Annotated in this window: 61 protein-coding genes (2 of these 61 cut by a window edge); 15 read left to right on the top strand and 46 right to left on the bottom strand. The window is 67.5% G+C overall.

Annotated elements, in window-relative coordinates; translation table 11 throughout:
* Nucleotides 1-659 carry the 3' portion of an aldo/keto reductase gene (locus AC13F7_RS09590; protein WP_482999974.1) on the top strand. The gene continues 325 nt to the left of window position 1, outside the view, so 659 of the gene's 984 nt are visible here — the last part of the coding sequence; its start codon lies beyond the left edge, outside the window; the stop codon is at nt 657-659.
* Between the two features lie 48 nt (nt 660-707).
* On the opposite strand, the gene AC13F7_RS09585 is transcribed toward AC13F7_RS09590, so the two are convergent.
* Entirely contained in the window at nt 708-1,529 is an 822-nt protein-coding gene (locus AC13F7_RS09585; protein ID WP_482999973.1) for an alpha/beta fold hydrolase, read from the bottom strand.
* 198 nt (nt 1,530-1,727) lie between these two features.
* Between AC13F7_RS09585 and AC13F7_RS09580 the strand changes: the two genes are divergently transcribed.
* Nucleotides 1,728-2,435 (top strand): YitT family protein, encoded by a 708-nt coding sequence (locus tag AC13F7_RS09580; protein WP_123728550.1) that lies wholly within the window; start codon nt 1,728-1,730, stop codon nt 2,433-2,435.
* Between the two features lie 6 nt (nt 2,436-2,441).
* On the opposite strand, the gene AC13F7_RS09575 is transcribed toward AC13F7_RS09580, so the two are convergent.
* A complete protein-coding gene (locus tag AC13F7_RS09575; RefSeq protein ID WP_482999972.1) occupies nt 2,442-3,581 on the bottom strand; it encodes a hypothetical protein in 1,140 nt (379 codons plus the stop codon).
* Nucleotides 3,578-4,114: a DNA-3-methyladenine glycosylase I gene (locus AC13F7_RS09570; protein ID WP_482999971.1), complete on the bottom strand. Its 537-nt coding sequence runs from the start codon at nt 4,112-4,114 to the stop codon at nt 3,578-3,580. Before AC13F7_RS09570 ends, AC13F7_RS09575 begins: the two co-directional genes overlap by 4 nt.
* Nucleotides 4,115-4,223: 109 nt before the next feature.
* Here AC13F7_RS09570 and AC13F7_RS09565 point away from each other — a divergent pair, with 109 nt between their 5' ends.
* Genes AC13F7_RS09565 through AC13F7_RS09555 form a run of 3 tightly spaced genes read left to right on the top strand, consistent with a single transcriptional unit; the run spans nt 4,224 to nt 6,247 of the window.
* Nucleotides 4,224-4,790: a YqgE/AlgH family protein gene (locus AC13F7_RS09565; protein WP_346472585.1), complete on the top strand. Its 567-nt coding sequence runs from the start codon at nt 4,224-4,226 to the stop codon at nt 4,788-4,790.
* Nucleotides 4,783-5,280 carry a Holliday junction resolvase RuvX gene (ruvX, locus tag AC13F7_RS09560; protein ID WP_482999970.1) on the top strand — a complete coding sequence of 166 codons (498 nt, stop codon included), beginning with the start codon at nt 4,783-4,785 and terminating at the stop codon, nt 5,278-5,280. The genes AC13F7_RS09565 and ruvX overlap by 8 nt, the downstream gene beginning before the upstream one ends.
* Before the next feature lie 16 nt (nt 5,281-5,296).
* Nucleotides 5,297-6,247 (top strand): aspartate carbamoyltransferase catalytic subunit, encoded by a 951-nt coding sequence (locus tag AC13F7_RS09555; protein ID WP_019185395.1) that lies wholly within the window; start codon nt 5,297-5,299, stop codon nt 6,245-6,247.
* Between the two features lie 96 nt (nt 6,248-6,343).
* On the opposite strand, the gene AC13F7_RS09550 is transcribed toward AC13F7_RS09555, so the two are convergent.
* The 16 genes from AC13F7_RS09550 to AC13F7_RS09475 all read right to left on the bottom strand — a co-directional run bounded on the left by AC13F7_RS09550 (nt 6,344) and on the right by AC13F7_RS09475 (nt 19,285).
* Nucleotides 6,344-7,144 (bottom strand): carboxylesterase family protein, encoded by an 801-nt coding sequence (locus AC13F7_RS09550; protein ID WP_482999969.1) that lies wholly within the window; start codon nt 7,142-7,144, stop codon nt 6,344-6,346.
* Nucleotides 7,145-7,211: 67 nt separating this feature from the next.
* Nucleotides 7,212-7,478 (bottom strand): hypothetical protein, encoded by a 267-nt coding sequence (locus AC13F7_RS09545; RefSeq protein WP_346472588.1) that lies wholly within the window; start codon nt 7,476-7,478, stop codon nt 7,212-7,214.
* Between the two features lie 13 nt (nt 7,479-7,491).
* On the bottom strand, nt 7,492-8,853 hold the full coding sequence (mgtE, locus tag AC13F7_RS09540; RefSeq protein ID WP_088432828.1) for a magnesium transporter: 1,362 nt from the start codon (nt 8,851-8,853) through the stop codon (nt 7,492-7,494).
* Nucleotides 8,854-9,027: 174 nt separating this feature from the next.
* Nucleotides 9,028-10,746 carry a phosphoenolpyruvate--protein phosphotransferase gene (gene ptsP / locus AC13F7_RS09535; RefSeq protein ID WP_482999968.1) on the bottom strand — a complete coding sequence of 573 codons (1,719 nt, stop codon included), beginning with the start codon at nt 10,744-10,746 and terminating at the stop codon, nt 9,028-9,030.
* A gap of 59 nt (nt 10,747-10,805) precedes the next feature.
* Nucleotides 10,806-11,075 carry an HPr family phosphocarrier protein gene (locus tag AC13F7_RS09530; protein WP_482999967.1) on the bottom strand — a complete coding sequence of 90 codons (270 nt, stop codon included), beginning with the start codon at nt 11,073-11,075 and terminating at the stop codon, nt 10,806-10,808.
* Nucleotides 11,068-11,460 carry a PTS sugar transporter subunit IIA gene (locus AC13F7_RS09525; RefSeq protein WP_482999966.1) on the bottom strand — a complete coding sequence of 131 codons (393 nt, stop codon included), beginning with the start codon at nt 11,458-11,460 and terminating at the stop codon, nt 11,068-11,070. The genes AC13F7_RS09530 and AC13F7_RS09525 overlap by 8 nt, the downstream gene beginning before the upstream one ends.
* A 106-nt stretch (nt 11,461-11,566) precedes the next feature.
* Nucleotides 11,567-12,463: an RNase adapter RapZ gene (gene rapZ / locus AC13F7_RS09520; protein ID WP_482999965.1), complete on the bottom strand. Its 897-nt coding sequence runs from the start codon at nt 12,461-12,463 to the stop codon at nt 11,567-11,569.
* The gene (gene hprK / locus AC13F7_RS09515) at nt 12,460-13,410 is read right to left on the bottom strand and encodes an HPr(Ser) kinase/phosphatase (protein ID WP_481470302.1); all 951 of its coding nucleotides are present in this window, start codon (nt 13,408-13,410) and stop codon (nt 12,460-12,462) included. The genes rapZ and hprK overlap by 4 nt, the downstream gene beginning before the upstream one ends.
* Complete coding sequence (locus tag AC13F7_RS09510; protein WP_121043141.1) at nt 13,407-13,859, bottom strand: PTS sugar transporter subunit IIA; 453 nt, start codon at nt 13,857-13,859, stop codon at nt 13,407-13,409. The genes hprK and AC13F7_RS09510 overlap by 4 nt, the downstream gene beginning before the upstream one ends.
* Before the next feature lie 21 nt (nt 13,860-13,880).
* Nucleotides 13,881-14,207, bottom strand: coding sequence for a ribosome hibernation-promoting factor, HPF/YfiA family (hpf, locus tag AC13F7_RS09505; RefSeq protein WP_259261257.1), 327 nt, complete (start codon nt 14,205-14,207; stop codon nt 13,881-13,883).
* A gap of 58 nt (nt 14,208-14,265) precedes the next feature.
* Nucleotides 14,266-15,705, bottom strand: a complete 1,440-nt coding sequence (locus AC13F7_RS09500; RefSeq protein WP_482999964.1) for an RNA polymerase factor sigma-54 — start codon at nt 15,703-15,705, stop codon at nt 14,266-14,268.
* Nucleotides 15,706-15,747: 42 nt separating this feature from the next.
* Nucleotides 15,748-16,467, bottom strand: a complete 720-nt coding sequence (lptB, locus tag AC13F7_RS09495; RefSeq protein WP_346472593.1) for an LPS export ABC transporter ATP-binding protein — start codon at nt 16,465-16,467, stop codon at nt 15,748-15,750.
* Nucleotides 16,467-17,015 (bottom strand): lipopolysaccharide transport periplasmic protein LptA, encoded by a 549-nt coding sequence (lptA, locus tag AC13F7_RS09490; RefSeq protein WP_123728561.1) that lies wholly within the window; start codon nt 17,013-17,015, stop codon nt 16,467-16,469. Before lptA ends, lptB begins: the two co-directional genes overlap by 1 nt.
* Before the next feature lie 119 nt (nt 17,016-17,134).
* The gene (lptC, locus tag AC13F7_RS09485; RefSeq protein WP_481470305.1) at nt 17,135-17,695 is read right to left on the bottom strand and encodes an LPS export ABC transporter periplasmic protein LptC; all 561 of its coding nucleotides are present in this window, start codon (nt 17,693-17,695) and stop codon (nt 17,135-17,137) included.
* On the bottom strand, nt 17,692-18,240 hold the full coding sequence (locus AC13F7_RS09480) for a KdsC family phosphatase (RefSeq protein WP_482999963.1): 549 nt from the start codon (nt 18,238-18,240) through the stop codon (nt 17,692-17,694). Before AC13F7_RS09480 ends, lptC begins: the two co-directional genes overlap by 4 nt.
* A 43-nt stretch (nt 18,241-18,283) precedes the next feature.
* A complete protein-coding gene (locus AC13F7_RS09475) occupies nt 18,284-19,285 on the bottom strand; it encodes a KpsF/GutQ family sugar-phosphate isomerase (protein ID WP_482999962.1) in 1,002 nt (333 codons plus the stop codon).
* A 53-nt stretch (nt 19,286-19,338) separates the two neighbouring features.
* Here AC13F7_RS09475 and AC13F7_RS09470 point away from each other — a divergent pair, with 53 nt between their 5' ends.
* The 3 genes from AC13F7_RS09470 (at nt 19,339) to AC13F7_RS09460 (ending at nt 21,231) form a co-directional block, all read left to right on the top strand.
* Nucleotides 19,339-19,569 (top strand): BolA family protein, encoded by a 231-nt coding sequence (locus AC13F7_RS09470; RefSeq protein WP_197593053.1) that lies wholly within the window; start codon nt 19,339-19,341, stop codon nt 19,567-19,569.
* A gap of 82 nt (nt 19,570-19,651) precedes the next feature.
* A complete protein-coding gene (murA, locus tag AC13F7_RS09465) occupies nt 19,652-20,926 on the top strand; it encodes a UDP-N-acetylglucosamine 1-carboxyvinyltransferase (protein ID WP_346472597.1) in 1,275 nt (424 codons plus the stop codon).
* Complete coding sequence (locus tag AC13F7_RS09460; protein WP_261997787.1) at nt 20,923-21,231, top strand: EF-hand domain-containing protein; 309 nt, start codon at nt 20,923-20,925, stop codon at nt 21,229-21,231. Before murA ends, AC13F7_RS09460 begins: the two co-directional genes overlap by 4 nt.
* Before the next feature lie 33 nt (nt 21,232-21,264).
* Here AC13F7_RS09460 and AC13F7_RS09455 read toward each other — a convergent pair whose 3' ends face one another.
* From AC13F7_RS09455 to purM, 5 genes are all read right to left on the bottom strand, one after another.
* Nucleotides 21,265-21,948, bottom strand: coding sequence for a DUF3108 domain-containing protein (locus AC13F7_RS09455; RefSeq protein ID WP_123728567.1), 684 nt, complete (start codon nt 21,946-21,948; stop codon nt 21,265-21,267).
* A 2-nt stretch (nt 21,949-21,950) separates the two neighbouring features.
* Nucleotides 21,951-22,727 (bottom strand): DUF3108 domain-containing protein, encoded by a 777-nt coding sequence (locus tag AC13F7_RS09450; RefSeq protein ID WP_482999961.1) that lies wholly within the window; start codon nt 22,725-22,727, stop codon nt 21,951-21,953.
* A gap of 68 nt (nt 22,728-22,795) precedes the next feature.
* Nucleotides 22,796-23,449, bottom strand: coding sequence for a phosphoribosylglycinamide formyltransferase (gene purN / locus AC13F7_RS09445; RefSeq protein WP_482999960.1), 654 nt, complete (start codon nt 23,447-23,449; stop codon nt 22,796-22,798).
* On the bottom strand, nt 23,446-23,931 hold the full coding sequence (locus tag AC13F7_RS09440; protein WP_483000149.1) for a hypothetical protein: 486 nt from the start codon (nt 23,929-23,931) through the stop codon (nt 23,446-23,448). The genes purN and AC13F7_RS09440 overlap by 4 nt, the downstream gene beginning before the upstream one ends.
* Before the next feature lie 5 nt (nt 23,932-23,936).
* Nucleotides 23,937-24,962: a phosphoribosylformylglycinamidine cyclo-ligase gene (purM, locus tag AC13F7_RS09435; RefSeq protein WP_483000147.1), complete on the bottom strand. Its 1,026-nt coding sequence runs from the start codon at nt 24,960-24,962 to the stop codon at nt 23,937-23,939.
* Between the two features lie 138 nt (nt 24,963-25,100).
* Between purM and AC13F7_RS09430 the strand changes: the two genes are divergently transcribed.
* From AC13F7_RS09430 to hda, 3 genes are read left to right on the top strand one after another with little or no spacing between them, the layout of a single operon-like run.
* Nucleotides 25,101-26,219: a DUF2066 domain-containing protein gene (locus AC13F7_RS09430; protein ID WP_482999959.1), complete on the top strand. Its 1,119-nt coding sequence runs from the start codon at nt 25,101-25,103 to the stop codon at nt 26,217-26,219.
* The gene (locus tag AC13F7_RS09425; RefSeq protein ID WP_482999958.1) at nt 26,216-27,388 is read left to right on the top strand and encodes an AI-2E family transporter; all 1,173 of its coding nucleotides are present in this window, start codon (nt 26,216-26,218) and stop codon (nt 27,386-27,388) included. The genes AC13F7_RS09430 and AC13F7_RS09425 overlap by 4 nt, the downstream gene beginning before the upstream one ends.
* The gene (hda, locus tag AC13F7_RS09420) at nt 27,385-28,095 is read left to right on the top strand and encodes a DnaA regulatory inactivator Hda (RefSeq protein ID WP_482999957.1); all 711 of its coding nucleotides are present in this window, start codon (nt 27,385-27,387) and stop codon (nt 28,093-28,095) included. Before AC13F7_RS09425 ends, hda begins: the two co-directional genes overlap by 4 nt.
* Before the next feature lie 105 nt (nt 28,096-28,200).
* On the opposite strand, the gene murU is transcribed toward hda, so the two are convergent.
* The 4 genes from murU to AC13F7_RS09400 are packed head-to-tail and all read right to left on the bottom strand — an operon-like array spanning nt 28,201 to nt 31,808.
* Nucleotides 28,201-28,905 (bottom strand): N-acetylmuramate alpha-1-phosphate uridylyltransferase MurU, encoded by a 705-nt coding sequence (gene murU / locus AC13F7_RS09415; RefSeq protein ID WP_482999956.1) that lies wholly within the window; start codon nt 28,903-28,905, stop codon nt 28,201-28,203.
* Nucleotides 28,902-29,927, bottom strand: coding sequence for an aminoglycoside phosphotransferase family protein (locus tag AC13F7_RS09410; protein WP_482999955.1), 1,026 nt, complete (start codon nt 29,925-29,927; stop codon nt 28,902-28,904). Before AC13F7_RS09410 ends, murU begins: the two co-directional genes overlap by 4 nt.
* A gap of 57 nt (nt 29,928-29,984) precedes the next feature.
* Nucleotides 29,985-30,254 (bottom strand): GlsB/YeaQ/YmgE family stress response membrane protein, encoded by a 270-nt coding sequence (locus AC13F7_RS09405; protein WP_019185648.1) that lies wholly within the window; start codon nt 30,252-30,254, stop codon nt 29,985-29,987.
* A 60-nt stretch (nt 30,255-30,314) separates the two neighbouring features.
* Nucleotides 30,315-31,808 (bottom strand): M20 family metallopeptidase, encoded by a 1,494-nt coding sequence (locus AC13F7_RS09400; RefSeq protein ID WP_482999954.1) that lies wholly within the window; start codon nt 31,806-31,808, stop codon nt 30,315-30,317.
* Between the two features lie 253 nt (nt 31,809-32,061).
* On the opposite strand from AC13F7_RS09400, the gene AC13F7_RS09395 reads away from it, so the two are divergent.
* From AC13F7_RS09395 to AC13F7_RS09380, 4 genes are all read left to right on the top strand, one after another.
* Entirely contained in the window at nt 32,062-32,337 is a 276-nt protein-coding gene (locus AC13F7_RS09395; RefSeq protein WP_123728576.1) for a ComEA family DNA-binding protein, read from the top strand.
* Between the two features lie 395 nt (nt 32,338-32,732).
* Complete coding sequence (locus AC13F7_RS09390) at nt 32,733-33,803, top strand: L,D-transpeptidase (RefSeq protein WP_482999953.1); 1,071 nt, start codon at nt 32,733-32,735, stop codon at nt 33,801-33,803.
* A 27-nt stretch (nt 33,804-33,830) separates the two neighbouring features.
* On the top strand, nt 33,831-34,538 hold the full coding sequence (locus AC13F7_RS09385; protein WP_482999952.1) for a murein L,D-transpeptidase catalytic domain family protein: 708 nt from the start codon (nt 33,831-33,833) through the stop codon (nt 34,536-34,538).
* A gap of 37 nt (nt 34,539-34,575) precedes the next feature.
* Complete coding sequence (locus tag AC13F7_RS09380) at nt 34,576-35,187, top strand: HutD/Ves family protein (RefSeq protein WP_482999951.1); 612 nt, start codon at nt 34,576-34,578, stop codon at nt 35,185-35,187.
* A 17-nt stretch (nt 35,188-35,204) separates the two neighbouring features.
* On the opposite strand, the gene AC13F7_RS09375 is transcribed toward AC13F7_RS09380, so the two are convergent.
* From AC13F7_RS09375 to AC13F7_RS09290, 18 genes are all read right to left on the bottom strand, one after another.
* Nucleotides 35,205-36,818, bottom strand: a complete 1,614-nt coding sequence (locus AC13F7_RS09375) for a sulfite reductase subunit alpha (protein WP_482999950.1) — start codon at nt 36,816-36,818, stop codon at nt 35,205-35,207.
* On the bottom strand, nt 36,815-37,795 hold the full coding sequence (locus AC13F7_RS09370) for an FAD:protein FMN transferase (RefSeq protein ID WP_482999949.1): 981 nt from the start codon (nt 37,793-37,795) through the stop codon (nt 36,815-36,817). Before AC13F7_RS09370 ends, AC13F7_RS09375 begins: the two co-directional genes overlap by 4 nt.
* A gap of 122 nt (nt 37,796-37,917) precedes the next feature.
* The gene (locus AC13F7_RS09365) at nt 37,918-38,724 is read right to left on the bottom strand and encodes a DUF4198 domain-containing protein (RefSeq protein ID WP_482999948.1); all 807 of its coding nucleotides are present in this window, start codon (nt 38,722-38,724) and stop codon (nt 37,918-37,920) included.
* 25 nt (nt 38,725-38,749) lie between these two features.
* Nucleotides 38,750-39,268, bottom strand: coding sequence for a DUF2271 domain-containing protein (locus AC13F7_RS09360; protein ID WP_482999947.1), 519 nt, complete (start codon nt 39,266-39,268; stop codon nt 38,750-38,752).
* A 22-nt stretch (nt 39,269-39,290) separates the two neighbouring features.
* Nucleotides 39,291-39,929 carry a PepSY-associated TM helix domain-containing protein gene (locus tag AC13F7_RS09355; protein ID WP_482999946.1) on the bottom strand — a complete coding sequence of 213 codons (639 nt, stop codon included), beginning with the start codon at nt 39,927-39,929 and terminating at the stop codon, nt 39,291-39,293.
* 150 nt (nt 39,930-40,079) lie between these two features.
* Nucleotides 40,080-42,503 (bottom strand): TonB-dependent receptor domain-containing protein, encoded by a 2,424-nt coding sequence (locus tag AC13F7_RS09350; RefSeq protein ID WP_482999945.1) that lies wholly within the window; start codon nt 42,501-42,503, stop codon nt 40,080-40,082.
* 139 nt (nt 42,504-42,642) lie between these two features.
* Entirely contained in the window at nt 42,643-43,080 is a 438-nt protein-coding gene (locus AC13F7_RS09345; protein WP_482999944.1) for a hypothetical protein, read from the bottom strand.
* A 133-nt stretch (nt 43,081-43,213) separates the two neighbouring features.
* A complete protein-coding gene (locus tag AC13F7_RS09340) occupies nt 43,214-43,927 on the bottom strand; it encodes a tetratricopeptide repeat protein (RefSeq protein ID WP_482999943.1) in 714 nt (237 codons plus the stop codon).
* Entirely contained in the window at nt 43,920-44,609 is a 690-nt protein-coding gene (locus AC13F7_RS09335) for a Fe2+-dependent dioxygenase (protein WP_482999942.1), read from the bottom strand. The genes AC13F7_RS09340 and AC13F7_RS09335 overlap by 8 nt, the downstream gene beginning before the upstream one ends.
* 49 nt (nt 44,610-44,658) lie before the next feature.
* Entirely contained in the window at nt 44,659-46,944 is a 2,286-nt protein-coding gene (locus tag AC13F7_RS09330) for a TonB-dependent receptor (RefSeq protein ID WP_482999941.1), read from the bottom strand.
* A gap of 624 nt (nt 46,945-47,568) precedes the next feature.
* Complete coding sequence (locus tag AC13F7_RS09325; RefSeq protein ID WP_482999940.1) at nt 47,569-47,901, bottom strand: non-heme iron oxygenase ferredoxin subunit; 333 nt, start codon at nt 47,899-47,901, stop codon at nt 47,569-47,571.
* Nucleotides 47,898-48,434, bottom strand: coding sequence for a GNAT family N-acetyltransferase (locus tag AC13F7_RS09320; protein WP_482999939.1), 537 nt, complete (start codon nt 48,432-48,434; stop codon nt 47,898-47,900). Before AC13F7_RS09320 ends, AC13F7_RS09325 begins: the two co-directional genes overlap by 4 nt.
* 108 nt (nt 48,435-48,542) lie before the next feature.
* Nucleotides 48,543-49,799, bottom strand: a complete 1,257-nt coding sequence (locus tag AC13F7_RS09315) for a cysteine desulfurase (protein ID WP_482999938.1) — start codon at nt 49,797-49,799, stop codon at nt 48,543-48,545.
* Nucleotides 49,796-51,058, bottom strand: a complete 1,263-nt coding sequence (sufD, locus tag AC13F7_RS09310) for a Fe-S cluster assembly protein SufD (RefSeq protein ID WP_482999937.1) — start codon at nt 51,056-51,058, stop codon at nt 49,796-49,798. The genes AC13F7_RS09315 and sufD overlap by 4 nt, the downstream gene beginning before the upstream one ends.
* Entirely contained in the window at nt 51,058-51,822 is a 765-nt protein-coding gene (sufC, locus tag AC13F7_RS09305; protein ID WP_462091043.1) for a Fe-S cluster assembly ATPase SufC, read from the bottom strand. The genes sufD and sufC overlap by 1 nt, the downstream gene beginning before the upstream one ends.
* A 45-nt stretch (nt 51,823-51,867) precedes the next feature.
* Nucleotides 51,868-52,272, bottom strand: a complete 405-nt coding sequence (locus AC13F7_RS09300; protein WP_481470329.1) for a lysozyme inhibitor LprI family protein — start codon at nt 52,270-52,272, stop codon at nt 51,868-51,870.
* A complete protein-coding gene (gene sufB, locus AC13F7_RS09295; protein WP_481470330.1) occupies nt 52,272-53,747 on the bottom strand; it encodes a Fe-S cluster assembly protein SufB in 1,476 nt (491 codons plus the stop codon). Before sufB ends, AC13F7_RS09300 begins: the two co-directional genes overlap by 1 nt.
* Nucleotides 53,748-53,760: 13 nt before the next feature.
* On the bottom strand, nt 53,761-53,848 hold the end of the coding sequence (locus tag AC13F7_RS09290) for an SUF system Fe-S cluster assembly regulator (RefSeq protein ID WP_026070170.1). The gene runs 365 nt beyond the window's last position; 88 of the gene's 453 nt are visible here — the last part of the coding sequence; its start codon lies beyond the right edge, outside the window; it ends in the stop codon at nt 53,761-53,763.

The raw sequence follows: 53,848 nt of genomic DNA, 5'->3' as shown, positions 1-53,848 counted from the left end.
TGGCGCGCCTGAAGACCGACCGCATCGATCTGTTCTACCAGCACCGTGTCGACCCGAACGTGCCGATCGAGGACGTGGCCGGTACGGTCAAGGACCTGATCGCCGATGGCAAGGTGAAGCATTTCGGGTTGTCCGAAGCCGGTGTCGACATCATCCGCCGCGCGCATGCCGTGCAGCCGGTGGCGGCGCTGCAGAGCGAGTACTCGCTGTGGTGGCGCGAGCCGGAGCAGGCGGTACTGCCGGTGCTGGAAGAACTGGGTGTCGGCTTCGTGCCGTTCAGCCCGCTCGGCAAGGGCTTCCTGACCGGTGCGATCAACGTGGATACGCAGTTCGCTGCCGATGACTTCCGCAACAGCGTGCCGCGGTTTGCAGCCGAAGCCCGCCAGGCCAATCAGGCGTTGGTGGATCGCATCAGCGCGATTGCCGCCGACAAGGGGGCAACAACGGCCCAGATCGCCTTGGCCTGGCTGCTGGCGCGCAAGCCGTGGATCGTGCCGATTCCCGGTACGAGCAAGCTGCACCGCCTGAAGGAAAATCTGGGCGCGGTGGCCGTGGTGTTGAGTGATGCAGAGCTGCAGCAGATCGGTGCGGCGCTGGACAGCGTCGCCATCGTCGGCGATCGCTACAACGCCGAGCGGCAGAAGCTGGTCGCGCGCTGAGCGGGGCGGTGGTGCGCACGACCAACGGTCGTGCGCTACCGGTTTGATTCACCCGCGAATGAACGCCAGCAGATCCGCGTTGATCACGTCCGCATGCGTCGTACACATGCCATGCGGAAAGCCTTTGTAGACCTTCAACGTCCCGTGCTTGAGGAGCTTGATCGCCAGCTCCGCCGAATCGGCGATCGGCACGATCTGATCATCATCGCCATGCATCACGAGCACCGGTACGTCGATCTTTTTCAGGTCGTCGGTGAAGTCGGTTTCCGAGAAGGCCTTGATGCAGTCGTAGTGCGCGTTGATCGCGCCCATCATGCCTTGCCGCCACCAGTTGTCCACGATGCCCTGCTGCGGGGGCGTGCCCTCGCGGTTGAAGCCGTAGAAGGGGATCGGCACGTCGCGGTAGAACGCCGCACGGCCCGCGACCAGTGCCTGGCGGAAGCCATCGAAGACCTCCTTCGGCGTGCCGCCCGGGTTGGCCTCGCTTTTGACCATGATCGGCGGCACCGCGCCGATCAGCACCGCCTTGGCCACGCGCCCGGGTTTGGCCTGCGCCACGTAATGGGCGACTTCGCCACCGCCGGTGGAATGGCCGATGTGGATCGCATCGCGCAGGTCCAGGTGATCTGCCAGTGCATTGACGTCGGCGGCGTAGGTGTCCATCTCATGCCCGCCGCTGGTCTGCGAGGAGCGGCCATGGCCGCGGCGGTCGTGCGCGATCACGCGGTAGCCCTGCAGCAGGAAGAACTGCAGCTGGGTGTCCCAGTCGTCGGCGCTGAGCGGCCAGCCGTGATGGAACACGAGGGGCTGACCCTTGCCCCAGTCTTTGTAGAAGATCTCGGTCTTGTCGGCGGTGGTGACGTAGGGCATGGCTCGGAACTCCTGAGGGAGGGAGGGGCACAGCGGGGTACCTGTGCATGCTGCGTCTAGAGGGTGTTCAGCCGGGATGAAAAGCAGATGTCGGTTTGGCGTCCCGGGCGACCAGACGGGGGGCCTGAATCGATCTCCCCAGCATCTGTCACGCCGATCGTGTCTAATACCGCTCCCCACGTCACACCCCCCACCTTCATGTCCCTTGATTCCCATGGCCCGGCGCCGTGCGACGACGCTGACGGCCACCTGGTCACCGCAGGCCCGCTGACCCCGCCACCGGACAGTGCCGGCACCGTGGCCGACGAGAAGGCGCTGCGCCATTCGGTGGCCGAGGACGTGCAGGGCATGGTCCTGGCGACCCTGGTCGCCTCGCTCGGCCTGGCGATCTTCGCCAAGGGTGGGCTGATGATCGGCGGCATGGCCGGGCTGGCCTTCCTGGCCCACTACACCTTCGGCTGGAACTTCGGCCTGGTGTTCGTCCTGGTCAACCTGCCGTTTTACTGGGTGGCCGTGCGCCGCATGGGCTGGGAATTCACCCTGAAGACCTTCGCGGCGGTCACTGCGTGCGGCGTGCTGACCGACCTGCTGCCGCGCTGGGCCGATTTCGCCCATATGAGCTCGCTGTACTCGGCCATCGTTGGCGGGGCGCTGGCCGGCCTGGGCATCCTGTTCTACATCCGCCACCGCGCCAGCCTGGGCGGCATCGGCATCCTGGCGGTGTACCTGCAGCGCACCCGCGGCTGGAGCGCCGGCAAGGTGCAGATGTCGTTCGACACGCTGCTGATGTGCGTGGCGTTCTCGGTGCTGTCCCCATCCAAGGTGATGTACTCAGCGATCGGTGCGGTGGTGCTCAGCCTGGTGCTGATGTTCAACCACCGCCCGGGCCGCTACATGGGCGTCTGACGCCTGTTACTCACCCAGCGGTGGCACCGGCACGACGGTCACGCCGGAGACCCAGCGGCGGCTGCGCAGGTCCAATGTGGCCACTTGTTCACCCGGGCCGCGGTACAGCCACAGCTGGCAGCACAGGGCATGGTCGCCGGCGTAGCTGCTGCGCAGGGCGATGAGCGTGGCGCTGTAGCACTGCTTCCCCGAGCGGATCACGGTGTCGGCGGCGGTATCGAAGGTGTAGCTGCCGGCGCCGCGCCACGGCCAGATGTCGGCCTCGCCCGGATCGGTGCCGGGTGGCACCGGGCAACGCCCCTGCTCGTCGCCGAAGTGCGCGACGCCGTCGCCATCGACGGTCAGCGTGGCCAGCAGGCGGTCGATGTGCTTGAGCAGGCGCCGGTCGGCCGCGATTGCGGTGGCGTTCGCGTCCAGCGGTTCGCCGTCGACATGTATCACTGGATCGGCCAGCCGATGCTCGCGGCCATAGCGCACCTTCAACTGCACCGTGGGGCTGCGCTCGCGTGGGTCGGCGGACAACGGCCGGTTGAGCAGCAGGGTATCGCCGTAGTAGTCGCCATCGCGATAGGCGATGTAGCTGACCCCGTCGATGCGCAGCCAGTACAGGCCCTGATCGCTGCCACGCCCGCTGAGGCCGTACTGGCCCTGCGCCCAGGGACGTTGCGGATCCAAAGAGGTCGGCACCACGAAGCCGTGCTGCGGATCCCGCCGCAGCATGTCCACCTGCGTGTACAGGCCGGTGCCGCCGCTGTAGGCGCTCTGCACCAGGTCACGCTGGCCGTCGCCATCCAGATCGAGCAGGGAAAGCGACAGCTCGCCCATCTCCACCGGCACGGTGTGCTGGGCATCGGTCTGGCGCAGGTAGCGGGTCACCGCGTCCCAGTCCGCCGGGGTGACGTTGGCTGGGCGCACCAGCGCGGGCAACGGCGCATCACTGTCGCCGGCCACCGGGATCTGCAGGTCGATGCCGGTCTCGTCGCGGTAGCGGGCCAGCACGGTATCGATCGGGGCCGGGTCGTCGGCCGGCACTGCGGCGATCTCCGCGCGCAGGCGCTCCAGCACGCCCTCCAGATCGCTGGCGTCCGCCAGCGGGGGCAGGCTCAGGGCAGCGAGCAGCGCAGCCCGCACGACGGGGTGCGTCACGTCCGGCGCCAGGCAGGCTTGAGGGCGTCGATACGCTTGAACACCGGGCAGTCCGGGCGGTGCGCGCCGGGCAGGTAGCCCAGGCTCATCAGGAACTCGCCGGTGATCTCCCCGCCGGTGAAACGGAAGGTCTTCTTGAACAGCTTCACCCAGGCCGCCTTGTCCAGCGGATGGTGGGCATCCAGCCAGCGGGCGAAACTGCCGTGGCTGGCCCGCAGCTGCTGGATCACCTGGGCGTTGTGGACCGCCGCGTGCACCTTGAGCCGGTTGCGGATGATCCTCGCATCGTTGAGCAGGCGCTCGATGTCGCGCTCGCCATAGGCAGCCACCGTGTCCACGTCGAAACCGTCGTAGGCGGCGCGGAAGCCCTCACGCTTCTTCAGGATGGTTTCCCAGCTCAGGCCGGCCTGGTTGATCTCCAGGATCAGGCGCTCGAACAGTTCGCGCTCCTCGCGCTGCGGGAAGCCGTACTCGTGGTCATGGTAGTGGCCGTGGACCGGATGGCCGGGGGCGATGAGGCAGTAACCGGACACGTGCAGCTCCTTGCGATGGCGGATCAGGCGCACGGGCCGGGGCGCGCACGCAGGGCTGCATTATGTCAGCGCGAAAGCGCACATCACGGCCAGCGGCTAGAATGGGGCCATGTCTGAACTGTCCACTTCGCTTGCCCACCATCTGCTGGTCGCGCTGCCGTCGCTGACCGACCCCACCTTTGCCCGTACCGTGGCGCTGATCTGCCAGCACGACGAGAACGGCGCGATGGGTGTGCTGGTCAACCAGCCCTCCGAGTACACCCTCGGCGAGGTGCTGGCCCAGATGGAGATCACGACCACCAGCGACACCCTGCGCAGCCAGGTCGTGCTCAACGGTGGCCCGGTGCACCCCGAGCGCGGCTTCGTGATCCATGACGATGCACGCGACTGGGATTCCAGCCTGGCCGTGGGCGAAGGCGTGTTCCTCACCACCTCGCGCGACATCCTCGAAGCGATGGCCCGTGGCGAAGGCCCGCGCAATGCGCTGGTCACCCTGGGCTGTGCCGGCTGGAGCGAAGGCCAACTGGAAACCGAACTGGCCGAGAACAGCTGGCTGGCCGTGCCGGCTGATGCCGAGCTGCTGTTCAGCACCCCGTTCGACGAGCGCTGGCAGGGCGCGGCCGCGCGTATCGGCGTGGACCTGTTCCGCCTGACCGATTACAGCGGCCATGTCTGAGCCGGCCGCGCCAGCGCCCGCTGCGGCCACGCCGCCTTCCATCCGCCGCGACGGCACCGTGCTCGGTTTCGATGTCGGCTCGCGCCGCATCGGCGTGGCCATCGGCAGCTCGTTCGGCACCCATGCGCGCGCGATCGCGGTCGTCGATGTCCACGGCAACGGCCCGGACTGGACCGCGGTCGAGCGCCTGATCAAAGAGTGGCGCCCGGACGGGCTGGTGGTCGGCGACCCGCTGACCCTGGACGGCCAGGACCAGCCCAACCGCAAGCGTGCGCAGGGCTTTGCCCGCCAGCTGCGGGAACGCTTCAAACTGCCGGTGGTGCTGGTCGACGAGCGCTCCAGCTCGGTCGAGGCCGCACGCCGGTTCGCGGTCGAGCGTGCCGAAGGCCGCAAACGCCGCCGCGATGCCGCTGCACTCGATGCGGTGGCAGCGGCGGTGATCATCGAACGCTGGCTCTCCTCCCCGGATGACGCCACCCCCGTTTCCTGACCCTCAGACCCTGCCCATGACCGCCTCGCAACTCGATTCCGATGGACGCCTGCGCCACCTGCTGACCCTGGAAGGTCTGCCCCGCGAAACCCTGCTGCAGCTGCTCGACCGCGCCGGCCAGATCCGCGATGCGGCCGTTGGCCGGGTCGGCAACAAGCGTCACGTACTCGGCGGCTCGGCGGTCTGCACGCTGTTCTTCGAACCGTCCACGCGCACGCGCAGCTCGTTCCAGCTGGCCGCGCAGCGGCTGGGCGCGGACGTGCTGAACTTCGATGCGTCCACGTCCTCCACCCGCAAGGGCGAGACCGCCTGCGACACGCTGAAGAACCTGGAAGCGATGGGGGTGCGCGGCTTCGTGGTGCGTCATCCCGATGATGGCGCGGTGGCGGCGCTGGCCGCGGCGGCGGGCGAGGGCACGGCCCTGGTCAACGCCGGTGACGGCCGCAGCTCGCACCCGACCCAGGGCCTGCTGGACATGCTGACCCTGCGCCAGGCCAAGGGCAGCGATTTCTCGAAGATGAAGGTCATCATCGTCGGCGACGTGAAGCACTCGCGCGTGGCCCGCACCGACCTGCATGCCCTGCGCACGCTGGGCGTCGGCGAGATCCGCGTGTGCGGCCCGCAGTCGCTGCTGCCGGACGATGACACCCTCAAGGGCTGCATCGTCGGCGATGATTTCGACGCCATGCTGGAAGGCGCCGATGCGCTGATGATGCTGCGTCTGCAGCGCGAGCGCATGGAAGAAGGACTGGTGCCCTCGCTGGAGCAGTACCACGCACAGTACGGCCTGGATGCCACCCGCCTGAAGCGTGCCGGCACCGATGCCGCCGTGCTGCACCCGGGCCCGATCAACCGCGGCGTGGAAGTCACCGACGAGGTGGCCGACGGCCCGCAGTCGTGGGTGCTGCGCCAGGTCGCCAACGGCGTTGCCGTGCGCATGGCGGTGCTGGAAACGTTGTTGGGGTAAGCGCCCGTTCAACACGGTAGGCATCGACCGTTGGTCGATGCGTGCACTTGCTCGTACCCACCAACGGTGGGTACCTACCGCTGTCCCATCAGCCGATCATCGCTTCTGCGCGAACATCCACGCCCACATCGCGTCGTCCGCATACGTGGCGTCCCAGGCGTTGTGGTTGCCCTCGGGGTACTCGGTGTAACGCACGTCCCTCGCGCCGGCCTGCTGGAAGGCGGCGTGCAGTTTCCGGTCGTCCCCCGGCGGCACCACGTCATCCTGGGCGCCATGGAACATCCAGATCGGGACGTTGCGCAGTCGCTGGGCAATGGCGGCGTACGGGTCGCTCTGGCCGGCCACGGCCGCCACCTGCAGGTCCGGGCGGCTCTGGTGCGGGGACAGCACCGCGCCGCAGACCGGCACGATGGCGGCAAAGCGGGTCGGTTCGGCCAGCGCGATGTTCCAACTGCCATAGCCGCCCATCGACATCCCGGTCAGGTACTGCCGCTGCGGGTCGGCACCGAATTCGGCAATCGCCGCATCCAGTGCGGCCAGCGCGATGCGGTTGTTCTCGCCCGACCATTCCTGGTCATCCGGGGTCTGCGGCAACACCACCAGCGCGGGGAAGGTGGCGGCGTGCTGGCGCAGGTAGGGCCCCAGCCCAGCCTGGGTCTGGCGGCGGCCGTCGCGGCCACGCTCACCGGAGCCATGCAGGAACAGAACGGCCGGCAATTGGCCGCGGGAGGCGGCGGCATTGCGCGGTACGAACACCTGGTAATACGCGGTGTGGCCATCCACCTTGACCGCACGGCCGACGAACTGGCCACCGGAGGCCGCCGGGGTGCTTGCGCAGCCGGCCACCGTCATCATCGCCACCGCCCACAGCAGCCATCCACCCCAGCGTCGTGCCATTGTCGTGCCTTGATTGAAATCGTTTTCAGTCTAGGCCCGGTGGCGCGCCGGAGCATCTTGCAGTGCATCAGTGCGGTCGTGGGGCCGCGGCGAGGATGTCCAGCTGTTCGATCGCCTCGGGATGGCCCTCGGCAGCGGCCGCCTGCACCTGCGCCAAGCTGGGGTGGACCACCAGCAGGATCGGGTTCTCGCACTGGGGGCAGTCGAACTGGGCTTCGTCTTCGTGCAGTTCCATCGGCATCTGCCGCGCGCTGCCCTGCCATTCACAGGCGGCGCAGGTGTAGGTCGCGTCGCGCCAGCCGGGGACGAAGTAGTTGTCGAGGGTCACGGCCATGCGGGGTCCAGGGTCAGTGCAGCAGGATCAGGGAAGCCAAGCCGAGGAAGCTGAAGAAGCCCATGACATCGGTCACGGCGGTGACCACCACGGTACCGGCCACGGCCGGATCGACGTTCATGCGCTTGAGCAGCAGCGGCAGCAGGACGCCGGCCAGGGCAGCGGCGCAGAAGTTGATGATCAGCGCCATGGTGATCACCAGCGAGAGCAGGAAACTGTGGAACCAGAGGTAGGCGATGATGCCGACCACGGTGCCAATCAGCGTGCCGTTGATCAGCGCGACCCGCGATTCCTTCCACAGCAGGATGCGCGCGTTGCTCTGGCCGACCTGGCCCAGCGCGATGCCGCGCACCATCAGGGTCAGGACCTGCACGGCCGCATTGCCGCCGACGCCAGCCACGATGGGCATCAGCACGGCCAGGGCGACCACTTTCTGCAGGGTCAGCTCGAACTGGCCGATCACGCTGGCCGCCAGGAACGCGGTGCACAGGTTGATGCCCAGCCAGACCACACGGCCACGCACGGCACGCTTGATCGGCGAGAACAGATCTTCTTCTTCGTCCAGACCGGCGGCGCCCAGCGCCTGGTGCTCGGCCTGCGACCGGATGATGTCGACCACGTCATCGATGGTGATGCGGCCGAGCAGGATGTTGTTGTCGTCCACCACCGGGGCGGAGACCCAGTCATGATCGGAGAACTGGCGCGCGACTTCATCGGCGCTCTCGCCGACATCGATCGCCGGCTGCTCGTCGTCAATCAGGCGGTTGATCGGGGTGTTGTCCTCGTGCGTCACCAATGCGGCCAGCGAGAGGCGACCCAGGTACTGATGGCGGCGGCTGACCACGAACAGGTGATCAGTGTGGTCGGGCAGTTCGCCGCGCAGGCGCAGGTAACGCAGCACTACATCGACGTTGACGTCGGCGCGCACGGTCACCACGTCCGGGTTCATCAGGCGGCCGGCGCTGTCCTCGGGATACGACAGCACCTGCTCGAGCCGCTCGCGGTTCTCGCGGTCCATCGACTTGAGCACTTCATCGATGACCGTGTCCGGCAGGTCTTCAACCAGATCGGCAAGGTCATCGATGTCCAGGTCTTCGACCGCGGCGATGATCTCGTCCGGGTCCATGTCGGCCAGCAGGCTTTCGCGCACTTCCTCGCCAACGTGGACCAGCACCTCGCCGTCGTCTTCCGGATCGACCAGGCCCCAGACAATCTCGCGTTTGCCCGGGGGGAGCGATTCGAGCAGGTTGCCGATTTCCGCCGGTGCCAGGGTGTTGACCAATCGACGGACCGGACCCAACCGCCCGCTGTCCAGTGCATCGGACAACAGCCGCAGCTGGCGCGCCGTCTTGTCGTGGCGTACGGCTTCGGCCATGCGCAGCTCCTGCGGGAAAAGAAAAAGGCCGCTATCCGGTAGAGGATGCGGCATCGGCGGTGGTCACCGCGTCATTATCGCGCGCTTGTGTGTCAATCGGGTAGCGCGCGACCGTGGGTGGTGCCGCGCAGGCGACGCCGCGCGGTCACGCGTGTATCGAACAACGGTCGATACTTACCGATGGAGGCCGGCCTTTTCTATCCAGCGTTCGATGCCGCGGCGGTCGCGTGCCTGCAGCAGTTTGGCCGCCATCGCCTGCAGCACGGACAGGTCGCTGTCCCGCACCGCGCGGCGCACTTCCAGCAGGGTGCCCGGGTGCAGGCTGAATTCCGTCAGGCCCAGCGCCAGTAGCAGGCGCGTCATCAGCGGGTCGCCGGCAATCTCGCCGCAGACCGCCACCGGAATGTTGTACGCCTGGCCGGTGCGCAGGATGTGCGCCAGCAGGCGCACCACCGCCGGGTGCAGCGGCGAGTACAGCTCGCCGACCGCCTCGTTGTTGCGGTCGGCGGCCAGCAGGTACTGGACCAGATCGTTGGTGCCGATCGAGAGGAAGTCGACCAGGTCAATGAAGCTCTCCAGCGCGATCGCCGCGGCCGGCACTTCGATCATCGCGCCGAACGGGATGTGCTCGGCCACCTCGTGGCCTTCCGCGCGCAGCAGCGCGGCCTGCTTGGCCAGGCGCCGGCGCACGGCGAGGATCTCCTCGCGGGTGCTGACCATCGGGATCAGGATGCGCAGCTTGCCGTAGGCCGAGGCGCGCAGGATCGCGCGCAGCTGGGTATCGGCCACTTTCGGCCGTGCCAGGGACAGGCGCACGCCGCGCAGGCCCAGGGCCGGGTTTTCTTCGTTGCTCAGGGTCAGCCCGGTGCGGTCGGCTTTGTCCGCGCCCAGGTCCAGGGTGCGGATGGTGACCGGCCGCCCGCTCATGCCGAGGGCGGCATCGCGGTAGGTCTCGAACTGCTCCTGCTCGTCCGGCAGTTCGTTGCGCTGCAGGAACAGGAACTCGGTCCGGTACAGGCCCAGCCCGTGCGCGCCCAGCGCGTGCGCCTGGGTGACGTCCTCGCTGGACTCGGCATTGGCGAGCAGGGCGATGTCGACGTTGTCGCGGGTGCGGCTGGGCTTGGTGCGCAGGCGGCCGAGCTCACGCTGTTCGCGCGCGTGCTCGCGCAGCCGGACGCGGTAATCGCGCAGATCCGGTGCCTGGGGGTTGATGGTGACTGTGCCGTCGCTGCCGTCCATGATCAGCACGTCGCCATCGGCGACCTTCTGCAGCACGTTGGGGACGTTGACGATCAGCGGCAGGTGCAGGCTGCGCGCCAGGATCGCGCTGTGCGACAGCGCGCTGCCCCCGGCGGTGACGATGCCGACCACGCCATGGGCCTGCAGCTGGGCGAGCTCGGACGGGGCGATGTTGTCGCAGACCAGGATCTCGCCGGCCATGCCTTTGACGTCTGGCGGGCGCTTCTGCAGGAACGCATGGATGCGCCCGATCACATGGTCCAGATCGTCCATGCGGCTCTTCAGGTAGGCATCGTCCATGCCATCGAAGACCTTGGCCAGGCGGTCGCGCTGCACGCGCAGCGCATAGCCGGCGCTGTACGGACCGCTGCGGATCAGTTCGTCCAGGCCAAACAGCAGTTCGGGGTCATCCAGCAGCAGGGCATGCAGGTCGAGGAATTCGCCGACCTCTTTGTTCAAGGCGCCGTGCAGGCGCTGGCGCAGGTCGTGCATTTCGCCGCGCGCCGCTTCCACGGCCACGTGCAGGCGCTCCAGTTCGGCGTCGATCTTGGCCGGCGCAATGCGCTGCTCGGCCACTTCCAGGGCATGTGGCAGGCGCACCCGGGCGCGGCCCAGGGCATTGCCGCGGGAGGCTCCGTGGCCGGACAACAGCATCGCCCCGGACGTGGTCCGGGCCGGTGCGGAGGATCCCGGTCGCGGTTGCCCCCCCATGCTCAGTTGTCCTCGTCGAAACGCCGTTCGAAGAGGGCGACCACCGCCTCCATCGCGGCGGCTTCGTCTTCGCCGTCGATGCGCACGGTGACCGGGGTGCCCTGGCCGGCGGCCAGCAGCATGACGCCCATGATGCTCTTGGCATTGATCTCACGGCCTTTGGCGGCCATGGTCACATTGCAGCGGAACGGCGCCAGCTCCTGCACCAGCTTGGCAGTGGCGCGGGCATGCAGGCCCAGGCGGTTGGAAACAGTGAGTTCACGTTCAAGCATCGTCGACAATCGCTCCATTGCGAGTGCCTGCCGCGGCTGTGGCAGGCAGTTGATCCAGTCCCTGTTCCGGATAATTCATCACCCGCATCAACATCGGCAGGCTCAGCGCCGAAACCCGGCGTGCCGGGGTGCCCAGACGAGCCAGTTGCCCGGCCAGATTGCTGGGGCTGGCGCCGTACAGGTCGGTCAGGATCAGCACGCCCTGGCCACTGTCCACCCGGCGCAAGGCGGCCGAGGCGAGCGGGAGCAGGACGTCCATATCTGCGTCGAACGGTACTTCGAAAGCTTCGGTCTTCAGCGGCAGGTGCCGCAGCAGACGGGTCGCCACGTCCAGCAGGGCCGTGCCGACACCGGGATGAGTTACGATGAGAATGCCACAGGTCATTCCCGAACGTTAACAGGTCAACATGAATTGGCGATAGCACGCGTGAAAGACCGCTGTGTTCCGCGGTTCAGCGTGTCGATGCCGGCCCTCGCCGTTACTGCCGTTCTCAGTCCAGTTCGCGGTGGAAGGTCGCCACTTCCGGCCAGCCCTGGTCGCGGGCATGGCGGGCCATGCGCTCGGCCATGTACACCGAGCGGTGCTTGCCGCCGGTGCAGCCGAAGGCGACGGTCACATAGCTGCGGGTGTCATTGCCCAGGCGCGGCAGCCAGGTATCGAGGAAATCGACCAGCTGGGCGGCATAGCGCTGCACATCGGGCTGTTCGTCCAGGTGCTCGCGCACCCCGGCATCGCGGCCGGACAGCGGGCGCAGTTCCGGGTCCCAATGCGGATTGGGCAGCACGCGCACATCGAACACGAAGTCGGCTTCGGCCGGCACGCCACGCTTGTAGGCGAACGATTCGAACAGCAGCGACAGCTTGTTGCCGTGGGCCAGCGCGAATTCGGTCACCACCTTGCGGCGCAGCTGGTGCACGTTGAGGTGGCTGGTGTCGATCACCGCATCGGCGGCGGCGCGCAGCGGGGCGGTGAGTTCGCGCTCGCGGGCGATCGCTTCGGGCAGCGACAGCCCGAGCTGGCTCAGCGGATGGCGGCGACGGGTGTCGGCGTAGCGCTTGAGAAGGGTTTCATCGGTGGCATCGAAGAACAGCAGCTGCGCATCCAGGCCGGCGGCCTTGGCGTCTTCGCGCCAGTGCGAGAGCTGGGTCAGGTCACTCTGCGCGCGCACGTCGATGCCGACGGCCAGGCGGCGCGGAGCCTCGCGGCCCGGATCGCCGAGCAGGCTGCGCACGAAATCCGGCAGCAGGTCGATCGGCAGGTTGTCCGAGCAGTAGTAATCGAGGTCTTCGAAGGTCTTCAGCGCGACCGTCTTGCCGGAACCGGACAGGCCACTGACGATGATCAGGGTGGCGGCGGTCGGGGCGGAGGCGGGGGCGGGAATGGTCATGGCGTGCGGCGTTCCAACATGTTGCTGTGGCGGGCGATGAACATCGCGGCCGGGTCGATGCCCTTGGTCCGCAGGATGTGCAGGCGCGTGGCGGCCTCGGTCAGCACCGACAGGTTGCGGCCGGGCATGACGGGCAGGGTGATCAGCGGCACATCCAGGTCCAGCACGTGGCGGGTACCCGAGTCGCCGGTCAGGCGTTCATAGCCATAGGGGGTGGGCTCGGTCATCGGCTTGGTCAGGTGGACGATCAGCCGAAGGTACTTGTTCTTCTTTACCGCTGTGTCACCGAACATCTCGCGCACGTTGAGCACGCCCAGGCCGCGCACTTCCAGCAGGTCCTGCAGCAGCTCCGGGCAGGTGCCGTCGAGCACATCCGGGGCGATCTGGGTGAATTCAGGGGCATCGTCGGCCACCAGGCGATGGCCACGGCTGAGCAGCTCCAGCGCCAGCTCGCTCTTGCCCGAGCCAGCTTCACCGGTAATCAGCACGCCGATGGAGTAGATCTCCATGAACACGCCATGCAGGATCACCCGCGGCGCCAGCGTGCGCGCCAGGTGGTAGGACAGGTGGTTGAGCAGCTCGTGGCCACGTTTGGGCGAGATCCACAGCGGCGTCTGCGATTCGTCCGCAGCCGCGCGCAGGTCTTCCGGGCAGGACTGGTTGCGGGTGATCACCAGCGCCAGCGGATGGGACTGCATGATCCGCTCGATGGTTTCCCAGCGCTGGCGCGAATCCAGCGAATCCAGCCAGGACAGTTCCTCGGTGCCCAGGATCTGCACCTTGTTGGGGTAGATCGCATTGAGGTAACCGGCCAGCGAGGGGCGGCGCGAGACCTTGTTGCCGGCCTCCAGCTCACGGCGCTCGCCCTGCTGGCCGGCGACCCAGCGCAGGCTCAGGCGGTCGCGCTGCTGTTCGAACAGTTCGCGCGCGGTGATGCTGGTATTCATGCGGCACTCGCCGGCGGGGGAAATTCGATGACCCGACGCAGTTCGTCGCCGTCGCGCGCTTCGCGCAGCGCCTGGCGGATGGCCGGCTCGGAGAACAGCTCGGCCAGCTCGGACAGCAGCATCAGGTGTTGATGGGTGTAGTGCGCGGGCACGGCAATCGCGAAGACCAGGTCGACCGGTTCATCGCCGCCGAATTCCACCGGCGATTCCAGCCGCAGCAGGGCCCCACGGGGGCGCTCGAGCAGCGGGGCACGGCCGTGCGGAATGGCGATGCCGTGGCCAATCGCGGTGCTGCCCAGCGTCTCGCGCTGGCACAGGTTCTGGTACAGAAGCTCGGCGTTGGCTTCGCGGCAGGCCAGCAGGCGGGCTGCGGCCTTCAGCACGCTGTCGCGATCGGCGGCCGGCAGCACTTGCGTGCGGACGGCCGCCAGAAGATCAGTCAGAGGCATGTCGGGGTGGAAACGAGGGCATCAACCCTCATTGTCGCCCACCGGCAGCGGTTGCGGTGCGTGCTGCTGCTTTTTCTCTTTGTGCTTGATGACCAGGCGGTCGAGCTTGTCGGCCAGGATGTCGATTGCCGCATACATGGTGGGGCCGCTGGCGTCCGCGTGCAGAGTCTGCCCGGGAACATTCACACTCGCATCGGCATGGTGCTCCGGCTTGCGGATCGACAGTTGCACGCGAACCTCGCAGTGCTGGTCGAAATGCTTCCCCAGCCGTTCCAGCTTGGTCTCCACGTACTCGTTCAGAGCCGGGGTGATCTCAAGGTGGTCCTTGCCAAACGTCTCGATGTGCATCGGGTTTCTCCTTTGTTCGGATGTGCCAATGAACCTTCCCGCCGGGCGCGGTGGAGCGTCAGACGATTCTTACCCTTTCGTGCGAGGCGGAAATGTTCATGGCTTCACGATACTTCGCCACGGTGCGTCGCGCTACCGGTATTCCCGAGGTTTTGAGCAGGTCAGCCAGCTTGGCGTCAGAAAGCGGCTTGCGCGGGTTCTCGTCATCGATCAGGCGGCGCAGCATGGCCTGGATGGCGGTACTGGAGGCTTCGCCGCCGCTGTCGGTATCGATGCCGGAGGCGAAGAAGGCGCGCAGGGGCAGGGTGCCGCGCGGGGTACGCACGTACTTGCGGGCGATGGCGCGTGAAATGGTCGATTCGTGCAGGCTCAGTTCGCCGGCCACTTCACGCAGCGTCAGCGGGCGCAGCGCCTGTTCGCCGAACTCCAGGAAGGCGGCCTGCTGGTCGAGCAGGCAGCGCATCACCCGCAGCAGGGTCTCGCCGCGGGCCTCCAGGCCCTTGAGCAGCCAGCGCGCCTCCTGCAGGTGGGCGCGCATGTAGCCGGCGTCGGCCTCCCCGCAGCGGCGGATCATCTGCTCGTAGCCGCGGTGGATGACCACCTTGGGCCCGGCATGGCCGGCCAGGGCGGCACGCCAGACCCCGTTCTGGCGCCAGACCACGCAGTCCGGCACCACGTAGCTGTCGTGGGAAAGTTCGCCGATCTGGCTACCGGGGCGGGGGTCGAGCGAGCGCAGCAGCTGCACCGCGACCTCCACGTCGACCACCGGCTCGCGCAGCTCGTGGGCGAGCCCGGCCACACCGCTGCGTGGCAGGCGCTCCAGCGGGCCATCGGCGATACGGCGGGCCAAGGCCAGGCCGGGGGTGTCGGCGGGCAGCACCAGCAGCTGCAGGTCCAGGCATTCGCCCAGCGTGCGTGCACCGACCCCGACCGGGTCGAAGCGCTGGATCTGGTGCAGCACGGTCAGGATTTCGGCCTCGTCGGCCTGGATGGCCGGGCGCAGGGTCTCGGCGATGGTTGCCAGCGGCTCGCGCAGGTAGCCGTCTTCTTCGAACGCGTCGATCAACGCCGCGCCGATACTTCGGTCCCGGGCCGACAGGTGCGACAGGTGCAGCTGCCAGAGCAGATGGTCGGCCAGCGATTCGGTCTCGGCCACACGCTCGGCGGCGCTGCCGTTGTCGTCATCGTCGAAGGAGCCGCCACTGCTGCCGCTGGTCCAGTCGCCCTCGCCGGGCGACCAGTCATCACTGGCCGAGACCTGGTGCTCGCCATCGGCGTGGGTATCGGTGGCGGCAGGCGGGGGGCTGTCCTCGCCGGGGCTGGCCTCGAGCGCCGGTTCAGCGTTCTCGGCCCAGTCCAGCAGCGGGTTGGTCTCCACCGCCTCGGTGATTTCCAGCTCCAGCTCGGCGTTGGACATCTGCAACAGCTTGATCGCCTGACGCAGCTGCGGCGTCATGACCAGGTGTTGCCCCATCGATGTCTGCAGCCGTGCTTTCATGCCTGTGCCGAACGGAAGGAAGGCGTTGCGGCGGCCGCTGGATCAGAGCTTGAAGGTGTCTCCAAGGTAGACGCGGCGGACGTCGGCGTTGGCCAGGATCTCGTCCGGCGCGCCCTGTGCCAGCACGCTGCCCTCGTTGAGGATATACGCGCGGTCGCAGATTCCCAAGGTTTCGCGGACATTGTGGTCGGTGATCAGCACCCCGATCCCGCGCTGCTTGAGGTGGGTGACGATGCGCTGGATTTCACCGACCGAGATCGGGTCGACACCGGCGAACGGCTCATCAAGCAGGATCAGGCGCGGTTTGGCGGCCAGCGCGCGGGCGATTTCACAGCGGCGGCGTTCACCACCGGAGAGGCTCGCACCGAGCTGGTCGGCCACATGGTTGATCTGCAGCTCGTCCAGCAGGCTGGCCAGTTCCTTCTCGCGGCCGGCCTTGTCCAGGTCCTCGCGCAGTTCCAGCACCAGGCGCAGGTTGTCGGCCACGGTCAGCTTGCGGAACACCGAAGGCTCCTGCGGCAGGTAACCCACGCCCTGTTTGGCGCGGGTATACATCGGGTCGCCGGTGATGTCCTTGCCGTCCAGCACGATGCTGCCGGCGTCGGTCTCGACCAGGCCGACGATCATGTAGAAGCAGGTGGTCTTGCCGGCACCGTTCGGACCGAGCAAGCCGACCACTTCACCGGCCTCCAGGGTCAGCCCGAAATCCTTGACGACTTCACGCTGCTTGTAGCGCTTGCGCAGGCCTTTGGCGACGAGCATTACTTCTTGCTCCCGGGGGTCGGTACGGTGGTCTTGGCGGCCGGCGCGGCCGGGGCAGCGGTCTTGTTCTTGGGCTGGATGACGGTGCGCACGCGCGTGCCATCGCCACCGCTGTTCATCTCGCCGGTGCGGGTGTTGTAGGTCATCTTCTGGCCGGCATTGGTGCCGCGTGCGCTCTTGACCTGGTAGTTGCCGGTCATGGTCAGCACTTCGGCCTTGATGTCGTAATCGATGCGGTCGGCGCTGGCGTCCATCCAGCTGCCGTCATCGAGCTGCTGCTTCAGCTTGGCCTGCTTGCCGGTGAACACGGCGCGGACCGCTTCGCCGTCCTTCATGTAGATCTCGGCATCGGCGCTGCGCAGATCGAGCGTGCCCTGGGTGACCACCACGCCCTGGGACAGGGTGGTCTTGCCGTCGCCGACCAGCGTGCCCGACTGGGTGCCGGCATCGATGGTCATCGGTTCATTGCGATCGGTGGACTTCGCGCTGGCCGCGAACGCGGGGGCGAGAAGACTGATCGCGCAGGCGGCTGCAAATAGGATCTTCATGGAATGGGTCTGTCCTGCCAGAGTGGGGGTCGTGACCAGACGTCAGTCCGGCCGGTGAATCGCGGGGTTTCCTGTGCTGCCGGCGCCTGTCCGCGAGGACGTCGCCACGGCGGCGGTGCTCAGCGCTGGGGCGTATAACGGCCCTTGGCCTGGCTCAGGAAATGGTAGGTCTTGGTTTTGGAATCCAGTTCGAAACCGACGCCGGACTGGCTCATGCCCGGGCGGGTCATGGTGACCAGCGCATCGGTCTTGGCGCGGCTTTCGTTCGGGAAGACATCCAGGTGATCGGTACGGAACGTGGTGGGCGGCACGCTGGCGATCTTCGGGCTGTCGCCGTTGACGTTGCCGATCAGCTTGAGTTGATCGCCTTTGGCGCTGACCCAGCCCGTATCGCTGCGCAGCTCCCAGTGGTTGCCGTCCTGGTCGGGCAGCAGGAACAGGGGCGTGGTGATGTTCATGGTTTCATCGCTGCGCGTGCGCTCCAGCAGCGGGGCGCGCAGGGTGGTGGATTCCTTGCCCTGTTCGTCCAGCGCCACGATCTGGAAATCATGCAGGACGTAATCCTTGGTGGCGTCGTCGCCCGCCTCGGCCGTGCCCTTGTCGCGATCGTGCAGCGCCAGCCAGCCGGTGAAGACGGCCGCCACCAGCAGACCGATGCCGAGAGAGGTACGCAGGTTCATGCGCCGAACCTCGCCAGTACCGCGTCCACATGGCCCTGCGCAGCCAACAGCACGTCGCACAGCTCACGCGCTGCGCCCTTGCCGCCATCGCTGCGGGTCTGCCAATGCACGCGTTCGGCGATCCACGGGTGGGCATTGGCCGGGGCGACGGCCAGGCCGACCGCGCACAGCGGACCGAGATCGGGGAGGTCGTCACCCATGAAGGCCACCTGGTCCAGGCCGATGCCGTGCTGCTCGCACAGTGCCTTGACGCTGGCCAGCTTGTCGCCGACCGCGATCTGGGTATCGATGCCCAGGTCCGCGCCACGCTTGAGCGCGGATTGGCTGTTGCGCGCGGTGATCAGCACCGGGTGGATACCGTGCTGTTGCAGCAGTTTCAGGCCGAGTCCGTCCTGCACGTAATACGCCTTGCTCTCGTTGCCGTCCTTGTCGTAGTAGAGCCGACCGTCGGTGAGCGTGCCGTCCACGTCGAAGCAGGCCAGCCGGATACGGCCGGCAGCGGCGTGCAGGTGGGACGGGAAACCGGGCAACGGGGAGTAGGGCATCGTCTGGGGGCAGCTCAGCTGAATGGAGGAAGACAACTGTGGTTTAAACCACCCGGGCCCGCAACAGGTCATGAATGTTGAGCGCGCCGACCAGATGACCGTCAGCATCGACCACCATCAAACCGTTGATCTTGTGGGCTTCCATCAGCTGCGCCGCCTCGGCTGCCAGCTGATCGGCACCAATGGTGCGTGGGCCGCGGGTCATCACATCGGCGATCCGCGCGCTGCGCACGTCCAGGTTGGTGTCCAGCGCGCGGCGCAGGTCGCCGTCGGTGAACAGGCCGATCAGATGGTTGTCGGCATCGACCACGGCGGTCATGCCCAGGCGCTTGCGGCTCATCTCCACCAGGGCCTCGCTGAGGCTGGCCCCGACGTCCACGCGCGGCAGCTCATCGCCGCTGTGCATGACATCGGTGATGTGCAGCAGCAGGCGGCGGCCGAGGCTGCCGGCCGGGTGCGAGCGGGCGAAATCGTCGGCGGTGAAGCCACGGGCATCGAGCAGGGCCACGGCCAGCGCATCGCCCATCGCCAGCGAGGCGGTGGTGCTGGAGGTCGGGGCCAGCGCCAGCGGGCAGGCCTCGGCCGGCACGCTGACATCCAGATGAACGTCGGCGGCGCTGGCCAGGCTGGACTGCGGGCGGCCGGTCATGGCGATCAGGCGGTTGCCCTGGCGCTTGAGCACCGGCAGCAGCATCAGCAGCTCGTCGGACTCGCCCGAATAGGACAGCGCCAGCACCACGTCGGCTTCGGTGATCATGCCCAGATCGCCATGCCCGGCTTCACCGGGGTGCACATAGAAGGCCGGGGTGCCGGTCGAGGCCAGCGTAGCGGCGATCTTGCGGGCCACATGGCCGGACTTGCCCATGCCGGTGGCGACCACGCGGCCCTTGCTCTGCAGGACCAGCTGGCAGGCCTGGCTGAACGCATCGCCCAGCCGCTCGGCGACCGCGCCCAAGGCATCGCGCTCGATCTCGAACACGCGGCGGCCGCTGGCGACCAGTGCCGCAGCGTCGGCCGGATGGGGGAGTTGGGGCGAGACAGCCATGCGAGCGCCACGTGGAAGAGTAGAATGAGCGCTCATTTTATTAGGAAAGCCCGTTGGACGCCGAGACCATCCGCAATCTGATCGAAACCGGCCTGCCTGGCGCCCGCGCGGACGTGCAGGGTGACGACGGCGTGCACTTCGAGGCCACCGTGGTCTGCGAGGCCTTCGCCGGCAAAATGCCGCTGGCGCGCCACCGCATGGTCTATGCGACCCTGGGTGATCTGATGGGCGGGGCGATCCACGCGCTGGCGCTGAAGACCGTCACCCCGGCCGAAGCGGGTTAGTCAGCCGAATGATGGTTGGCTCTGCCTCACCGATTACATCAGCCGACCCACGGTCGGCTCTACCTCATTCCAAGTAGATTCCATGGCCAAGATCGTAGTGACCGGCGGCAAGCCGCTGCACGGTGAAGTGAACATTTCCGGCGCCAAGAACGCTGTCCTCCCCATCCTGTGCGCGACCCTGCTGGCCGATGCGCCGGTGGAAATCACCAACGTGCCGCACCTGCACGACGTGGTCACCACCGTGAAGCTGCTCGGTGAGCTGGGCGCCAAGGTCACCATCGACCAGGGCACCCTCTCGCGCGGCAGCGCGATCGTGGTCGACCCGCGCTCGGTCAATCAGCACGTGGCCCCGTACGAGCTGGTCAAGACCATGCGCGCCTCGATCCTGGTGCTCGGCCCGCTGCTGGCCCGCTTCGGTGCGGCCGAAGTGTCGCTGCCGGGCGGCTGCGCGATCGGCTCGCGTCCGGTCGACCAGCACATCAAGGGCCTGCAGGCCCTGGGGGCGGAGATCACCGTCGAGAACGGCTTCATCAAGGCCCAGGCCAAGCGCCTGAAGGGTGCGCACTTCACCTTCGACATGGTCAGCGTCACCGGCACCGAGAACGTGTTGATGGCCGCCGTGCTGGCCGAAGGCACCACCGTGCTGGACAACGCGGCGATGGAGCCGGAAGTCACCGACCTGGCGCACTGCCTGATCGCGCTCGGCGCGAAGATCGAAGGCCTGGGCACCGCCCGCCTGGTGATCGAAGGCGTGGAGAAGCTCTCCGGTGGCCGTCATGAAGTGCTGCCCGACCGCATCGAAACCGGTACCTTCCTGGTCGCCGCGGCGATGACCGGCGGCAAGGTCACGGTCAACCGGGCCCGTCCGAACACCATGGACGCGGTGCTGGCCAAGCTGGTCGAAGCCGGTGCGAAGATCGAGACCACCGACGACAGCATTACCCTGGACATGGAAGGCAAGCGCCCGCGTGCGGTCAACCTGACCACCGCGCCGTACCCGGCCTTCCCGACCGACATGCAGGCGCAGTTCATGGCGCTCAACTGCGTGGCCGACGGTGTGGGGGTGATCAACGAGACGATCTTCGAAAACCGGTTCATGCACGTCAACGAACTGCTGCGGCTGGGCGCGGACATCCAGGTGGAAGGCCACACCGCGATCGTGCGCGGCGCCGAGCAGCTCAGCGGCGCGCCGGTGATGGCGACCGATCTGCGTGCGTCGGCCTCGCTGATCCTGGCCGGTCTGATGGCCGAGGGTGACACCACCATCGACCGCATCTACCACCTGGACCGCGGCTACGAGAACATCGAAGAGAAGCTGTCCTCGCTGGGCGCCACCATCCGGCGTATCGCGGCATGATCCTGCGCGGCCGGTTCACCCGCCGCCGCAAGGCACTGCTGGTGCTGGTACTGATCGTGCTGGCGTGGCTGGGTTACGCCTGGTACGCCGGCATCGCGATCACCCAGGGCATCCAGCAGGAAGACATGGACTGGAATGCGGACGGCACGGTCAGCCGTACCGAAGTGTTCCAGTCGTTCTATGCGGTTGGCGTGGACAAGAGCGTCGACGGCAACCGCCATTGCAGCACCTACTACTGGCGCGACACGCGCCAGCAGATCCGGGTGGACTGCAAGACGGTGTTCGGCGAGGCCAAGCCGGAATAAAAAAACGCCCGCGCAAGCGGGCGTTTTTCCTGGTCAGTTCATGCCTTTGATCGTCAGATCCAGCGCATCCTTGCCGCTCTCACGCTGCAGCAGGCGCGCCGGCACCGGGAACTCCGGCACGATCCAGGCGATCAGTTCCTTGTTGCCATCGGTCCGCGACACCTTGGTAGCGTCGTAGGACTTGCCGGCCACGGTGATCTTTTCCTTGCCGACCACCTTGTAGGACATCGGCTTGATCCGGCCTTCGTCCACCATGCGGTAGTTCAGCGGCTTGCCGGCGGCCAGATCGCGCGCGATCGCCAGGTTGATCAGCAGGGCATCCATGTCGCCGGCCTTCAACGCGACCGGCCCGCGGCGGTCCGGCTTGACGTCGCCGGTCCAGGTGGCCTGGTTGCTGCTCCAGTTGTAGGTGGCATCCACGTTGCGCTTCTTGACCAGCAGCACCGAGCGGTCATTGCTGCTGAGCGGGCGAAGACGACCGTTGGCCTCCTCGAACACGGTGTTCTGGCTGAGGTCGGCCAGCTGGTTCTTGACGTTGAGGCTGTAGCGCCACTTGTTGGCGCCTTCGCTGGTGAGCGTCATGGTGCCATTGGCCTGCATGCCCATGTAGCTGGCCTGGTAATCGGCCTTGAACGGCTGCAGTGCCATGGCGGGCAGGCTCACCACGGCCAGGGCGCCGGCGGCGATCCAGGTCAGCGGACGGTTCAGTGTGGTCATGCTCAGACTCCTTGGTATTCGATCAGGCGCAGATCAATCCGATCTTCGCCATCTTCGCGTTGCAGGATGCGCACCGGCGTGGGGACACCGTTGGCGATCCAGAGGATGGTTTCGTCATTGCCGCCGTTGGTGCGATACACCCGCAGCGCGTTGTAGGACAGATCGCCAACCGGCACGTTCTCGGTGTCCGGCGCGGCCTGATAGTCGTGCTGGCGGACGCGGCCCACGTCCACATAGCGGTAATGCATCTGCCCGCCGGGACGCGCATCGCGCATGATCGCCAGGTTGAGCAGCAGCGCGCTCTGGTCGCCCGGCTGCAGCGGGATCGGCTGGCGGCGCTCCTTCTTCAGATCGCCCAGCCACTGCGCGGTGCCGGCCTGCCAGTCGTAGGTGCCGGTGACCTTCTTGCCCAGGAACAAGCCCTTGCGGACGGTGCTCTGGCTCAACGGCACATAGGTGCCGTTGCGGTTCTCGAACACCGTGCTCTGCTCCAGGTTCAGGCCGAGCACGCTCGCGAAGCCGCTGCGGCCGACCACCTGCATGTCCACGCGCCACTGCTGGCCGCCGGTGTGGGTGACACGCATGGTGGCATCGCCGGCCTGCTTGCCCTTGTAGAGGGCTTGGTAGGTGGCGGTGAACGGCTGCAGCGGCGGTGCCTCCCAGGCCATGGCGGGCAGGGCGGGCAACGGGGGCGTCGCCGTTTCCTGCGCGTGGGCAAGGGCGGCGGTGCACAGCAGGGATGCCATCAGCAGCACGGGCTTGAACAAAGGCGTTCTCATGCGGGCCGGTCGGGGAAGGAGGGGGAGAGGATGCCAGCGCCGGGATCAGCAGCGTGTGTGCGCGAGCCTTATCGGTTCAGCTGTCCGGCGCAATCTAGGCGCAGCGGGCTAAACAGAGGGTGACCGTCGAGCTGGAGCTGACCTGCCTGTTCAGTTACGCGCCCACTGACCAGCAGCGCCAGGCTGGCGATCAGCAGTGGATGCTCCACGGCCAGCACCCGCTGGGCCAGCGCCTCGGCGGTGTCACCGGTCTGGACCGGCACGCGGGCCTGGGCGAGCACCGTGCCGGCATCCAGTTCGGGTACCACGAAGTGCACGCTGGCGCCGTGCTCGGCGTCACCGGCCTCCAGCGCACGCGCATGCGTGTGCAGCCCTTTGTAGCGCGGCAGCAGCGAGGGATGGATGTTGACCAGGCGGCCGTCGAACCGGGCCACGAAGGCGGCCCCGAGGATGCGCATGTAACCGGCGCAGACGATCCAGTCCGGCGCGAAGGCGTCCAGCGCATCGGCCATCGCCGCATCGAAGGCGGCGCGGTCCGGGAAGTCCTTTGGCGAACGTGCCCAGCGCTGATCCGGGCCCACCTTGAGCAGGGCCGAGGCCTCCGGCTTGTCCGAGAGCACGGCCACGACCTGGGCATCCAGCCGCTGTGCGGCGATGGCGTCCAGGATGGCCTGCAGATTGCTGCCCCGGCCGGAGGCGAGCACGGCGATGCGGCTGCTCATGCGGCTTCGAACGCTGCCTTGACCGCGGGGCGCGACAGCACCACCAGAGTGAATACCCCCAGCGCGGTACCGAACGGCATGAAGATGCAGGCGATACCGGCCACCACCATGCACAGCAGGTAGCGCCGGCGTTGTGCCAGGCAGCGGCCGGCATAGGCCATGTAACCGGCCAGCACCAGCCCGGCCGCGCAGCCCAGGCCGCCGATCAGCACGAACACCCAGCCGAGCAGGCGCGGATCGAACGGGGGCGGCGCCTCCCCGGGCGCCAGCGGCGGCGGCGCGGCGAAGATCACCGCCACCCCCATCAACAGGTAGATCAGCGGGAACAGCGAGAACAGTGCGGTCAGGCCGGCCACCACATAGTGGAAGACCGACAGCAATTGCAGCTGCGAGGTATCCACCGCCGCGGCCGGCACGGCCGGCGCCGCTGCGGTGGGCAGCGACGGCGGGTGGGCAGGGAACTCCGGGCCGGGCTCCGTCATCTGGCTCAACCGATCTTGACGCGTTCGGCGCCGTCGGCGCGGGTGACTTCACCGATGGTCCAGTGCTCCAGGCCCTGTGCGGCCACCGCAGCGCCGACCGAGGCGGCCTGGTCGGCGGCCACGATCAGCACGAAGCCGATGCCGCAATTGAAGGTGCGCCACATCTCGCTGTCGGCCACGGCGCCTTCCTTCTGCAGCCACTGGAAGACCGGCGGCAGGGTCCAGGCGTCGGCGTTGATGTCCAGGCCCAGGCCGTCGGGCACCACGCGGATGATGTTCTCGGTCAGGCCGCCACCGGTGATGTGGGCCATGCCGTGGATCGCCGCGCCGTGGGTCTTCAACAGCGCCAGGATCGGCTTGACGTACAGGCGGGTCGGCGCCATCAGCGCATCGACCAGCTTGACCCCACCGTCCAGCTCCAGATCGGCCGGCTGCCCGGCGCGGTCGTAGATGCGGCGCACCAGCGAGTAACCGTTGGAATGCGGGCCGGAGGAGGCGATGCCGATCAGCACGTCACCGGCGGCCACGCTGGCGCCGTCCTTCAGTTCGCTCTTCTCCACGCCGGCGACCGTGAAGCCTGCCAGGTCGTACTCGCCCGGGGCATACATGTCCGGCATTTCAGCGGTTTCACCGCCGATCAGCGCGCAACCGGCCTCGGTGCAGCCGTTGGCGATGCCGCCCACGACCGCCGCCGCGGTGTCGATATCCAGCTTGCCGGTGGCGAAATAATCCAGGAAGAACAGCGGCTCGGCGCCCTGGACCAGCACGTCGTTCACGCACATCGCGACCAGATCGATGCCGATCGTGTCGTGGCGGCCCAGCTGTTGTGCGAGCTTCAGCTTGGTGCCCACGCCGTCCGTGCCCGAGACCAGGACCGGCTCGCGGTACTTGCTGGAGAGGTCGAACAGGGCGCCGAAGCCACCCAGCCCGCCCATGACTTCCGGGCGGAAACTGCGCTTCACCAGCGGCTTGATGCGCTCGACCAGCTCATTGCCCGCGTCGATGTCGACACCGGCGTCGCGGTAGGTCAGGGGAGAGGGGTTGGACGGAGAATTGGTCACGGGCGTCGGCGCTGCGCTGGGGTGAAAGCGCGATTTTAACAGGCCACGTTGGCGCGCAGGCCCTATTCGGGCAACAATTCCCCCCGGATACGCTCAATGGAAGTCCTGATGCGCCGCAGCCTCTTTTTCATGATGTTCCTCGCGTTGTGCCTGCCGGTGGCCTCGATGGCCCAGAGCGGCCTGCGCACCGAAGGCGATGTGGCCAGTGCCAGTGGCGCTTATGAGGCCGAGGTCCCGGTCAACAGCCAGGCCGATTCGGACCGCAACGGTGCCCTGTCCCGGGCGCTGGGCAATGTGCTGGCCAAACTCTCGGGCGACCGCAGCGTGATGAGCCGCCCCGGGGTGATGCAGGCCCTGCGCAATGCCAAGGATTACGTGGCCAGCTATGACTACCGCCAGGATCAGAGCACCTCGGCCGGTGGCGCGCCGAGCTACCGCACGATTCTGGTCGCCCGGTTCCGCGAGGATGACGTCGACGGCCTGATCTCGGCCCTCGGTCTGCCGCTGTGGCCGCAGCCGCGACCCAAGCCGGTGATCTGGCTGGCCATCGATGATGGCTCCGGCCCGCGCCTGGTGACCGTCCAGCAGGCCAATGCGGCCCGCCCGCTGCTCAACCGTGCCATCGAGCGTGGCTACAAGCTGGGCCTGCCCACGGGCAGCGCGGCCGAGCAGGCACTGGTCGGTGCGATCTGGCGCCAGGACACCGCCGCGGTGGCCCGCGCCTCCTCGCGCTATGCCCCGCCGATGCAGCTGATCGGCAAGCTGTACCGCCAGGGCAGCGGCTGGGTGGCCGATTGGGTGTTCGTCGATGGTGGCAAGGAACTGAACAAGTGGACCACCAAGGACAGTGACGCCCGCCGCGCCATGGCCGGGGGTGCCGATGGCGCCGCCGATGCGCTGGTCCGCCGCTATGCCAAGGCCGGTGCCGCTACCGGTGCGGCCGGCACGTACACCATCGTGGTGCTGGGCCTGAACAGTGCCGAGGACTACATGCGTCTGGCCGCCGGCCTGCGTGAGACCGCCGTGGTCCGCAACGTCACCCCGGTGCGCGCCTCGGGCGATCGCCTGGAGCTGTCGCTGGAGATGACCACCGGCCTGGCCGGCCTGAACCGCATGCTGGGCGACAACGGCGTGATCGCGCCGACCGCGCCGCTGCCGGTGCCGATCGATGAAACCTCCCCCTCGGCCCTGCCGCCGCCTGCCAGCAACGAGTACCGCCTGCGATGATCCTCACCCCCGAAGCGGAAATCGCACAGTTCCTCAGGCGGTTGAAATATGTCCTGGTGGCGCTCGCCGCCGGCTGGGTGATCTGGCTGCTCGGCCCGATCCTCACGCCGTTCGTGTTGGCCTTGGCGCTGGCCTGGCTGGGTGATCCCCTGGTCGACCGGATCGAGGCGACCGGACGCTCGCGCAACACCGGCGTCGTGCTGGTGTTCGTGGCGATGATCCTGCTGATCACCGGCGCGCTGCTGATCCTGGTGCCGATGATCGAGCGCCAGGTCGCCACGCTGGTGGCGGCGATCCCGCAGGCACAGCAGTGGCTGATGGAAAAAGGCATCCCGTGGTTCGAGCAGAAGACCGGGCTGGAGGTCATGCAGTGGATGGACCCGGACCGGCTGATCGAATGGGTGCGCAGCCATTGGCAGCAGGCCGGCGGCTTCGCCAAGACCTTCTTCGGCTACGTGCAGCGCTCGGGCTTCACCATGGTGACGTGGGTGGTCAACATTCTGCTGCTGCCGATCCTGGCGTTCTACTTCCTGCGTGACTGGGACAAGCTGGTCGAGCGCGTGGCTTCGATGATTCCGCGCAACCACGTCGGCACCATCACCAACCTGGCGCGTGAGTCGGATGAAGTGCTCGGCGCGTTCATCCGCGGCCAGTTCCTGGTGATGATCGCGCTGGGCGTGGTGTACGCCGCCGGCCTGTCGCTGGTCGGCCTGAAGCTGGGCCTGTTGATCGGCCTGGTGGCTGGCCTGATCAGCTTCATCCCGTACCTGGGCGCGACCACCGGCATCGTGATGGCCGTCGTGGCCGCGCTGGTCCAGGCGCAGGGCTTCGATCTGAAGCTGCTGATCCTGGTCGGCGTGGTGTTCACGGTGGGCCAGCTGCTGGAAAGCTACGTGCTGACCCCGCGCATCGTCGGCGACAAGATCGGCCTGCACCCGGTGGCGGTGATCTTCGCGGTGATGGCCGGTGGCCAGCTGTTCGGCTTCCTCGGCATGCTGCTGGCGCTGCCGGTAGCGGCAGTCAGCAACGTGCTGCTGCGCTATGCACATCAGCGCTATCGCCAGAGCGATCTGTACGCCGGTGAGAAATCGGCGATCGTGCTCGATGCCTATGTGGACAAGCCCGAGATCGTCATCGTGGGCACCCCGAAGGGGCCGGACGCACAGTGAGTGTCGTTCCGCAGTTGCCGCTTGCCCTGCGCTACCCGCAGGACGAGCGGTTGGAGACGTTCATCGGTGCGCCGGACGGCGCGCTGGCGCAGCTGCGCGCCATTGCCGTGGGCGCCGCGGATGACTGGGTGTATCTGGAAGGCGCGCCGGGCACCGGCAAGACGCATCAGGCGCTGGCGACGTGCTCGCTGGCCGAGCAGGCTGGCCGCCAGCCGACCTATCTGCCGCTGAAGGCGGTGGTGGGGCGCACGCGCGCCGCGCTGGAATCGCTGGAAGGCCGCGATCTGGTCGCGCTGGACGGGCTGGATGCGGTGGCCGGGCAGCGCGAAGACGAAGTGGCGCTGTTTGATTTCCACAACCGCGCACGCGCGGCGGGCATCACCCTGCTGTACACCGCACAGCACGCCCCGGACCAGCTTGGGCTGGTGTTGCCGGACCTGCGCTCACGTCTGCAGCAATGCGTGCGCGTGGTGCTGCAGCCGCTGGATGATGAAGGCCGCGCGGCGGTGCTGCGCGAGCGCGCGGCACGCCGTGGGCTGGCGATCGATGAAGCGGCGATTGAATGGTTGCTGACCCGTACCGGCCGTGAGCTGGGCAACCTGGTCAGCCTGCTGGACTGGCTGGACCGCGAATCGCTGGCGGCCCAGCGCCGCATCACCGTGCCGTTCCTGCGGCAGGTGTTGGAAGACGGCCCGCACCTGCTGTAACCGTCCGCAAGCGGCCTGTGGATCCACGCCATGCGTGGATGCATGTGTTGGTGCCGGGCGGCGCGATGCCTCGGCCACGCGTGGCGTGGCGCTACCCTGGCGGCGTCAGACGTTCAGTTCTGCATCCAGCTGCGCCAGCCGCTCCGGCGTGCCCACATCCGTCCATCGACCCGCGTGATGCTGGCCGGTCACGCGGTTCTGCGCCATCGCATGCCGCAGCAGCGGGGCGAGGCCGAACTGTGGGGGTGTCGCGCTGGCACCGGCGGTTTCGCCGATCACCGCGCGCCAGCCGTTGATGATCGCCGGGCGGTAGACGCCCACACCGGCATAGGTGAGCCGCGCGCTGTCGCCGTCATCGCTGACCCGACCATCGGCGTGCAGGATGAAGTCGCCGCGCGGGTGCTGGGCCGGATTGTCGACCAGCACCAGATGCGCATCGCCGGTGGGCGCGTGTGGCAGCGTGGCGAGATCGACATCCGTCCACACATCGCCGTTGATCACCAGGAACGGCGCATCGCCGAGGATCGGCAATGCGTTGAGAATGCCGCCGCCGGTTTCCAGCGGCACATCGCCTTCATGGATGAAGTGCAGACGCAGGCCCCAGCGCGCACCGTCGCCGAGTGCGGGCGCGAACTGATCACCGAGCCAAGCGGTGTTGATCACCACCTCTTCGATGCCGGCGGCCGCGAGCCGGTCCAGATGCCACACGATCAGCGGTTTGCCCCCGGCCACCAGCAGTGGCTTGGGCGTGTGCAGAGTCAGCGGGCGCATGCGCTCGCCTTTGCCGGCCGAGAAAATCATCGCCTTCATGGGCGCGCCTGCACCGGTTCGGCGATGCGGGCCAGCGCCGGCTTGATGCGCAGCTCGAACAGGTCGTGCAGGGGGGCCAGCTCAGGATGGCGCGGCAGCACTTCATCCAGATAGCGGATGAAACGGGGGGCATCCTCGAAGTAGTGCCCCTTGCCGTCGCGGTCACGCAGGCGCACGAACAGGCCGAGGATTTTCAGATGGCGCTGTACGCCCATCCAGTCGGCGTCGCGCAGGAACTGCGGCCACGGCCGCACCGGCAGACCGGCGGCGAGGGCGAGCGCGTGATAGCGCGCCAGCCACGCGTCCACGCGTTCGATCGGCCAGCTCAGGAACGCATCCTTGAACAGGCTGACCGGGTCGTAGGCGATCGGCCCGCGTACCAGGTCCTGGAAATCCAGCACCGCCGGGCCACCCTCGATGGGCATCAGGTTGCGCGGCATGAAATCGCGGTGGGTCAGCACCTGCGGCTGCTGCAGCGCGTTGTCCATCAGCAGGCGGTGCATGCGCTGCAGGTTTTCCACTTCGCCACAGTCCAGTTCAAGGCCGAGGTGGCGCTGCAGGAACCATTCGTCGAACAGCCCGGCGTCACGCTGCAGCAGCGCCTCGCCGAAGCTGCCCATGCCCTCGGGCACGGGAATCTGTTGCAGCCGGATCAACTGCGCGAAGGCGGCATCGAACCAGGCATCGGCATTGTCGGTGTCGATATGGCGGGCCAGGGTCGGGCCACCGAGGTCTTCCAGCAGCAGGAAGCCGTTGTCCTCATCACGCGCCAGCACCTGGGGCACGCGCACGCCGTTGGGCTCAAGCAGGTCGTGCATGCGCAGCCACGGCCGCACATCTTCCAGCCCGGGCGGGGAATCCATCACGATGTGGCTGCCGCGCGCGCTGGTGGCGCGCCAGTAGCTGCGGAAACCGGCATCGACCGAGGCACGGTCGAGGGCGGTGGCCGGATCGCCAAGGGCGGCGCAGGTCCACTGCCGGCGAAGGTCAGCGCGCAGCGGATCGGAAGCAGGATCGTTCATGGACGGGTACGTCGAAGCGGCGCCGGATGGCGCGCGGGAAAGAAGAGAGGGCGACGGTCAGCGCTTGCTGCTGAACAGCCGGAGCACGGCCAACACCGCGACCGCACCGAGGATCGCGCCGATGAAACCGGCAGGCTCACCGCGGGCATACCAGCCCATGTACTGGCCGAACCAGCCGGCCAGCAGGGCGCCGACGATGCCGAGCACGATGGTCAGCAGGCAGCCCATGCGGTTGTTGCCGGGCATGAAGAAGCGCCCAAGCAGACCGACGACGAAGCCGACCAGGATGATGTAGAGCCAGCTGGTGCTGCCAAACAGTCCGTTCATGCCAAAGACGTCAGTAGAAGGTGGACGCAGCCTAGCAAGGCCAGGCTGCGTCCGCCAACGTCAGCAGCAGCCGTGGCCGCCGTGACGGGTGCCGCTGTCAGCGGCGACCGGCGAACCGCTGGTCTCGCCACGCAGGCTGGCCGCGTAATGCTCGCTGATCACCTTGGACACGCACGAGGTCACGCGCTTGCCCATCGGGATGTGCAGGAACTCGTTCGGGCCGTGCGCATTGGAATGCGGGCCGAGCACGCCGGTGATCATGAACTGCGCACCCGGGAACTTCTCGCCGAGCATGCCCATGAACGGGATCGAGCCGCCTTCGCCCATGTACATCGCCGGCTTGCCGAAGAAGGTCTGGCTGGCATCGTCGATCGCCTGGGTCAGCCACGGCGCCATCGCCGGGGCGTTCCAGCCGCTGGAGGCCTTCTCCAGGTCCAGCTTCACTTCCGCACCGTTCGGCGGATCGCGCAGCAGGGCTTCCTTGAGCAGCTCGCCGCAGGCTTTGCCGTCGGCGGTCGGGGGCAGGCGCAGCGACAGCTTCACCGCGGTATGCGGGCGCAGCACGTTGCCGGCCGAGGCCAGCGGGGGCAGGCCGTCCACACCGGTGACCGACAGCGCCGGGCGCCAGGTGCGGTTGAGCACCAGTTCGGCCAGGTCGTCGTTCATCGGGCGCAGGCCGTCGACCATCGGGAATTTTTCGAAGATCGCGGTGTCCACCACTTCAGCGGCACGCTTGGCCTGCTCCTGGCGCTCGGCCGGGATCTCGACATTCATGCCGTCGATCAGGATGCGGCCGGTGTTCTCGTCCTCGATGCGCGAGATCAGCTGGCGCAGCAGGCGGAAGCTGGACGGGATCACCCCGGAGGCGTCGCCGGAATGCACGCCTTCGTTGAGCACCTTGACCGAGAAGTTGCCGCCGGTCAGGCCGCGCAGCGAGGTGGTGCACCACAGCTGGTCGTAGTTGGCGCAGCCCGAATCCAGGCACACCACCAGCGACGGCTTGCCGATGCGCTCAGCCAGGTGATCGACATAGGCAGGCAGGTCGTAGCTGCCGGATTCTTCGCAGGCTTCGATCAGGATCACGCAGCGCGCGTGCGGCAGGCCCTGTTCCTGCAGCGCCAGCACGGCCGCCAGCGAACCGAACATCGCATAGCCGTCATCGGCGCCGCCGCGGCCGTACAGCTTGTCCCCGCGCAGCACCGGGATCCACGGACCCAGATCGTCGTCCCAACCGGTCATTTCCGGCTGCTTGTCCAGGTGGCCGTAGAGCAGGATGGTGTCGTCGCCGGTCTCGGCGCCGGACGCCGGGATTTCCAGCAGCAGCAGCGGGGTGCGGCCTTCCAGGCGCACCACCTCGACGGTCAGCCCGGGCAGGTTCTGGGCGCGGGCCCAGGTTTCCATCAGGGTGACGGCCTGTTCCATGTAGCCGTTGGCGACCCAATCGGCGTCGAACATCGGCGATTTGTTGGGGATACGGATGTAATCGACCAATTGCGGGACGATCTCGTTGTCCCACTTTTCACTGACGAATTGGCCGAGCTTGGCGCTGTCCATCTGAACTCCGGAGTGCTTTTGACAAGTCCCGCCATTCTACGCCTGCGCTGGGGTAGGTATTTCCCTACATCACGTCGGGTGTTAGGCCTGCTGTGTGAAGGCGCTGTGGACGATAGGCTGTGTGTATGTGGCGAGGGACGCTGGAACCTTCGACAGGATTGCCGGCAGGGGCCGGTTCCGAGCCACAAGGAGTTGCACAGTGGGACCTTGGTTTTCGTGCAGGGCGCTGGTGCTGGGACTGCTGTTGAGCGGAATGGCCTTCGCGGCCGATCGGATCAACATCAATACGGCGGATGCGTCGACGCTGCAGCAGGGATTGGCGAACGTGGGGCCGATGAAGGCCGAGGCGATCGTCGCGTACCGGCGACAACACGGCCCTTTCGTACACGTCGAGGATCTGGCGCGGGTGAAGGGGATAGGGACAGCTACCGTCGAACGGAATCGACAACGGATGACGACCGGGGCCAGGCAGGCGCCGGCCGAGGCACCGCCCAGGAGGGCAGCGCCGGCCTCCGTACCAAGGCGCTGAAAAACAGGACAGGTCGGGACAGGCAGGATGCCGGTCACTGGTCGCCACGGCAGGACGCCGCGGCGGCACCGACAGCTGCACGGACGCAGCACGCAGGGAGGCGGCGCGGAAGGACTGGCGCGGACCCACCAGGATGGTGGCATCCAGACCCCGGGAAGGGCTGAGATGGCGGAAGCATATACGGCCGAGTGCAGGACGCATGGCCGGCACCCAGACTGGGCAGGATGCACAGGGGGAAGGCGGGATGCCGACAAGGATGTATCGATTGCCCGGTTCGCACAGGAGGTGTGGCCGGGCAATGCTTTTTGGGGCGGCTGAAACGGATCGCGGGGTTTCGCGATCGCGTGCCGGCAGTTCGTGTAGCGTGACCGCATCTCTTCGAATGGATGCATGACATGGCAGTACGCAGCACGCTGTTGAGTCTGGCGCTCGGGACGCTTCTGGCGACCGGGATGCTCCTCGCCACGGCCGCCACGGCCGCCAACGCGGCGCAGACGGCAGCCACGACCACGCAGGCCCCGCGCGGGCCGATCGATCTCAAGCCCGGCGAATTCCTCTGGCATCCGGAAATCTCCCCGGCCGGCCCGATCGTGCTGGTGGTCAGCCTCGATGAGCAGCGCGCCTACGTGTACCGCAACGGCATCGCGATCGGCATGAGCACGATCAGCTCGGGCAAGACCGGGCATGAAACCCCGACCGGTGTGTTCACGATCCTGCAGAAGGACAAGGACCACAAATCCAACCTCTACAACAGCGCCCCGATGCCCTACATGCAGCGCCTGACTTGGGACGGCATCGCGCTGCACGGCGGCAGCCTGCCCGGGCATCCGGCCTCGCACGGCTGCGTGCGATTGCCTCAGGCGTTCGCGCAGAAGCTGTTCGGCGAAACCCATCGCGGCGACACCGTCGTGGTGGCCGATGCCAAGAGCGCGCCGATGACCCTGGCCTATCCGGCCGTGCTGGCGCCGGTCAGCAGCACCGGCAAGCCGCTGGTAGAAAGCACCGACGCGCCCGCGCACTACTGGAACGATGCGGCCGCACCGGCCGGCCAGGTTGGCATCCTGGTCAGCCTGCACGATCAGCGCCTGTACGTGCTGCGCGATGGTGTGCTGATCGGCGAATCGCGACTGGAGGCCAAGGCCTTGCCGGCGTTCGAGGGCACCACGTTGTTCGTGATGGGCCAGGGCTACCAGGACAACCCCAGCCCGCTGGACCCGCACCGCCCGCTGCACCGTTGGACCGCCTATCCATTGCTGGGCCAGACCGCCGCCAATGCCACCCCGGACCTGCTCGCCACGCCGAGTCTTCCGATGGCCCTGCCGCCGGAATTCGCCGAGCAGCTGTACGGCGTGCTGGTGCCCGGCACCACGTTGCTGGTGACGAGCCTGCCAGCGGTACGCCCGGTGGCCGATGAACAGAACCTGCAGCCTGTCTTGGAATCCGATGCCGGTGGGTCCACTTTGTAAGGGTTGCCTCCGGTTGGTGTGCTGCCCATGCGTGTAGTGAAATTGCTGCCCGCCGCGTTCTGCGGCCTGATTGCGTCCGCCACGGCAGGCGCGGCCAGTCCTGCGCCGGCGCCGGGCGGCAACCCGGTGCAGATGGCCGAGATGCTGGCCAGGGCGGCGCCGGGGGCGGACAAGCACGTATTGCAGTTGGCGGCACGCGCGATGCACTGCGCCCTGCGTCGCCCGGAGCTGGGGGTCGATCCGGGCAAGTTGAGCGTGATCGATTACTCACGGCCATCGACCGAACCGCGCATGTGGATTTTCGATCTCAGCCGCCAGCGGCTGCTGTTTGAAGAGTGGGTCGCGCACGGGCGCAACAGTGGCGACAACCGTACCCAGCATTTTTCGAACAAGGACGGCAGCTTCATGTCCAGCCTGGGCGCGTTCACCGCCAAGGAAACCTACATGGGCGGCAACGGCTATTCGTTGCGCCTGGACGGGCTGGAGCCGGGCTTCAACGACCATGCCCGCGACCGCGCGATCGTCATCCATGGCGCGCCGTACGTGAATCCCGCGATCGCCCGCCTGCAAGGCCGCCTGGGCCGCAGCCTGGGGTGCCCGGCGGTGCGCCTGTCCGTGGCGCGGCCGCTGATCGACAGCCTGCGCGGCGGCACGATGGTATTCGCGTATTACCCTGACAAGGACTGGCTGGCCCGTTCGCGCCTGCTGGAACCCGATTGCGGCGGCGTGTCCTGAGGCAGCTCTGCTGCGTCGGCTCAGGCACACTAGCGCCATGTCGACCGATACCGTCCTGAGCGCGGCCAGCAGCGTCATTCCGTCCTTCGAATACCGCCGCGAACGCTGGCGCAATGGCCTGGGCTGGACCCGCGAGATCCTGCGCGTACCCGACAGCGAGGACTGGCAGGTGCGCCTGTCGATCGCCGAGATCGAACAGGACGCCGCATTCTCCGCGTTTCCCGGCATCGATCGCGAACTGGTGCTGCTGCGTGGTGAAGGACTGCGCCTGCGTTTCGCTGATGGCGCGGTGCACACCTTGATGCCGCCGCACGATCGCCTGCGGTTTGCCGGCGAAGCGCAGGTGACCGGCGAACTGATCGACGGGGTGACCCACGATTTCAATCTGATGTGGCGGCGCGATGCCGTGCAGGCCGAGCTGCTGCACCGGCCGCTGGTGGGCAGCATGTTCTTCTTCACCGAACCCGAGGCGGCGTGGGCGATTCATCTGCTTGCCGGCCAAGCCGAGTTCGAAGGCGAGCCGTCGCTGGCACCGTTGGCCGCCGGTGATACCGCCTGGCTGGCCGCGGGTGAGCGCCGCCGGTTTGCATTGCGCGGAGGCGGCGAATTGTTGGCGATCCGTGTGAGTGCGGGTGGCAACAGCGCCTGAGGCGCTGCAGGTAACCCTCAGTACACGTCGCGCCGGTAACGCCCGGCCACGATCAAGGCTTCTTTCCCGTCGCGGCCCAGCGCCTGCTCGATCACCGCATCCACCGCCGGGGCCATGCCCTGCAGGCTGCCGCAGACCAGGATCGTGGCGCCATCGTTTACCCACGTCTGCAGTTCACGGATCCGCGCCTGCAGCCGGTCCTGCACGTAGTGATGTCCGCCACCGTCGCGACTGAACACGGTATCCAGATGGGCGATCCAGCCGTCACGCTGCCAGGCGCGCAGGTCGTCGCCGAAGAAGAAGTCGTGCGCGGCGGTGCGTTCGCCGAACAGCAGCCAGTTGCGGCGCGCGCCGGCGCTGATGCGCTCGCGCAGGTGCGCGCGCAGGCCGGCGATGCCGGTGCCGTTGCCGATCAGGATCAGCGGCGTTGCCGCCGGGACCCCATGGAAGTTTGGGTTGCTGCGGAAGCGCAGATCGATGCGGCCGTCCAGCGCGGCGTGATCGCACAGCCACCCACTGCCCAGGCCGGGAGTGCCATCAGGACGCAGCTGCCGGCGCAGCAGCAGCTGTACCTGGCCTTCGGTGGGCAGGCTGGCGATGGAGTACTCGCGGTGCGGCAGCGGGCGTAGTGCCGCCACCAGTGCGGCGGCGTCGGCAAAGGCGGCCGTCTCGTCGCTGCTGGGCAGATGCGCCCGCGCGAGGTGCGCACGTAGCGGCTGGCCATTGATGTCCGCGTCGCCCTCCCAAGGGGTATCGCGCAGCCAGGCCTCGACCTCGGCCGGCGCATGCTGGGGCCCGATTTCGACCACGTCACCGGCCTGCCACGCCGGCAGCACGCCATCAGCAGGCACCAGCGTGATGCGGTACGTCGGCGAGCCCGGGCTGCCCGGGTTTTCGAGGTGCCGCGCCTGCAGTTGCCACGGCAGATACTCGGCCGGCGCCCAGTCGGGCAGCTCGGTGGCTTCACCCCCGAGCTGGCCCAGCAGTTGTTGCCAGTGGCGCAGCGCGCCGGGATCGGCATTGTCTACTTCGACGGTATCGAACAGCGGATGCGCGCCATGCTGACGCAGCCACGCATCCAGCTGGTGACCGAAGGCGCAGAAATGCCCGTAGCTGCGATCCCCCAGCGCCAGCACGCCGTACTGCAGCTGCGGCAATGCCAGCGCCTGTGGCATCACCTTGCGCAGGAAGGGCAGGGCATGATCCGGCGCATCGCCTTCGCCGGTGGTGCTGACCACGAACAGCACCTGCCCGCTGCGCTGCAGAAGCGCGGCGGTCACCGCATGCAGCGCGCGGATGCGGACCGGCAGGCCGGCAGCGCGCATCGCCTGCGCACTGCGTTCGCTCAGCTGCTGGGCGAAGCCGGTCTGGCTCGCCCAGACCAGCAGGATCGGTGCGGGTCCATTGTCGGCCACGTGCTCCTCGCGCAGGCGTCCACGCCACCAGATCAGCGTACAGAAGGCCGCGTAAAGCACCAGGCTGCCTGCTGCCCACTGCCAATGCGACGCCAGCGGTGCACTCTGCCACCACGCGTCGCCCAGATGCAGGCGCAGCAGCGCCCAGGCAACGACCGCCAGCAACAGCATCACCGCCAAGTTGCCCAGCCACGCACGCGAAGGACGCGGCGTCATGCGGCGCCTGCGCGGTCGTCGGCGAGCAGGTGTTCGAATGCGGGGCTCATGTGTTCCTCGATACCGTGCGCACCACGGCTGACAAAGCGTGCGGCCAGTGCATGGGTACGTGCAAATGCGATGCCGTCGTCCCGGCCCATCACCGTCAACGCAGTGGCCCAGGCGTCGGCCTGCATGGCACTCCCGGCGACCACGGTGACCGCGGCCGCTGCACGCGTGACCGGTGCACCGGTGCGTGGATCCAGCGTGTGGCTGAACTGCTCGCCGCTCTGTTCGAAGTGATGCCAGCGATCACCGGAGGTGGCCACCGCCAGATCTCTCAGCGCGAGCACGCGCGGCGGATGCTCCGCGTGCGCATCCTCTTCCGGGGCCGATTCCACCAGCACGCGCCACGGCTGGTCATCGGGCTTTCGGCCATAGCCGTGCAGCTCGCCGCCAACCTCCACCAGCGCGGCGTGCACCCCGTTCTCGCGCAGCCACGTGCTGACCTGGTCGACACCAAAGCCCTTGGCGATCGCCGACAGGTCCAGCGCCAGCCCACCGGGTTGCAGCAGGCGACCGGGCTGCCAGCGCAGCCGTTCCCAGCCACACCGCGCACGCGTCGCGGCGAGGGTGGCAGCGTCGGGAATGCGCTGGGCCTGCGCCTGTGCACCGAATCCCCACAGCGCCACCAACGGGCCCACGGTCGGATCGAACGCACCGCCGCTGCGCTGTGCGATCTCCAGCGCGCACTGCATCACGGTGTCGAACAGCGGCGGCAGCGCCTGCCATACACCAGCGGCCGCACGGTTGAAGCGTGAGATATCGCTGTCGGCTTCCCACGTACTCATCTGCGCGACCACGGCGTCGAGCTGTGCCTGGATGCCGGCATGCAGCGGGTGCAGGTCGCGGCTGCGCGCCACGACCAGTTTTACCTGCCAGGTGGTGCCCATGGTGTGGCCGCCGAGGCTGGCGATGTCGAGATCCGGGTTGTTCATGGGGATGGGCACGTCGGGACCAGTAAGCCCGATGGCCGGACTGCGTCGGGTGAAAAGCCCCCGTCGTGTCGACGGGGGCGGGATGGGGTGGACGTCGCGTGCAGCGCCCGCGTCGAAGGCCGTTACTCCGGCAGCACTTCCAGCGTGGCCACGTAGCTCAGGCGACGCTTCTTGGCTTCCTTGATCGAGGTCTTGCTGTCCTCGGTGCCGGTCTCCAGCCAGTACATGCCCGCTTCGGGCCAGGTGACGGCGAACTCGCCCTTGGCATCGGTGCTGACCTTGATCTCTTCCTGCGCGTTGCGGTAACGGGTACCGCCACGGGTGATCTCGACGTCCAGGCCGGCGGTCGGCTTGCCGTCGACCAGCACGCGAAAGCGCGCGGCTTCACCGGTGACCAGATCGTTCGGGTGGGCCAGCGCGATCATCTCGATGCCCTGGTTGGTCGGCTTGAGCGCGGTGTCGTTCGGGGTGCCGTTGGTGACGAAGGTTTCCACGCGGCCGACCGACTGCGAGACCTGCAGGTTCCTGGCGTTCTTCGGCACTTCGGTGGCGAAGGTGGCCGGGGTACCGCGCCAGCGCTTGGGCTTGCCGTCCTCTTCCCAGCTGGCCGACAGGCCGTTGTTGACCGTGGCCAGGCGGTAGGTGCCCTGCTGGGTCAGCTCGACATCGAACACGCTGCGGAACTTGCCGGTGGCCGCGTTCTGCGGCTGCACGGTGGTGCCGTCCGGCGCGGTGATGACCAGGCTGTCCAGGCGCAGCGGCACATGGTTGAAATAGAACAGGTCGTTGGAGACCGCCGCGTCGACGGTGATCCACGGGTTGGTGCCCGCGATCACAGTCTGCGAAGGCTGCAGCCAGGCTTTGTGGGCCAGGGCGGAGAACGGAAGTGCGGCGGCCATGGCGGCGGCGAGGACGAGCGTGCGCTTCATCGAAAAACTCCAGGTGGGCAGGGGATCAGGGCTTGGCGGACAGGGTGACCAGACCGAGTTCGGTCGCGCCCTGGGCCTTGCCCGACTGGGCGGACGTGACCGGCCAGGTGAAGGGGATCTTGAGCAGTTCGCGGCCGCCGACTTCGCGCACCGCTTCCACCACGAGCGTGTAGTTGCCCGGGGCGAGCGCCTTGAGCGCCGGCTGCTTGTCGCTTAAGGAGAGCGCGTGCTTGCCGACCGGACGGGTCGGGCCGGTCACGCCGTCCACCGGCACCTCCAGGGTGCGGCCGCTCTTGCGCCACCACTGGCGCAGGTCGGGCAGCCACTTGGTGCCATGGCCCTCACTGTTGCCGGTCTGCTGGTACCAGACGGAGAGGTTGGCGGCGACCTTCTGGTCGGCCCCTTCCAGCCACACGGCCACATACGGGCGGTGGTACTCGGCCACGTTGAGCTTGGGCACCTCGACGTTGATGTCCAGGGTGGTGGCATAGGCCGGCGAGGTGGCCAGCAGGCCGCTCAGGGCGATGGTCAGGGTGACGCGCATGGTGCGGCTCCGGAAGGGACGGTCAGTGGATGAGGATCAGGGCGATCAGCAGCGGGATCAGCAGGCCCAGGCCGACCAGCGGCCAGGTCATGCGGCGCTGGCGGGCATGCAGGTGCAGCAGGAACAGGCCGGTGATGCAGAACACCAGGCAGGCCACGGCGAAGATATCCAGGAACCAGCCCCAGGCTGGCCCGGCATTGCGCCCTTTGTGCAGATCGTTGAAATAGGACACCCAGCCGCGCGCGGTGGATTCGTACTCCACGTCGCCCGTTTCGCGGTCGATGCTCAGCCAGGCATCCGCGCCCGGGCTGGGCATGGAGAGATAGATTTCGCCATCGGACCATTCGGCCGGGCGGCGCCCGATCGAGATGCCGAGCTGCGCATCCAGCCAGCGGCTGGCCACGCGCGGGATCGGTGCCTTGCCATCGGCGCGGTCGCCAAGCTTGCCGAGCAGGTCGGCAGGCAGCGCCAGCTGGCGGCTGACCACCTCCGGCGTGGCTTCGATCCTGGAGGCGTGGTTCAAGGTGATGCCGGTCGCGGCGAACAGCAGCATGCCGATCAGGCACACCGCCGAGCTGATCCAGTGCCACTGGTGCAGCGTGCGCAGCCAGAAGCCGCGGCGTTGTTGTTGCACGCTGGAAGAGGGAGCGCTGGGGGCCACGGTCGGGAGAGAGAGTACTGAGGGGCGAATTACACCATTGATGAGAATGATTCGCAATTTGTGAAAAAAGAAGGCAGCGTTCCGTCGCCGGCGCGCTGCCCGAGGTCAAGGCCAGCGGCGACGTCACTCAGGACGCCGCCGCGGTGTGCCTCAGAACTTGGCGTTCAACGAAATCCAGTAGCTGCGACGCTGGTCCTTGGTGGAGTAATCGTCCACGCAGCTGAACTCGCTGTCGCTGATCAGCACGCAGGACTGCGACACGAAGTCCTTGTCGAACAGGTTGTTGACCCGGGCGTTGACGGTCAGCCAGTTGTTGATGTCCCAGCTGCCGCCGAGGTGGAAGATCGTGTAGTCCTCGTAGTAGCGGGTCTGCGAACTGCTCACGCCGCCGACGTTGCTGACCAGCGTGTCGCGGTAGCGGTCGTAGCGACCTTCGCCGATCAGCGAGAGGCTGACCACCTCGCTGATCTGCCAGTTCAGGCTCGCATTGGCCATGTGCTTGGCCGGGTTGCCGGTGATCGGCAGGCCCTTGCCGGTGCCGCTGGTCTGCTCGCTCTTGGTCCAGGTGTAATTGCCGCGCAGCTGCAGGTTGTCCAGCAGATCCACCTGGGCCGCCGCTTCCACGCCGCGGGTTTCGGCCTTGTCGATGTTCACGCTCTGGCCGAAGGTGCTGTAGCCCAGCTCGGCCCAGCCCGGGCCGATGTCCACGCAGTAGCTGCCATCGTTCGGGGCGACTTCGCAGTTGGCGAAGGTGCCGCCGCTGGCGATCTTGTCGTCGAACTTGTTGAGGAAGCCGGTGACGTTGAAGCCCCAGCGATCGCCTTGATAGTACGTGGCGATCTCATAGTTGGTGCTGGTTTCCGGCTTGAGGTTCGGCGAGCCGACCAGCGGGGTGACGCCCTGGCCGCCGAAGCCGACGATGCCGGGGAACAGCTGGTCCGGACGCGGGGTCTTGTAGCCCGTGCTGACGCCGCCCTTGACGGTCCAGGCATCGTTGGCGTTCCACACCAGGTAGGCGCGCGGGCTGACGTGACTGCCGAAGATGTTGTGATCGTCATAGCGCACGCCGACCGTGGCGGTCAGGGTATCGGTCAGCGACCAGTTGTCCTCGGCGAACAGCGCCCACATGCGGTGCTGCTGCTTGACGTTGTTCTTGTAGCCGTTGCCGTCCATGCCGAACACGCCATCGACCATGTCGGTGTCGTTGTACTGGCCGCCCACGGTGAGCTTGTGCGCGCCGAAGGTGAGATCGAGCATGGTGTCGAGCACGTTGCCCTCCAGCTCCATCGTACGCAGCGGGCGCGGCAGGAAGGCCTGCAGGCGCGCCAGTTCGCTGGCGTTGAGCGCGCCCAGCCCGTTGCGTGCGCCGGCCGCGCAGTTGGCGGCGGCGCCGGTGCGGCGGCAGACGTCGTTCCACAGGCCCTGCAGATCGGCGCGCTCATCCAGCGTCAGCGGCAGCGAGCGGCCCAGGTTGTTGCTGGTGATGTGGGTCAGCGTGGTCTGCCAGGTGCCGAATTCATAGCGGCCCTGGTGGGTCAGCGCCAGCTGGTCGCGCTCATAGCGCTGGTAGGCGGTGTAACCCACGCGCGGCTGCACCACGCGGCGGGTGATGTTGCCCGGACCGTTCGGGTTGCGGATCGTCGCATTGCCCACGCGCCACAGGCTGGCCAGGCTGTCCAGGGTGCCGGTCTGGCCTTCGCTGTTGTCGTACTTCTGGCGCGACACGTCGTAGTCCAGCCACAGCTCATGGTCGTCATTGACGATGAAGTTCAGGCGCAGGCCGGTGTTCCAGTTGGTGTTGGCCACGGCCTTGCCGCCGCCACCGAAGCCGATGCTGCGCGACCACAGCGTGCCGTCCGGCAGCGGGAGGTCATCCCATTCCGGATTGGAGGCTTTGGCGTCGTAGTAGCTGCCGCGCACCGACAGGCCCAGGCGGTCCTTGATCAGCGGGCCGCTCAGGTAGACATCGGTGCTGCGGGCATCACCGAACTGGTCGTCCTGCTGCATCGTGAAACCCTGGGTGACCGCGCCATGCCACTCGGTCTGATTGCGGCGGGTGATGATGTTGATCACCCCGCCCATTGCGTCGGAGCCGTACAGGGTGGACATCGGGCCGCGCACCACCTCGATGCGCTCGATCGCATCCAGCGGCGGCATGTACGAGAACTGGCCCCCGCCGAAGTTGTTCGGGTACAGGTTGCCGGCGTTGCTCTGGCGGCGACCGTCGATCAGCACCAGGGTGTAGTCCGACGGCATGCCCCGCATGGAGATGGTGGCGCGGCCGTTCTTGTCGGTCGGCTCCATGCCCACGTCGATGCCTTCCACGTCGCGCAGCGCATCCACCAGGCTGGTGTACGGGCGCTTGCTCAACTCTTCACGGCTGATCACGCTGATGCTGGCCGGGGCATCGGCGATCTTCTGCTCGAAGCCGGCGGCGGTGACGACCACCTTGTCCAGCGTGGTCGGGCCGGCGGCCTCACCGTTGGCGAAGGCCGGGCTGCTCAGCGCACCGAGCAGGGCGATGGACAGGGCGCAGCGGGACAGGGACGTGCGACGACGATGGCGCTGGGCCATGGGGGTAACCTCGGAAAGGAGAAAACGGAGGCGACGTGGCAGGCCGCAGGGCGGCAGCACGCGCAGGCATCAGGAAGGCCCGGAACGGGCAGAACACACACGACCGGGGCAGGCGCGATGGCGCCGCCGGCGGCCGGACTCAGCCCTGCGGTGGGGCCTGGCCGCGCTGGACGCGCAGGCCAGGTGCAGCAGGCAGCGGCGTGGCCGGCGCCGAATCAATGGCAGGCAGCACCCGTGGCGGCTGTGCCACCAGCGTGGCCATCAGCGAATCCAGCGATTCCACGACCGGTGGCAGCGACGGCTGCGGCGGTGGCGTCGGGGCAGGGCGCGCGCTGGCGACGCGGCGCGGCTTGGCCGGGGCGTCTTCCTGCACCGCGGTCTCACCGCCGCCGGCAGGATGCTCGTCCATCGGCATCTGCAGGACCATCACGGTGCTGCCCGGGGCAACGCGTTCCAGTACCGGCAGGCCGGCCAGCAGCAGCGACAGCAGGCCCAGCCACGCCAGCACGGTCGACAACGCGTGCTGCCGCCCGCGCATGGCGGGAGCAAAGCTGCGATGGCGGTGTGGATGGCGCAAGACGAGCCCCTGTGGAAACGGCCGGTCGATCAGCCGACCGGCAACGCGGCGGGATTGTAGGTGAGATTCGTTAGCGGACGCAAATGAGAATGATTAATGATTCGAGGGGCTGCAGGTGCGGCATCCGTTGCAATCAGGCGACCAGCGCCCGGATTGAGGGATGGGGCGAGTCCGCCAAGGTGGAGCGGAGATGAGCCAGAAACGACGGACTTCCGTGTACAAGTGCGCGACGCAGCCAGTGCGCTGCACCGTCGATGTCGCCGGCGGCGAGCAGCAGGGAGGCATGGCTCGCCTGGCCGCGGAAGTCGCCGGCCTCGGCCGAACGCAGGTACCAGGCCGGTGCCGCTGCCGGATCGGCGTCGACCCCGATCCCGTCCTCCAGACAACGGCCGACCAGATTCATCGATTTGGCATGGCCAAGCCGTGCGGCGCGCAGGTACAGCGCGAACGCGGCCCGTTCGTCGCGGGCCACGCCTCGCCCGGTAGCCAGCAGGTTGGCCAGGTTATACAGCCCCCAGTCCAGCTCGGCATCGGCCGCTTTGCGGTACCAGACCGCCGCCAGCGCCGGGTTGATCGGGGTGCCGGTGCCGAGTTCGTGGCAGCGCCCGAGCATGTTCATCGCGATGGCCAGGCCACCGTTGGCGGCGCGCTCGAACCAGAGCACGGCCGCGGCCGCATCAGACGCGATGCCGCGGCCTTCCATGCGGGCCTGGCCGAGCAGGAACTGGGCCTGTGGATCGCCGCGCTGGGCGGTGGTCTCCAGCGTGGCGAGTGCGGCGGCCGGAGCGTGCCGCAGCTGGTCGGCAAGTTTCGCCACGTCCAGTGCAGGGGAGGCGGCCTCAGACATCGGCCCATTGCCGCAGCAGGTTGTGATACACGCCGGTGAGGTTCACCAGCGCAGGGTGTTCGGGGTGGTCATGGGTGAGCCGACGGATCGACACATCCAGATCCCACATCAGGCGCCGCTGGCCGTCATCGCGCAGCATGCTCTGGATCCAGAAGAACGAGGCCAGCCGCGTGCCGGCGGTGACCGGGGTGACCTGGTGCAGGCTGGTACCCGGGTACAGCACCAGGTGGCCGGCCGGCAGCTTGACCCGCTGGTTGCCGTAGGTGTCTTCGATCACCAGCTCGCCGCCCTCGTACTCGTCCGGATCGCTCAGGAACAACGTGGCCGAGAGGTCCGTGCGTACCGGTTGCGGTTGTCCCGGAACGGTGTAGTCGTAGCGCACCGCGTTGTCGACATGGAACCCGAAGGTCTGCCCCGGCTGATAGCAGTTGAACAGCGGCGGGAAGATGCGACGCGGCAGTGCGGCCGAGAAGAAGGTGCTGTTGCGGCCCAGCGCATCGAGGATGGCCGAGCCGACCGCACGCGCGGCCGGATCGGAGTCGGGCAACTGCAGGTTGTGCTTGGCCTGCGCGGACTGGTAGCCGGCGGTCAGGCGGCCGTCGGTCCAGCCGGCCGTGGCCAGCTGCTGGCGGGCCTGGGTGACCTGCTCGGCGGTGAGGACGTCGGGAATGTGCAGCAGCATGGTGGGCTCCAGCCCCTCCCGCACGAGCGCGCGGGAGGGGGCGTATCGCTTAGAACGTGAAATTGAACGCCAGCGTGGCCGAGCGGCCCGGCGCGATGGCGGCGTAGTGCGAAGCGTACGCCTTGGTGAAGTAGGTTTTGTTGGTCAGGTTCTGCACGTTCAACTGCAGGTTGTAGCGCTCGCTGAAGGCGTAGCCGACCATCGCATCCCAACGGGTGTAGGACGGCACCCACTTGGTGTTGTTGACGTTGCCGTAGACCTTGTCCACATAGTTGGCACCGGCACCCAGGCTCAGGCCCGGCACGAACGAGGGCGCCCAGGTGGTCCACAGGCTGGCGCTGTGCCTGGCGGTGTTGGGGAACGCATTGCCGTTGAACGGCGAGGGCACGTAGACGCCGTTGACCAGTGCAAAGCCGTTGTCCTCGACCACGGCATCCAGGTAGGTGTAACCACCGAAGACCTGCCAGCCCTCGACGATCGTGCCGCTGAAGCCCAGCTCGGCGCCCTTGACCTTCTTGGTGCCGGCGTTCTGCGTGGTGCCCGCATCGCTGGTCACGCGCGCGTTGCTCATTTCGGTCTGGAAGATCGCACCGGTCAGCGACAGGCGCGCATCGAACAGGTCCCACTTGCTACCCAGCTCAAGGTTGCGGCTGCGCTGCGGCTTGAGGTCCTGGATGGTGGCACTGATGCCGTCGGCGCCGTCGCCGCCGTCCACGCCGACCGGGGTCGAGGAGGTGCCCCACGAGAGGTAGATGCTGCCGTTTTCCACCGGCTTGAACACCAGGCCGGCCTGGCCGTTCCAGAACGAGGTGTCGTTGCGCAGATGCTGCACGTTCGCGGCGGCGGCCGGGTTGAACTGATGGGTGTTGTAGTCGTCGAAGCGCGCACCGAGGTTCAGCATCCACTGCTCGCTGAAGCTGATGGTGTCGAACACATAGGCCGACTTGGTGCGGGTGGTCTGGCGCACGTCGCGGGCCGGATCGCTGCGGGTGACGGTGTGCGTGGTCGACCACGGATCATTCGGGTTCGGGTTGGTCAGGTCGGTGCAGTTGTAGCCGGTCGCCGCACCGGTGGTCGGGCAGCTCTGGTTGCCGGTCAGCGGGTTGTTGGTGCCTGCGGTGCTCTGCCCATTGGGGCGACGCACCTCGGCGATCGCGTAGGTGCCGCGCACGGTCTTTTCGCTGCTGTACTCGACGCCGGCGTTGAAGCTGTGACGCAGCGGGCCGGTCTCCAGCTCACCGGTCACGCTGGTCTGGTTGACGAAGCTGTCGGTCTGGGTGGCGCGTGCGTTGGTACGGCGCCAGACGGTGCCGAACAGGTTGGGGTTGCCCTTGCTGTCGTCCGGCTGGGTCCACAGGTAGTCGTTGCTCGTATCGCCGTAGCGGGTGATGTTGCGCAGGATGACCGCGCCGAAATCGTGCGACAGGTTCAAGGTGGTGATGTCCGCCTTGGTCTTCTGGAAGTCACGGTCGACCAGACCATAGAACGCATCGCGGTTGGTCACGATCGGGCTGCCGTCGCCGTTGAGGGCCACGTTCGGGCCGCTGGTGAACGGGTTGTTGTACGGGAAGCCGCCGGCATCGGGCAGGTCGTCGGTTTCCATGTGGTAGTGGCTGATCACCGCCTGGGTCGGGCCGTTCAGACCGAACGCCAGCGATGGCGCGATGCCCCAGCGGCTGCTGTTCACTTCATCGCGGCCGGCCACGTCGGCATCGTGCTTCATGATGTTCAAACGGGCAGCGATGCCGTCGCCGATCACCTGGTTGGCATCCAGCGTGCCGCGGCGATAGCTGTCGGTACCGGCGGCGAGGCTGCCGGACACGAAGTCCTCCAGCTTGGGCGTCTTGCTGACCAGGCTGATGGTGCCGCCGGCCGAGCCGCGGCCGGAGTAGGCCGAGCTCGGGCCCTTGACCACGTCGATCTGCTCGATCGCGAACACTTCGCGGGTCTGGCTGCCGGCATCGCGGATGCCATCCACATAGATGTCCGAGGCCGAATCGAAGCCGCGGATGAAGGGGCGGTCACCGGTCGGGTTGCCGCCTTCGCCCGCACCGAAGGTGATGCCCGGCACGGTGCGCAGCGCATCGAGCAGGGTGGTTGCGGCGGTCTGCTCGATCACCTGCTGGGAGATCACGCTGACCGACTTTGGGGTATCCAGCAGCGGTGCGGTGAACTTGGAGGACTGCGCGCGGACGCGCTCGCCGTGGACATCGACGCCGTCCAGTTCGGTGGCGCGCTGCGGATCGGCGGCAGCGTCGGTCTCGGCATGGGCGACGACGGGGGCGGCGATGGCCAGCAGCAGGGCGGACGACAACGGAGTCGGGCGGACGGTCATGGTGATTCCTGGGAAGACAAACGAAGGCCGGACGGCACACGGCGGTCACGGCGAAGGGAGGCAGGTGGGGAAAACGGACAGGCGGCCGACGGCGGCGCGGTGGCGCAGGCGTGGCGGGCATCGACGCGCAGCGTCGACGCCGGGATCAGGCGTAGGGAGGGGCGTGGCCGGGATTGAGCCGCAGCGAGGGTTGCAGCCGCTGCCAACGCAGCGCGTCTGAGCGCCACAGTGGAACCACCGCGACCCAGGGGGCACGGCGCAGGCGAGGCAACACTGCCGTGTGGCTGGCCTCTGGGTCTGGGCCGGTCTCGGCTGTCAGGCTGGGCTCGGTGGCCGGCAGTTCCGGCACGGGCGTGGAAGGCACAGAGGCCTGGCGCGCGCTGACTGCGTCCAACGAGGCAGGGGAATAACCCGCCGCCGGGTTGAAGGTGCTGCTACCTGTGGCGCCTGCGCTAAGCCAGCCGCATGCCAGCAGCACCACGCAGAACGTGGCCCACAAGGCGGCGATACCAAGGGCGGAGCGGTTGGCGGACACGGCTTACCGGGCAGAAGCGGCCAGCTGGCCGCAATGCCTATGGTAATAGGAACAATTCGCGTTTTCAAAACGCCGGCGTTCAGCCCGGATCAGTCGCGGTCGTCGCGGGCCCAGACGGCGTCATGTTCCCGCTTGACCGGGAACTTCGCGACCGGCGAGTAAGCAGGGGCGCACAGCGCGGCGCCGTCGCGGATATCGAAGCGGGCCCCGTGCAGGACGCACTCGATGCTGGCCTCGGCGGTATCGAAGGTGCCCGAGGACAGGTCGAACTCATCGTGGGTGCACTGGTCCTCCAGCGCGTACAGATCGCCGTCCAGGTTGAACACCACGATGGGCGTGCCGGTCACCTCATCGAAGGTGCTCTTCATCTCGCCCGGCAGCAGCTCGGCGCTGGCGCAGACGAAGGTCCAGGTCTCGCTCACGCCGGCACCGCCAGCGGCTTTTCCAGAATCTCAAAGCGCAGATCGTCGCGCTTGGGAATGCCGAAGCGTTCATCGCCATACGGGAACGGCTTCTTGATCCCGGTGCGTTGGTAGCCCCGGCGCTCGTAGAAGGCGATCAGCTCCTCGCGGATGTCGATCACCGTCATCTGCATGACCGGCACGCCCCATTCGCGCGCGGCGTGGGCCTCCGCGGCCCGCATCACCTGCTTGCCGATGCCGCCGCCCTGCTGGGCCGGATCCACCGAGAACATGCCGAAATAGCCCTTGCCCTGGTCATCGGCCACGTGCGCGCAGGCCAGCAGTTGGCCGTCGCGCTCGGCAAGCAGGATGGTGCTGCGCGGGCGCTCGATGTCGGCCTGCAGGCCCTGCGGGTCGATGCGGGCGCCATCCAGGATGTCGGCCTCGGTGGTCCAGCCGGCGCGGCTGGCGTCGCCCCGGTAGGCGGAGGTGACAAGGGTGACGAGGGCGGGGATGTCGGCCAGCGTGGCGGCGCGGTAGGTGAGGGTGCTCATGGCGCCATTTTAGGCCGGCCGGGGCCGGTACGGAAACGACCGGCCCAGCAACGAAAAACGCCGTGGCAGGCCACGGCGTTCCGGTGGGGCGCAGGCGGTGGGTCGGGATCAGCCCAGCAGCTTGCGCACCTTGTTCAGCGCCACGATGAAGCGCTCGATCTCGTCATGCGTGTTGTAGAACGCCAGCGAGGCGCGGCAGGTGGCGGCGACGCCGTAGTACTGCAGCAGCGGGTGCGCGCAATGCTGGCCCGAGCGGACCGCGACCCCTTCCAGATCCAGCAGGGTGGCCAGGTCGTGCGAGTGCGCGCCTTCCACCAGGAAGGAGACCACCGCGGCCTTGTCCGGCGTGGTGCCGAAGATGCGCAGACCGTCGATCCTGTTCAGTTCCTCGGTGAAATGCGCCAGCAGTTCGCCTTCGCGCGCTTCCACGTGCTCCAGACCCAGCGACTCGAGGTAATCCACCGCCACGCCCAGGCCGATGAAGCCGGCGATGTTCGGGGTGCCGGCTTCGAACTTGTGCGGGGCGTCGTTGAACACGGTGCCGTCGAAGCTGACTTCCTTGATCATCTCGCCCCCGCCGAGGAACGGCGGCATGGCATCCAGATGCTCGCGCCTGGCCCAGAGCGCACCGGTGCCGGTGGGGCCGCACATCTTGTGGCCGGTAATGGCATAGAAGTCGCAGCCGATCGCGGGAATATCGATCTTGCGGTGCGGTGCGGCCTGCGAGCCGTCCACCACGGTGATGATGCCGCGCTTGCGGGCCTCGCGGCAGATCTCGCGGACCGGATTGACCGTGCCCAGCACATTGGACACATGGGCCACGGCGAGCAGCTTGACCTCGGGGGTCATGGCCTTGCGCAGTGCGTCCAGGTCCAGGGCGCCATCCGGGGTGATCTCGGCCACGCGGATCGTCGCGCCGGTGCGCTGGGCGACCAGCTGCCACGGCACGATGTTGGCGTGGTGTTCCATGCGCGAGACCAGGATGACATCGCCGGCCTTCAGCCGCGGCAGTGCCCACGAATAGGCGACGAGGTTGATCGCGAAGGTGGTGCCGCTGCACAGCACCAGCTCGCTGGCGCGCACATTGAGGAAGCGTGCCAGCTTGCTGCGTGCGCCTTCGTAGGCATCGGTCGCCTCGGTGCCGAGCGCATGCACTGCACGGCTGACGTTGGCGTTGTAGCGGCGGTAGAACTCGTCCAGTGCGCCGATCACCTGCACCGGCTTCTGACCGGTGTTGGCGTTGTCGAAGTACACCAGCGGCTTGCCGTGCACTTCGCGCATCAACAGCGGGAAGTCCAGGCGCACGCGGTCCCAGTCGGGTGCGGCGCCGGTATCGGCGACCGGGCGCGGCGTGGACAGGTTCATGCCACGCCCGCCAGGGCCAGCGCACGGTTCAACTGGGCGGTGAGCTGTTCGGTCAGGCGCGCGTCGAGTGCGTTCAAGGGCTCATGGCAGAACGCGGCGCTCAGCAGCTGCTGCGCACGATCGGCCGGCAGGCCACGCGAGCGCAGGTAGAACAGCGCATTGGCATCGAGCTGGCCGACCGTGGCGCCGTGGGCGGCCTTCACTTCGTCGGCATCGATCACCAGCGTGGGCTGGGTATCGATCTCGGCATCGGCGGACAGCAGCAGGTTCTTGTTGGACAGGTTGGCGTCGGTACCATCGGCGCCTTCGCGGATGTGGATGCCACCGTGGAAGACCACGCGGCTGCGGTTGGCCGCCACGCCACGCCAGACCATTTCCGATGCGGTATCGCGCGCGATGTGCTCGATGCCCAGGCGGGTGTCGACATGGCGGCGGCCGTTGCCGAGCAGCACGCCGTTGGCGGTCAGCTGGGCGTTGTCGCCTTCCAGGCGGACGTTGAGCTCATGGCGGCTCAGCGCGGCACCCAGTTCCAGATCGACACGGCGGTACTGCGCGTTGCGGGCCAGCACAGCGTCGGTGCGCAGCAACGAGGTGGCGCGGGTGGCATCGGCCTGCACGCGGGCGTGCGAGAGCACGGCATCCTGCGCCAGGTGGACGTGCATCAGGGTGTTGTCCAGGTGCGCGGCATCGCCGACATGCAGGTGATGCTCGACCACGCCCAGCGCAGCGCCAGAGCGAAGTTCGATCAGGTGGCGGTGGTGCCAGGACAGATCGGTATCCGCGGCGACGCTGATAAAGACCAGCTGCAGCGGCGTCTCGACCTGCACGCCTGCTTCCACGCGCAGCAGCACGCCTTCATCGGCGAGCGCGGCGTTGAGGCGGGCGAACACTTCCTCGCTGCGCTCGAAGCGACGGCCGAGGAAGCGAGCGGCTTCATCGCCCGCGGCCAGTGCCGAGGACAGGGTGGCCAGCTGCACGCCGGCCGGCACCGCAGTGAGATCGCTCAGCGCGCCGGACGGGCGGCCGTTGACGAACACCAGCCGCGGCGACGGGATGTCGGCCAGCAGGGCGGCATCGACCACGGGCGGGGCGAGCGGGGCAGGCTGGAAGCTGCGACGCTCCAGCTGGCGCAGCGAGGTGTACTTCCAGGCTTCGGTACGCGGGCCGGGCAGGCCGGCCTGCAGGGCGGCATCCAGCTCGGCGCGACGTGCATCGCTGCCGCAGAAGCCGCTGGCGAGGGAATCGAGCAGGGCGCTCATCAGACCGCTGCCTCCGGCACCACGCGGTCCTTCAGGAAGTGGTAGCCGTGGGCTTCCAGTTCCAGGGCCAGTTCCGGGCCGCCGCTCTGCACGATCTTGCCATCGGCCAGCACATGCACCACGTCTGGCTTGATGTAATCGAGCAGGCGCTGGTAATGGGTGATCACGATGAAGGAACGGTCCGGCGAACGCAGCGCGTTGACGCCGTCGGCCACGCTCTTGAGCGCGTCGATGTCCAGGCCGGAGTCGGTTTCATCCAGGATCGCCAGCTTCGGCTCGAGCACGGCCAGCTGGAAGATCTCGTTGCGCTTCTTCTCGCCACCGGAGAAGCCTTCGTTGACGCCACGGTGCAGCAGCTCGTCCTTCAGGTGCAGCACGGCCAGCTTCTGGCGGACCAGCTTGAGGAACTGCATCGAGTCCAGCTCTTCCTCGCCGCGCGCCTTGCGCTGGGCATTGAGCGCGGCGCGCAGGAAGTAGGTGTTGTTCACGCCGGGGATTTCCACCGGGTACTGGAAGGCCAGGAACAGGCCGGCGGCGGCGCGTTCTTCCGGCGCCAGCTCGAGCAGATCCTTGCCTTCGAACTGCACGCTGCCTTCGCTCACGTCATAGCCGTCGCGGCCGGCCAGCACATTGCCCAGGGTGGACTTGCCGGCGCCGTTGGGGCCCATGATGGCGTGCACCTGGCCGGGCTTCACGTCGAGCGAGAGGCCCTTGAGAATCTCTTTTTCGCCGATGCGTGCGTGGAGGTTGTCGATCTTCAACATGTCGATAATCGTCTTGTCAGATAGGGGAACTGGAGGCAGCGCGACTCAGAGGTCGTATTCGCTGCGCTCGAGGAATTCGTTGCGCAGGTAGGCGGTGCGTGTCTGCGTCAGTGCGGCCTTGGCCCCGGAGTACAGCATCGGGTACATCGAGCCGTACAGGAAACGTGGATTCTCATCCTCGCCCACCGGGTAGCGCGCTTCCAGATCGGCGTCACGCAGCTGGATCCACAGCCGCTGTGCCGCTTTCATCTTCGCCAGCGCCACGGGTTCGCCGGCCAGCTTGGTCACGATCTGGCGGTAGACGGCATTCAATTCGGCATCGGCCTTCTTGAAGTCCTGGTCGGCGCAGGCATTGAGTTCGAGCTGATTGCCGCCAGGGTTGCACGCCACGTCCTGGGCGAACGCCGGCGCGGCCGCGCAGAGCAGCAGGGCCAAGGGAAGCAGGCGCATCATCCGACCGAGCCTTCCAGGCTGACTTCCAGCAGCTTCTTGGCTTCCACCGCGAACTCCATCGGCAGTTCGCGGAAGACCTGCTTGCAGAAGCCGTCGACGATCATCGAGACCGCGTTTTCCTGGTCGATGCCGCGGGCGCGGCAATAGAACAGCTGGTCATCGGAGATCTTGGAGGTGGTCGCTTCGTGCTCGACCGTCGCGCTGGGGTTCTTCACCTCGATATAGGGGAAGGTATGTGCGCCGGACTTCTTGCCGATCAGCAGCGAATCGCACTGGGTGTAGTTGCGCGCGCCCTCGGCGCCGCGATCGATCTTCACCAGGCCACGGTAGGTATTCTGGCCGTGGCCTGCGCTGATGCCCTTGCTGACGATCTTGCTCTTGGTGCGCTTGCCGATGTGGATCATCTTGGTGCCGGTGTCGGCCTGCTGACGATGGTGGGTCAGCGCGACCGAGTGGAACTCGCCGACTGAATCATCACCAAGCAGCACGCACGACGGATACTTCCAGGTGATCGCCGAGCCGGTCTCGACCTGGGTCCAGGTCACCTTGCTGCGCGCGCCACGGCATTCGGCACGCTTGGTGACGAAGTTGTAGATGCCGCCCACGCCGTTCTCATCGCCCGGGTACCAGTTCTGCACCGTGGAGTACTTGATCTCGGCATCTTCCAGCGCGACCAGCTCGACCACCGCGGCGTGCAGCTGGTTCTCATCGCGCATCGGCGCGGTGCAGCCTTCCAGGTAGGACACGTATGCCTTGTCCTCGCAGATGATCAGCGTGCGCTCGAACTGGCCGGTGTGGCCGGCGTTGATGCGGAAGTAGGTGCTCAGTTCCATCGGGCAACGCACGCCCTTGGGAATGAACACGAAGCTGCCATCGGAGAACACCGCCGAGTTGAGCGCGGCGAAGTAGTTGTCGCCGACCGGCACCACGGTCCCCAGGTACTGCTTGACCAGCTCCGGGTGTTCCTTGATCGCTTCGGACATGGAGCAGAAGATCACGCCCTTCTCCGCCAGTTCCTTGCGGAACGTGGTGCCGACCGAGACCGAATCGAACACCGCATCCACGGCGACGCCGGCCAGCCTGGCGCGCTCATGCAGCGGCACGCCGAGCTTGTCGTAGGTGTCCAGCAGTTCCTTGGGCACGTCGTCCAGCGAGGCGTACTTCGGGCCCTTGGGCGCGGAGTAGTAGCTCAGCGCCTGCAGATCGATCTGCGCGATCTGCAGCTTGGCCCAGTCCGGCATCGGCATGGTCAGGAAGTGGCGGTAGGCGTCCAGGCGCCACTGCGTCATCCACTCCGGCTCGTCCTTCTTGGCCGACAGGGCACGGATGGTGTCCTCGTCCAGGCCGGGCGGCAACGAGTCCGATTCGATGTCCGTGATGAAGCCCGCCGAATACTTGCGGCCGAGCTGCTCATGGATCTCGCGGTTGGGGGTATCGCCGGTGGCGACGGTGTCGAGGGTATCGGTGGCCATGGGGGCTGCCTGATCAGGAGACGACATCCGCCGCGATCGCGCGGCGGTGGGCGTCAACAAGGGGAAGAGGGGGCAGGATCTGCGCCAGGGTGACCGCGCGC

The sequence above is a fragment of the Stenotrophomonas sp. K-6 genome, assembly GCF_056861555.1.
The sequence above is the reverse complement of the archived record's forward strand: the minus strand, read 5'-3'. Positions and strand labels throughout refer to the sequence as shown.

What these genes read in the sequence shown, in the direction of transcription:
- AC13F7_RS09585 (WP_482999973.1), bottom strand. Translation starts at nt 1,529, where the DNA reads ATGCCCTACGTCACCACCGCCGACAAGACCGAGATCTTCTACAAAGAC.
- AC13F7_RS09580 (WP_123728550.1), top strand. Translation starts at nt 1,728, where the DNA reads ATGTCCCTTGATTCCCATGGCCCGGCGCCGTGCGACGACGCTGACGGC.
- AC13F7_RS09565 (WP_346472585.1), top strand. Translation starts at nt 4,224, where the DNA reads ATGTCTGAACTGTCCACTTCGCTTGCCCACCATCTGCTGGTCGCGCTG.
- ruvX (WP_482999970.1), top strand. Translation starts at nt 4,783, where the DNA reads ATGTCTGAGCCGGCCGCGCCAGCGCCCGCTGCGGCCACGCCGCCTTCC.
- AC13F7_RS09555 (WP_019185395.1), top strand. Translation starts at nt 5,297, where the DNA reads ATGACCGCCTCGCAACTCGATTCCGATGGACGCCTGCGCCACCTGCTG.
- AC13F7_RS09550 (WP_482999969.1), bottom strand. Translation starts at nt 7,144, where the DNA reads ATGGCACGACGCTGGGGTGGATGGCTGCTGTGGGCGGTGGCGATGATG.
- AC13F7_RS09545 (WP_346472588.1), bottom strand. Translation starts at nt 7,478, where the DNA reads ATGGCCGTGACCCTCGACAACTACTTCGTCCCCGGCTGGCGCGACGCG.
- mgtE (WP_088432828.1), bottom strand. Translation starts at nt 8,853, where the DNA reads ATGGCCGAAGCCGTACGCCACGACAAGACGGCGCGCCAGCTGCGGCTG.
- ptsP (WP_482999968.1), bottom strand. Translation starts at nt 10,746, where the DNA reads ATGCTGTTGTCCGGCCACGGAGCCTCCCGCGGCAATGCCCTGGGCCGC.
- AC13F7_RS09530 (WP_482999967.1), bottom strand. Translation starts at nt 11,075, where the DNA reads ATGCTTGAACGTGAACTCACTGTTTCCAACCGCCTGGGCCTGCATGCC.
- AC13F7_RS09525 (WP_482999966.1), bottom strand. Translation starts at nt 11,460, where the DNA reads ATGACCTGTGGCATTCTCATCGTAACTCATCCCGGTGTCGGCACGGCC.
- rapZ (WP_482999965.1), bottom strand. Translation starts at nt 12,463, where the DNA reads ATGACCATTCCCGCCCCCGCCTCCGCCCCGACCGCCGCCACCCTGATC.
- hprK (WP_481470302.1), bottom strand. Translation starts at nt 13,410, where the DNA reads ATGAATACCAGCATCACCGCGCGCGAACTGTTCGAACAGCAGCGCGAC.
- AC13F7_RS09510 (WP_121043141.1), bottom strand. Translation starts at nt 13,859, where the DNA reads ATGCCTCTGACTGATCTTCTGGCGGCCGTCCGCACGCAAGTGCTGCCG.
- hpf (WP_259261257.1), bottom strand. Translation starts at nt 14,207, where the DNA reads ATGCACATCGAGACGTTTGGCAAGGACCACCTTGAGATCACCCCGGCT.
- AC13F7_RS09500 (WP_482999964.1), bottom strand. Translation starts at nt 15,705, where the DNA reads ATGAAAGCACGGCTGCAGACATCGATGGGGCAACACCTGGTCATGACG.
- lptB (WP_346472593.1), bottom strand. Translation starts at nt 16,467, where the DNA reads ATGCTCGTCGCCAAAGGCCTGCGCAAGCGCTACAAGCAGCGTGAAGTC.
- lptA (WP_123728561.1), bottom strand. Translation starts at nt 17,015, where the DNA reads ATGAAGATCCTATTTGCAGCCGCCTGCGCGATCAGTCTTCTCGCCCCC.
- lptC (WP_481470305.1), bottom strand. Translation starts at nt 17,695, where the DNA reads ATGAACCTGCGTACCTCTCTCGGCATCGGTCTGCTGGTGGCGGCCGTC.
- AC13F7_RS09480 (WP_482999963.1), bottom strand. Translation starts at nt 18,240, where the DNA reads ATGCCCTACTCCCCGTTGCCCGGTTTCCCGTCCCACCTGCACGCCGCT.
- AC13F7_RS09475 (WP_482999962.1), bottom strand. Translation starts at nt 19,285, where the DNA reads ATGGCTGTCTCGCCCCAACTCCCCCATCCGGCCGACGCTGCGGCACTG.
- murA (WP_346472597.1), top strand. Translation starts at nt 19,652, where the DNA reads ATGGCCAAGATCGTAGTGACCGGCGGCAAGCCGCTGCACGGTGAAGTG.
- AC13F7_RS09460 (WP_261997787.1), top strand. Translation starts at nt 20,923, where the DNA reads ATGATCCTGCGCGGCCGGTTCACCCGCCGCCGCAAGGCACTGCTGGTG.
- AC13F7_RS09455 (WP_123728567.1), bottom strand. Translation starts at nt 21,948, where the DNA reads ATGACCACACTGAACCGTCCGCTGACCTGGATCGCCGCCGGCGCCCTG.
- AC13F7_RS09450 (WP_482999961.1), bottom strand. Translation starts at nt 22,727, where the DNA reads ATGAGAACGCCTTTGTTCAAGCCCGTGCTGCTGATGGCATCCCTGCTG.
- purN (WP_482999960.1), bottom strand. Translation starts at nt 23,449, where the DNA reads ATGAGCAGCCGCATCGCCGTGCTCGCCTCCGGCCGGGGCAGCAATCTG.
- AC13F7_RS09440 (WP_483000149.1), bottom strand. Translation starts at nt 23,931, where the DNA reads ATGACGGAGCCCGGCCCGGAGTTCCCTGCCCACCCGCCGTCGCTGCCC.
- AC13F7_RS09430 (WP_482999959.1), top strand. Translation starts at nt 25,101, where the DNA reads ATGCGCCGCAGCCTCTTTTTCATGATGTTCCTCGCGTTGTGCCTGCCG.
- AC13F7_RS09425 (WP_482999958.1), top strand. Translation starts at nt 26,216, where the DNA reads ATGATCCTCACCCCCGAAGCGGAAATCGCACAGTTCCTCAGGCGGTTG.
- murU (WP_482999956.1), bottom strand. Translation starts at nt 28,905, where the DNA reads ATGAAGGCGATGATTTTCTCGGCCGGCAAAGGCGAGCGCATGCGCCCG.
- AC13F7_RS09410 (WP_482999955.1), bottom strand. Translation starts at nt 29,927, where the DNA reads ATGAACGATCCTGCTTCCGATCCGCTGCGCGCTGACCTTCGCCGGCAG.
- AC13F7_RS09405 (WP_019185648.1), bottom strand. Translation starts at nt 30,254, where the DNA reads ATGAACGGACTGTTTGGCAGCACCAGCTGGCTCTACATCATCCTGGTC.
- AC13F7_RS09400 (WP_482999954.1), bottom strand. Translation starts at nt 31,808, where the DNA reads ATGGACAGCGCCAAGCTCGGCCAATTCGTCAGTGAAAAGTGGGACAAC.
- AC13F7_RS09395 (WP_123728576.1), top strand. Translation starts at nt 32,062, where the DNA reads ATGGCCTTCGCGGCCGATCGGATCAACATCAATACGGCGGATGCGTCG.
- AC13F7_RS09390 (WP_482999953.1), top strand. Translation starts at nt 32,733, where the DNA reads ATGGCAGTACGCAGCACGCTGTTGAGTCTGGCGCTCGGGACGCTTCTG.
- AC13F7_RS09385 (WP_482999952.1), top strand. Translation starts at nt 33,831, where the DNA reads ATGCGTGTAGTGAAATTGCTGCCCGCCGCGTTCTGCGGCCTGATTGCG.
- AC13F7_RS09380 (WP_482999951.1), top strand. Translation starts at nt 34,576, where the DNA reads ATGTCGACCGATACCGTCCTGAGCGCGGCCAGCAGCGTCATTCCGTCC.
- AC13F7_RS09375 (WP_482999950.1), bottom strand. Translation starts at nt 36,818, where the DNA reads ATGACGCCGCGTCCTTCGCGTGCGTGGCTGGGCAACTTGGCGGTGATG.
- AC13F7_RS09370 (WP_482999949.1), bottom strand. Translation starts at nt 37,795, where the DNA reads ATGAACAACCCGGATCTCGACATCGCCAGCCTCGGCGGCCACACCATG.
- AC13F7_RS09365 (WP_482999948.1), bottom strand. Translation starts at nt 38,724, where the DNA reads ATGAAGCGCACGCTCGTCCTCGCCGCCGCCATGGCCGCCGCACTTCCG.
- AC13F7_RS09360 (WP_482999947.1), bottom strand. Translation starts at nt 39,268, where the DNA reads ATGCGCGTCACCCTGACCATCGCCCTGAGCGGCCTGCTGGCCACCTCG.
- AC13F7_RS09350 (WP_482999945.1), bottom strand. Translation starts at nt 42,503, where the DNA reads ATGGCCCAGCGCCATCGTCGTCGCACGTCCCTGTCCCGCTGCGCCCTG.
- AC13F7_RS09340 (WP_482999943.1), bottom strand. Translation starts at nt 43,927, where the DNA reads ATGTCTGAGGCCGCCTCCCCTGCACTGGACGTGGCGAAACTTGCCGAC.
- AC13F7_RS09335 (WP_482999942.1), bottom strand. Translation starts at nt 44,609, where the DNA reads ATGCTGCTGCACATTCCCGACGTCCTCACCGCCGAGCAGGTCACCCAG.
- AC13F7_RS09330 (WP_482999941.1), bottom strand. Translation starts at nt 46,944, where the DNA reads ATGACCGTCCGCCCGACTCCGTTGTCGTCCGCCCTGCTGCTGGCCATC.
- AC13F7_RS09320 (WP_482999939.1), bottom strand. Translation starts at nt 48,434, where the DNA reads ATGAGCACCCTCACCTACCGCGCCGCCACGCTGGCCGACATCCCCGCC.
- AC13F7_RS09315 (WP_482999938.1), bottom strand. Translation starts at nt 49,799, where the DNA reads ATGAACCTGTCCACGCCGCGCCCGGTCGCCGATACCGGCGCCGCACCC.
- sufD (WP_482999937.1), bottom strand. Translation starts at nt 51,058, where the DNA reads ATGAGCGCCCTGCTCGATTCCCTCGCCAGCGGCTTCTGCGGCAGCGAT.
- sufC (WP_462091043.1), bottom strand. Translation starts at nt 51,822, where the DNA reads ATGTTGAAGATCGACAACCTCCACGCACGCATCGGCGAAAAAGAGATT.
- AC13F7_RS09300 (WP_481470329.1), bottom strand. Translation starts at nt 52,272, where the DNA reads ATGCGCCTGCTTCCCTTGGCCCTGCTGCTCTGCGCGGCCGCGCCGGCG.
- sufB (WP_481470330.1), bottom strand. Translation starts at nt 53,747, where the DNA reads ATGGCCACCGATACCCTCGACACCGTCGCCACCGGCGATACCCCCAAC.